The 57,671-nt window shown below is 44.5% G+C and carries 36 protein-coding genes (1 of these 36 running past the window's edge); 4 read left to right on the top strand and 32 right to left on the bottom strand.

Features of this window, described 5'->3' with window-relative positions; genetic code table 11:
• Nucleotides 1–354: 354 nt before the first annotated feature.
• From AC58QO_RS29875 to AC58QO_RS29885, 3 genes are all read right to left on the bottom strand, one after another.
• A complete protein-coding gene (locus AC58QO_RS29875) occupies nucleotides 355–2,502 on the bottom strand; it encodes an ABC transporter transmembrane domain-containing protein (protein WP_497272039.1) in 2,148 nt (715 codons plus the stop codon).
• Between the two features lie 447 nt (nucleotides 2,503–2,949).
• Nucleotides 2,950–4,554, bottom strand: coding sequence for a glycosyl hydrolase family 18 protein (locus tag AC58QO_RS29880; protein ID WP_497272041.1), 1,605 nt, complete (start codon nucleotides 4,552–4,554; stop codon nucleotides 2,950–2,952).
• A gap of 149 nt (nucleotides 4,555–4,703) precedes the next feature.
• Nucleotides 4,704–4,967 (bottom strand): helix-turn-helix transcriptional regulator, encoded by a 264-nt coding sequence (locus AC58QO_RS29885; protein ID WP_497272043.1) that lies wholly within the window; start codon nucleotides 4,965–4,967, stop codon nucleotides 4,704–4,706.
• A gap of 178 nt (nucleotides 4,968–5,145) precedes the next feature.
• Between AC58QO_RS29885 and AC58QO_RS29890 the strand changes: the two genes are divergently transcribed.
• Together AC58QO_RS29890 and AC58QO_RS29895 are read left to right on the top strand one after the other, a co-directional pair.
• The gene (locus AC58QO_RS29890) at nucleotides 5,146–5,532 is read left to right on the top strand and encodes a hypothetical protein (protein ID WP_497272045.1); all 387 of its coding nucleotides are present in this window, start codon (nucleotides 5,146–5,148) and stop codon (nucleotides 5,530–5,532) included.
• A gap of 80 nt (nucleotides 5,533–5,612) precedes the next feature.
• Nucleotides 5,613–6,299, top strand: a complete 687-nt coding sequence (locus tag AC58QO_RS29895; protein ID WP_497272046.1) for a response regulator — start codon at nucleotides 5,613–5,615, stop codon at nucleotides 6,297–6,299.
• A 70-nt stretch (nucleotides 6,300–6,369) separates the two neighbouring features.
• Here the strand turns inward: AC58QO_RS29895 and AC58QO_RS29900 are convergent, their stop codons facing one another.
• From AC58QO_RS29900 to AC58QO_RS29970, 15 genes are all read right to left on the bottom strand, one after another.
• On the bottom strand, nucleotides 6,370–7,026 hold the full coding sequence (locus AC58QO_RS29900; protein WP_497272048.1) for a M48 family metallopeptidase: 657 nt from the start codon (nucleotides 7,024–7,026) through the stop codon (nucleotides 6,370–6,372).
• 137 nt (nucleotides 7,027–7,163) lie between these two features.
• Nucleotides 7,164–8,585 carry a hypothetical protein gene (locus AC58QO_RS29905; protein WP_497272050.1) on the bottom strand — a complete coding sequence of 474 codons (1,422 nt, stop codon included), beginning with the start codon at nucleotides 8,583–8,585 and terminating at the stop codon, nucleotides 7,164–7,166.
• Nucleotides 8,585–9,652: a hypothetical protein gene (locus tag AC58QO_RS29910; protein ID WP_497272051.1), complete on the bottom strand. Its 1,068-nt coding sequence runs from the start codon at nucleotides 9,650–9,652 to the stop codon at nucleotides 8,585–8,587. The genes AC58QO_RS29905 and AC58QO_RS29910 overlap by 1 nt, the downstream gene beginning before the upstream one ends.
• The gene (locus AC58QO_RS29915) at nucleotides 9,645–12,788 is read right to left on the bottom strand and encodes a DEAD/DEAH box helicase (protein WP_497272053.1); all 3,144 of its coding nucleotides are present in this window, start codon (nucleotides 12,786–12,788) and stop codon (nucleotides 9,645–9,647) included. The genes AC58QO_RS29910 and AC58QO_RS29915 overlap by 8 nt, the downstream gene beginning before the upstream one ends.
• Nucleotides 12,781–12,936, bottom strand: coding sequence for a hypothetical protein (locus AC58QO_RS29920; RefSeq protein ID WP_497272055.1), 156 nt, complete (start codon nucleotides 12,934–12,936; stop codon nucleotides 12,781–12,783). The genes AC58QO_RS29915 and AC58QO_RS29920 overlap by 8 nt, the downstream gene beginning before the upstream one ends.
• A complete protein-coding gene (locus AC58QO_RS29925) occupies nucleotides 12,933–13,745 on the bottom strand; it encodes a serine/threonine protein kinase (RefSeq protein ID WP_497272057.1) in 813 nt (270 codons plus the stop codon). The genes AC58QO_RS29920 and AC58QO_RS29925 overlap by 4 nt, the downstream gene beginning before the upstream one ends.
• Entirely contained in the window at nucleotides 13,738–14,961 is a 1,224-nt protein-coding gene (locus AC58QO_RS29930) for a protein kinase domain-containing protein (protein ID WP_497272059.1), read from the bottom strand. The genes AC58QO_RS29925 and AC58QO_RS29930 overlap by 8 nt, the downstream gene beginning before the upstream one ends.
• Nucleotides 14,962–15,064: 103 nt before the next feature.
• Entirely contained in the window at nucleotides 15,065–17,488 is a 2,424-nt protein-coding gene (locus AC58QO_RS29935; protein WP_497272196.1) for an S-layer homology domain-containing protein, read from the bottom strand.
• A 27-nt stretch (nucleotides 17,489–17,515) separates the two neighbouring features.
• Nucleotides 17,516–19,822, bottom strand: coding sequence for a GAP1-N2 domain-containing protein (locus AC58QO_RS29940; RefSeq protein ID WP_497272060.1), 2,307 nt, complete (start codon nucleotides 19,820–19,822; stop codon nucleotides 17,516–17,518).
• A complete protein-coding gene (locus AC58QO_RS29945; protein WP_497272062.1) occupies nucleotides 19,819–21,084 on the bottom strand; it encodes a TRAFAC clade GTPase domain-containing protein in 1,266 nt (421 codons plus the stop codon). The genes AC58QO_RS29940 and AC58QO_RS29945 overlap by 4 nt, the downstream gene beginning before the upstream one ends.
• A 12-nt stretch (nucleotides 21,085–21,096) precedes the next feature.
• Nucleotides 21,097–21,735, bottom strand: coding sequence for a hypothetical protein (locus AC58QO_RS29950; RefSeq protein WP_497272064.1), 639 nt, complete (start codon nucleotides 21,733–21,735; stop codon nucleotides 21,097–21,099).
• Between the two features lie 18 nt (nucleotides 21,736–21,753).
• Nucleotides 21,754–23,040 carry a vWA domain-containing protein gene (locus AC58QO_RS29955; RefSeq protein WP_497272066.1) on the bottom strand — a complete coding sequence of 429 codons (1,287 nt, stop codon included), beginning with the start codon at nucleotides 23,038–23,040 and terminating at the stop codon, nucleotides 21,754–21,756.
• Entirely contained in the window at nucleotides 23,040–25,436 is a 2,397-nt protein-coding gene (locus tag AC58QO_RS29960; RefSeq protein ID WP_497272067.1) for a hypothetical protein, read from the bottom strand. Before AC58QO_RS29960 ends, AC58QO_RS29955 begins: the two co-directional genes overlap by 1 nt.
• 32 nt (nucleotides 25,437–25,468) lie before the next feature.
• Nucleotides 25,469–28,864, bottom strand: a complete 3,396-nt coding sequence (locus tag AC58QO_RS29965) for a tubulin-like doman-containing protein (protein ID WP_497272069.1) — start codon at nucleotides 28,862–28,864, stop codon at nucleotides 25,469–25,471.
• A gap of 21 nt (nucleotides 28,865–28,885) precedes the next feature.
• Entirely contained in the window at nucleotides 28,886–30,679 is a 1,794-nt protein-coding gene (locus AC58QO_RS29970; protein ID WP_497272071.1) for a vWA domain-containing protein, read from the bottom strand.
• 376 nt (nucleotides 30,680–31,055) lie between these two features.
• Here AC58QO_RS29970 and AC58QO_RS29975 point away from each other — a divergent pair, with 376 nt between their 5' ends.
• Entirely contained in the window at nucleotides 31,056–31,994 is a 939-nt protein-coding gene (locus AC58QO_RS29975) for a hypothetical protein (protein ID WP_497272073.1), read from the top strand.
• A gap of 14 nt (nucleotides 31,995–32,008) precedes the next feature.
• Complete coding sequence (locus tag AC58QO_RS29980) at nucleotides 32,009–33,751, top strand: hypothetical protein (RefSeq protein ID WP_497272075.1); 1,743 nt, start codon at nucleotides 32,009–32,011, stop codon at nucleotides 33,749–33,751.
• 194 nt (nucleotides 33,752–33,945) lie between these two features.
• Here AC58QO_RS29980 and AC58QO_RS29985 read toward each other — a convergent pair whose 3' ends face one another.
• The 14 genes from AC58QO_RS29985 to glmS form a co-directional block, all read right to left on the bottom strand.
• Nucleotides 33,946–35,667: a GTP-binding protein gene (locus AC58QO_RS29985; RefSeq protein WP_497272077.1), complete on the bottom strand. Its 1,722-nt coding sequence runs from the start codon at nucleotides 35,665–35,667 to the stop codon at nucleotides 33,946–33,948.
• Between the two features lies 1 nt (nucleotide 35,668).
• A complete protein-coding gene (gene cysD / locus AC58QO_RS29990; RefSeq protein WP_497272079.1) occupies nucleotides 35,669–36,592 on the bottom strand; it encodes a sulfate adenylyltransferase subunit CysD in 924 nt (307 codons plus the stop codon).
• 305 nt (nucleotides 36,593–36,897) lie between these two features.
• The gene (locus tag AC58QO_RS29995) at nucleotides 36,898–37,998 is read right to left on the bottom strand and encodes a peptidylprolyl isomerase (protein WP_497272081.1); all 1,101 of its coding nucleotides are present in this window, start codon (nucleotides 37,996–37,998) and stop codon (nucleotides 36,898–36,900) included.
• Nucleotides 37,999–38,080: 82 nt separating this feature from the next.
• A complete protein-coding gene (locus tag AC58QO_RS30000) occupies nucleotides 38,081–43,582 on the bottom strand; it encodes an S-layer homology domain-containing protein (RefSeq protein WP_497272083.1) in 5,502 nt (1,833 codons plus the stop codon).
• A gap of 229 nt (nucleotides 43,583–43,811) precedes the next feature.
• On the bottom strand, nucleotides 43,812–44,552 hold the full coding sequence (locus AC58QO_RS30005) for a Fic family protein (RefSeq protein WP_497272085.1): 741 nt from the start codon (nucleotides 44,550–44,552) through the stop codon (nucleotides 43,812–43,814).
• Between the two features lie 257 nt (nucleotides 44,553–44,809).
• A complete protein-coding gene (locus AC58QO_RS30010) occupies nucleotides 44,810–49,693 on the bottom strand; it encodes a DUF4132 domain-containing protein (RefSeq protein ID WP_497272087.1) in 4,884 nt (1,627 codons plus the stop codon).
• Nucleotides 49,694–49,708: 15 nt separating this feature from the next.
• Nucleotides 49,709–50,128, bottom strand: a complete 420-nt coding sequence (locus AC58QO_RS30015; protein ID WP_497272089.1) for a hypothetical protein — start codon at nucleotides 50,126–50,128, stop codon at nucleotides 49,709–49,711.
• Nucleotides 50,129–50,630: 502 nt separating this feature from the next.
• Nucleotides 50,631–52,109 (bottom strand): sensor histidine kinase, encoded by a 1,479-nt coding sequence (locus AC58QO_RS30020; protein WP_497272091.1) that lies wholly within the window; start codon nucleotides 52,107–52,109, stop codon nucleotides 50,631–50,633.
• Nucleotides 52,100–52,801, bottom strand: a complete 702-nt coding sequence (locus AC58QO_RS30025) for a response regulator transcription factor (protein ID WP_497272093.1) — start codon at nucleotides 52,799–52,801, stop codon at nucleotides 52,100–52,102. The genes AC58QO_RS30020 and AC58QO_RS30025 overlap by 10 nt, the downstream gene beginning before the upstream one ends.
• 110 nt (nucleotides 52,802–52,911) lie before the next feature.
• The gene (locus AC58QO_RS30030) at nucleotides 52,912–53,784 is read right to left on the bottom strand and encodes a hypothetical protein (protein WP_497272095.1); all 873 of its coding nucleotides are present in this window, start codon (nucleotides 53,782–53,784) and stop codon (nucleotides 52,912–52,914) included.
• A 35-nt stretch (nucleotides 53,785–53,819) separates the two neighbouring features.
• Entirely contained in the window at nucleotides 53,820–55,106 is a 1,287-nt protein-coding gene (locus AC58QO_RS30035) for a copper amine oxidase N-terminal domain-containing protein (protein WP_497272097.1), read from the bottom strand.
• Complete coding sequence (glmM, locus tag AC58QO_RS30040; protein ID WP_497272099.1) at nucleotides 55,087–56,445, bottom strand: phosphoglucosamine mutase; 1,359 nt, start codon at nucleotides 56,443–56,445, stop codon at nucleotides 55,087–55,089. Before glmM ends, AC58QO_RS30035 begins: the two co-directional genes overlap by 20 nt.
• A 24-nt stretch (nucleotides 56,446–56,469) precedes the next feature.
• On the bottom strand, nucleotides 56,470–57,231 hold the full coding sequence (locus AC58QO_RS30045) for an NTP transferase domain-containing protein (protein WP_497272101.1): 762 nt from the start codon (nucleotides 57,229–57,231) through the stop codon (nucleotides 56,470–56,472).
• A gap of 28 nt (nucleotides 57,232–57,259) precedes the next feature.
• Nucleotides 57,260–57,671: the 3' end of a glutamine--fructose-6-phosphate transaminase (isomerizing) gene (gene glmS, locus AC58QO_RS30050; RefSeq protein ID WP_497272102.1), read on the bottom strand. Its footprint extends 1,418 nt past the window's final position; the window shows 412 of its 1,830 coding nt (coding positions 1,419–1,830); its start codon lies beyond the right edge, outside the window — the gene reads right to left on this strand; its stop codon occupies nucleotides 57,260–57,262.

Raw genomic sequence — 57,671 nt, forward strand, 5'->3', positions numbered from 1 at the left:
TTAGGCACGCCGCCAGCGTTCGTCCTGAGCCAGGATCAAACTCTCCATAATAGAAAGATGACTTGCTCATTTGAAGCTAGCGAGATTTTGCAATCTCTTTTATAGTCGATTACTCGACTGTGCTTACTCACTCGTTGTTCAGTTTTCAAAGATCAATTTCTTTCGCTCACTGCCGTGTTACCGAAGCAGCGAGAAGTAATATACCATGTTTACTTTTAATGTGCAACTACTTTTTTTCGAGTTACTTTCAGTTACTCTCGCCTGCCTATCTTGCGGCCGGAGTGATAATATAGCATGGTTTCGACAATTAATGCAATGTTTTATTTTTCCATTTTCAAAAAAGTTTTCGATGCACTAACTCCGCTCCGACAGAGACTGATACAACCTCGCCTTCATATCCGCATAGCGATCCAATAGTGGCAGCAGCTGCTTACGGGTTAGCGACAGTAAAGTGCAATCAGTTAACGCTGTGATATTCGCATTCCGAGGGGCATCCTTCAGCAACGCGATCTCACCGAAATGGTCTCCGTCTTGAAGAACAGCGACCCGCACGTTCTCGCCTTTGGCATTTCTTTTCGACACTTCTACTTTGCCCCGGGCAATGATGTACAATTTATTTCCCGCTTCACCTTGGCGGAAAACATGTTGGCCGCTCGTGATTTTCTCCGTCATCAGCAAATCCTTGATTTCAAGCAAAAGCTTCTCATTCATATAAGCAAAGAAAGGCAGCTGTCTCAAGCGCTCAACCTCAATGACAACTTCTCCATTGTGAGATAGTTGGAAGCCTTGCTGCTTTTGCCAGAGACTATGGTAGGCCCCTTGGCGTTCCAGCAGCTCCTGATGCGTCCCGTATTCGATAACTTTCCCTTCATGTATGTAATAGATCAAATCCGCATGTGAAACAGTCTTCAATCGATGCGAAACCGCAACAACCGTACGACCTTGATTGGCCCGAGAGATGGTCTCATTCAGAGCTATCTCTGACTCGGGATCTAGGGAAGCCGCGACTTCGTCCATGAAGGTCAACTCGTTGGAACGAAGCAGCGCACGCGCGATCGATATCCGGTGCCGCTGGCTAACGGACAGATTGGCTCCATCATTTTCAATCCAGGTATCATAGCCATTCGACATTTGCATAATCGCCTCGTGAACTCCCACCGCAAGTGTGGCTTCAAGAAGCTCCTCCTCTGTGGCATCGGGATGACCAATTAGCAGATTATCGCGTATCGTCGTATTGAAGAGATAAGGTTCCTGAAAAATAACGCCAGCTTGCGCAAGCAGCGATGACAGCTGGATTTTGCGTAGATCGAGGTCATCGACCTGGACGGAGCCTTTTTGCGGATCATAGAATCGCATGAGGAGTTGGAGCAACGTGCTTTTGCCTGAACCACTAGGACCCACCAAAGCCACATAGCTGCCCACGGGAATGGATAAAGATAGATCCTGAATAACCGGATGCGCCTCCGTATAGCCGAAGGTCACATTGTCGAATTTAATCTCATTTGTAATAGAGGGATTCTGAGCAGCCTGTTCGTCATCCTCTAGATCGGGCTGGATCTCGAGCACCTCGTTGATACGACGGATTCCCACTTCGCCTTCAATCAGGTCAGGCACGACCTCCATGAATTGAATTACCGAGATGCCCACTGTATCGAAAACCGAATAAAACGCAATTAAATCACCGATAGTCATCGTTCCTTGGAACGTAATATAGCCCCCTAAACCAAGGATTATCACGTTAATAACGGATAACACCATGATTGGAAGTCGCTCAAGATTGGAGTTAATAAAGCTCCTCTTCACACCTAATCGGAACCAAACTTGCAGTTGTTTGTTGAACCTATTTTTCATAGATTCCTGCAATTGAAAGCCTCGAATGACCTTAAAAGCCTTCATTTCCTCATCCATATTATTAGAAAATGACTCTACAATGCCAACGTAATCTTCATTATATCGCTGAGCTCGTTTATTCAATAATTTCTGTGGAACAAACATGAACACAATGCCGACAAACGCAACAATCGCCAGCTTCCACTCCAAAACAAACAACAACGCCGTCCCAACGACCATGCTCAAGCTAGCTAAAATAAGCGTCGAAAACGTCTGCATCATCGCGTGCTCCACAGCTGGAATGTCCATAGTGAATCGCGCGACAATATCCCCGATCCGATACCGCGAGAAGAAATGAGCAGAAAGCTTCTGCGTCTGTTCGTAGAGATCCTTACGTAAGCCAATTAGAATCGTCTCGTTTAATTTGGACATCGCATAATCGCCGCCGACGCCTATTAACAAGTTTAAGACCCCACCAATGAGAAGTGCTAAGAGCAGGCCAAAGAAAATGGTCATATTCCGAGGCGTGATGGCATCGTCGATTAAATATTTGATACTTAATGACGTGAAGTATTCAAAAGAGAGTTCAAATAATAGTGCTATTAGGAAGACAGTGAATATTTTTTTGCTATTCGCTAGGTATCGTAGAATGGATCGATATAAATAGAGCATGGAGGATTTCAGCGCCTTTTCATTTCGTATATATTACCTATAGTTTACCATATCTAATTTGTGAGAGTTTACGATTTAATTAACCTTATTAATAAAAAAGAGGCCTCATCCATTGGACGAAGTCTCGTAATATTTTGGCTATGATATCTCAATTAATGTTAGGCTTCCTTCTCAACTCAAAACGAACGAGCGGATTAGGATTACTTGGCGGTGGAAATGCCACATTTGAAAGCTGGATACTGAATTGACATTGATATAATCTGGATTTTTTGATTGTTATGGTATCCGTCTCAGGACTAAAACAATGCCGCTGGCATGCTGAGCGCTATTCAAACTAATCACAACAGCTAGACTGGTGATGGTTTTTTGGTATAAAAAAAGAAGAGGTAGGGAGATTGGGATCCTCTCTCTTCTTGCCTCTTCCCTATCTGTTAATAGAGCTATTCCTTAGCCGCCTGCTCCGACCCGCTCCCAATCCGATGCTGTATAGTTGCCCATATACCATAAGGAAACAGCTTTCAGCTTATAGAACTTAGCGAGCCAGATTTTCTTGGCTATGCTCTGTGAATCTTCATAGTAAAGCACATGACTACCTCGTTCATCCGTGAATGCAGCCTTCTTCAAGAAATAAGGCATTGTCCACGAGCTGTCGACGCCTGGCATAGCCAGTCTTTTTTCTACATCTGCAATGGCCGGGTTAAGCGCAGTTCCTGCAACTCCAGATGTGGTGATCCATTGGTTAGCCTGTTTGGATATGCCTAGCACCAGCTTCTCACTCGGTATAGATTGAAGCGCTGTAAGCACGGTATCGTTCACTAGTGGCAATGGAGCCGATGGCAACATGTTATCATCATGCGTGAAGTCATAAGCCATAAGGATTACCGTATCGGCTAGCTTACCGACTTCTTTTAAATCATATCCCTTATAATAATAGGTCGGAGGAACAGCAACGGACAACGTAAGCGAGCCCAACTGACCTTTTAATTCCTGAAGAAATTGGATATAGTCGGCTGCACTCGCCGCATCCTTCAAGCCTTCAAAATCAATGCTTACTCCAGTGAACGAGTAGGCTGGATCTTTCAAAGTACTAAGCAATGATGCGATAAAGGCATTCTTGGAGGATTGATCCTTCAGGAAGTCTTTTAAATTAGCGCCATCATAGAAAACCATCAGTTCTTTCGTGATTTGAGCCGCATTGGCCGTGGCAATGACTTCCTCATAACCACTCGGAACCCGATATTCCGAAGAGCTGATGTTCAAAGAAGCCGTTCCAGCGGCGCTGTATGCCAGGTGAGACCAGCCTAAGATCACATTAGAAAGCTTATTCAGTTGTTTCATCGCGGAGTAGGACTGAATGGCATAATAACCTGTGAAGTCGAGCTTCTGATCAGCAACCACTTTATCAATTAGACGATAAATAACTGCAGCTGCCTGCTTACGAATCAGAGACTCCTTCGGATTAAATCCTGCCTGATCTCCCTCCATAATGCCACGATGCGCGGCGTAATAAAGGTAAGGTCTCATAGCTTCATCTATGGCCGAATCATCCTTAAAGCCTCTCGTGTTCTGTTCCTTCTTCCAATCCATGTCCAGCCATTGTTGACGAGCCTCTTCACTTTCAGACTCTAGCAACGATTTCCCTACGAGCATAGCCACTTCTTCTCTAGTAATCGTCTGCGCAGGATGAAGCAATCCCTCACTATCTAGCAAGCTATCCAGCCATTTCCGATCGTAGACAACAGAAATATAAGGTGCCGACCAACGGTCTTTCGCAACATCTGCAGGAATATGCCCAATGGCGGTTTGATTCTCTATTTTGCCTGCCATGACAAGTAACTTTATAAAAGCCTCTCTGGACAAGTCGTCATTGGGACGATAGGTTTGGTCCTCAAAGCCGTTAATAATGCCTAATGCGGATAATGTGTATATCGGATCCTTGGCATAATCTTGTTCTTCATCCTTGAAGGGCTTGAGTTGTACATCGTACGCAAACGCGTTATTTGCAAACAACAGAACAAACAGCATGCCCATTAAGATTGTCTTTTTCAACATAATCTCATTCTTTCCTTTCCCTCTAAATCAGCGATTGCTAGAATTGAGATTTATAGCAACACTATAATAGACGTAATGAGAAAGAGTTAGTTACGCTGAGAAAATGTGAAAAATAATGAAGATAATGACATTTCCTACTTTTCCTCGTATTATCGGTTGCCTTCCCGAAAGTACAGGACATGATTAAATAACAAAGAAAGTAATTTCCGCATCGATGTGATGCCCGTTTTGTTCATTATATTAGCAAGATGAATCTTGACTGTTTTCTCACTGATCATGCAGCGTTCGGCAATTTCTTGATTTGAAAAACCATGGATAGCGATCATCAAAAAAATTTCCGATTCTCGCTTCGTTATTTTATACCTATTGGCAAAACTATCCATAGAAGTACCTGTTGGGTCATCCTCTTTCAAATCGTAGTCCCTCCTAATCAGGGTTACGTTCCAGTAATGATCGAATGGGTAAATACAAACTCAAGATTAGAAGAATGCCGCCTAATACGTTCCATAATATCATCAACATTTGGACACGCCTCCCTTGAAATTCAATATCCTCTACTTTATTATATATCCTACCAAAGGCCTATTCTAGATGAAGAAGCTCACTGAAAATGCAGTTTTTTGTCGTTTTTCGCCTGTATCGTATGACTTTAGTCATAATTATGGTAAAATGAAGGGAAAATATAGCATTTGTCATTCTTATGCGGGATTACGTCTTGAAGATTGCAAAAAACATGCCATTATCTTCACAATAGTTAGAGGACTGGTTGACGTACGAAGTTCTGTTCATGTTTTGCGCGAAAACTTCCCAGATCACTCCTACAATCCCGAACTTCTCAGGTTGATCGATGATACGAAAAAGCAAACGAATGTGGAAATCGCTTACATAACAGACACGATAATGCCTGGTCTGACACCCATTATCGAGCTGACCATTTATCAGAGCGTGTGGAAGATGTTGGAGGGATTTTTTCAATAAATAACAAAGATTCTGCTGGCGGAGTAACCCTGGAAATTACCATACCCTTCAGTCGAAAAGGATAGGAAGGAGTGACCGCATTGTCCCAAATAACCATTCTAATCGCAGATGACCAACCCTTAATCCGCGACGGTTTAGCAGCTATTCTTAGCATGGAAGAAGGATATACCGTCGTAGCCAAAACGGGTGATGGGTTGGCCACCCTTGCACAGGTGCAGCTGCATCGTCCTCAGCTTGTTTTAATGGATATCCGTATGCCGAAGCTAGACGGCTTAGAGGCAACGAAACGTATAAAGGCAGAGTTTCCTGATACAAAGGTGCTGATTTTGACCACATTTGAGGATGAAGCCTACATCTGGGAAGCGATCCGTCATGGTGCTAGCGGCTATTTGGTTAAAGGCGTCGAGACGAAGAAAATATTAGCTACCATTCAGGTCTGTTTAGATGGTGGCATAACTTACCCCATTAGTATCCAGCCGCGCCTTGTCCAAGCTCTACGTACATCAGAGGAACATGAGGAACAAGAATTCGGGGGAAGTAACAAACTCATTTCAGAGCATCAGCAGGACGCCAAGCGGCCAGATTTGTCCAAACAGGAACGGAACATTCTAAGGAATTTGAAGCAAGGGAAATCGAATCAGGCTATCGCTTCTGAATTATTTTTGACAACGGGGACTGTGAAGAATTATTTGAGTGCCATTTATAAGAAGCTGAATGTTTCTGGAAGGTCGGAGACGATTGCTTATTTGCATGAGAATGATCTGTAGGGGTGGCGGACGAGTACAGGATGAAAAGGAGTAAGGTTCCAAGAACCTTACTCCTTTTTGTTGTCTTGCGTTAAAGTGTCATCGCCTGCCCATATCGGGCTAGGTACGCTTCCTTCTCTTTATAATCCGGCATAATGCTGCCTACTCGCCGCCAAAAAGATCGATCATGATTCATATGCAAAAGATGGCATAACTCATGGACAATGACATAGTCAATCACTTCCACTGGCGCCATGGCTAGACGGTAATTAAACGTTAGCTTTTTGTCCGAGCTGCAGCTCCCCCACTTCGTCCGCGACTCATCGATCTCAATCGTCTTGGGTTTTACTTTGAGTTGTGTTTGATAGGACTTAATCCGCTCCCCAATAACCTTCTTGCAGCTAGCAAAATAGAACTTCTTCAAGTTGATTTTCAACTCTTCCTCGGTGAGTCCACTCGTTTCGATTAACTCATGGAGGAAATGATATTTCCCGAGATGAAGGAACTTGCCTTCGTCTTCATACTCCCTTACCTTAGGGATGGGTTGCCGCGCTCTGGTGATGGCATTTAGCTTGTCTAGGATAGACTTGCTGTGTTGTTTAACAGCGTTAATGATTAGCTCCTGACTGGTGTCGTTAGGCGCTTTGACGGTGATGAAACCCGTGTCACTAATGTGGATGTAGAGCTTTTTGCGGATGCCGTATTGGACGTTAACGTCTATGGTTGTGGTATCGAGTTCGATTTTCATGGGTATCATCGTTTCTGTAAGGGGATTTGTGTAACGGATAAAGAAAAGGGAATCCCCTCTTCTCGTTCCCCTATTGTACCAAAGTAGGGTTAGGATATGGTAGTGGCATCGGGAGTAAATAGTGAAAGAAACATTGCCTATATAGACCTTTTTCCCCACAATTTCCTTAACCAACTCACAAAAATAATAATTGCAATTACAATTCCTGATGACAAAATAATCGTTTCTACTACAAAAAAAAGATAAAAAGGAGTAGATCCCGGTATCGGATATTTCTTATCAAGCCAATTGGAGAACAAGTTCCAAGCATCGGCAGACGTGGAGATGACGACAAAAAGGGTAGTTAGTACAAGAATCAGTTTTTGAAAACGAGCGTCTCTTTCTACTTTAAGTTCTTTGACAATCTGATCTTTTTCCGTTTGACGAATCATCGATTTTTGCTGCTGAAGTTCCGCCATTGAGGAAAGTGCTTCAAGTTCAAAGTGGAGCTCATTCATCAGCTCAAATACATTCATATTTTGACGTAAAAACGTGTACATGTTCGATTGATGTGTAATTGGCGATACCTGTGTATGCGAGCTGCGGAGCGTAAATAGAACCATTTGTTCTTTTAAACGGGATATCGCAACTAAATGCTCAGCCAACATCATCTCCTTGGATTCCAGCTCCACAAGAGATAAGGGTAATCTTGCCGCTTTAATAGATAAGAATAGCAATGTGAATCGTTGATGCAATGCAAGAATATATAAGTAAAAATATGTATTTCTTATATGTTTGAAATAGGTCGAGCTAAAAAAGTCATTTGTTTGTTGATCTCGTGTGGTCGAGACAATATTACATAAGCCTTCCAGTGAAACGCCCCAAAAACTGTTTTCGAAAGGCTGCATGACTTCCTTATTACGATCTAGGAGGTACTCATCACGACTCGTTTGAAACGAACTATTAAAAGAACGCCGAGCCTGAAATAAATACTGCTGAATTTGATTTATACTTTTCTCTCTTTCTGTTTCTGCCATATCAACCAACATTGCGCTGAAGACAAGAGCATGAGTCGGCTTGTCCTTGCTGCCTTCGAAAAAAACCTCCGCTTGCAAATCTGATAGGATGGCCATCAAGGCACTCTGAAACTGCACTGGCAGCGTGTTAATTCTCTTTAACTCATAATTGCCGCGAATTAACTTAGCTATATCGGCTTCATCCGTATAGCTTATTTCTATTGAAAGAAAACAAACATCCGTCTCAAACGCAAACAGCACTACTTCTTTGATGAGCCACAGACTCGAGTTCGTTCGTGTAGAAAGGCGCTCATTCATAGGTAATAAATAATGAGTTGCTCCTTGCTTCTGCAGACGATATCTTCTACCGATAGTTCCCGCCTTATTGGTATCGTTCACTAATAAACTAATATGTTCATATAGACGCTCTTTTTTCAAATTCTCTAGCTTCCACCATTCTTGATTCAAAGCAGTCTGCATCTCTTGGGTATTTCGACAGCCAAAAGGAATAATTAAACAGGTATGTTGGTTGAGTACCGCATCTGATCTGCTCATCTCCACCATTATAAAACTTTCCTCATTATGTTATTCCAATTATCATCGTATGATCCTTTATTACAATCATAGACAATCCCAGGCAATTGATCATTTCTAGCGAATCCTACGTAATAGGGGAACTCTTGGTCGATTGTTAAATAATCTTGCAACTTTGTAATCATCTCAGGAAGTTCTGTCTCTTGAAACTCCTGTTTCTGCATGATATCAGCAGCCCTGCGTTCTATCTCATCGGACTGCTGGGATAATGTCTCAAAATAAGCGTCCGAAGCTGTTTCTAAATCATGTTGTATGCCCCGTTGTTTCAATAGTGAATAGAGCGATGAAGCAATGGCGATAGGCTTCCAATAGTTGATAGGTGCTCCCTTGGTTGGCTCAAACTCCCTGCATTTCACAATAACGAAAGGAAGACAATAATCGAATTTCACAAGAAACGCATACGTAAACTTCGTTTCCCTTGATACGATATCAACAATTTCTTCGACATTGACGTGAAAAATGCCCTTTTGACTAGATTTCATCTCTTGTATACTAGACTTCAGCTTATCAAACAGATTAGACTGTAAGAATGCTCCCGGCATCAAATGGCTAATCCAAGGATTGGTGTCCTCCGGAGAAAACAAAGATAAGTTAGACTGATACATCGCCTTTGAAAATGCGAGTCCTGCAAGCGGATCGGCCTGGACTTTCTGTCTGGTCAGATATCGGGTAACCATTTTTTCCTCCGACAACGATTGATGCCCAAGCTCGGTTAGAGCCCCATTTGAAATATGGCCGTATCCCTCTAAAATCCTAAGTATTTTCCCTACATAACCAATAGGAATGCCAAGTACATCAGCGATATATTCCTTACTATTCAAACCCGCTGCATACAACTCTAACACGACGTGTTCGATCGTATCGAATTCTTCACTAGTCATCTCTCTAATGTTTAATTCTAAGTGGGCAACGGGGTAATACAAACATGCGAATTGAGTTAAACTGCCCAGTTGGAACATGAAGTCATAGCGACGAGCAAAATCTTTGAGTACACTCTGATTAAGAGTGAATGGCGAGCGTTTTAACGCTTTAGACATGTTGCACCTCATTAAACTGGTCTACGGCATTAAGCAGTTGACCGTTACCTTTGATAGCCTTATCCAGCAAAAGATTAATAAACATTGAAAATTGCTTTTCACTTGTGCCCTGCATCGTTTTGCCCCACTCGTCCGTCATGGGTAAACCAAACGTATCGAGCTGTTCGTATTCACATGCACGGAGGAAATCCAAATCGCCGATAAATACAAGCTGCATCTGAGAACGAGACAGAGCCACGTTTAAACGTCTCAACTCTTTCAAAAACCCTAATCTCTTCAAATGTGGTGGTTTGCTATTACTTCGTGTACAGCTATAAATAATAATTGGCCGCTCTTGACCTTGGAAACTATCCAGAGTAGCAACGAGTTGAACCATTTCGTCCTCTGAAGTTTCGGACAGAAACCCTGACAATGTTGAACGCAAATGTTTAACTTGAGCGTTATATGGGGCTATGACTCCGATTTCTGATAGATGATAATACCTTGAGGTTCCAGGCTTTATAGTCCGCAGTGCCTCTCTAACGATGGCAGCAACGATCCGTGCTTCATATTCGTTATAATACCCCCCTCCCTCTCTCCCAACTCGTATCTCCCTGCGCCTCGGTGCTGCTGACGTGGATACGATCGCGAATGGATCCAGAAACAAGCTAGGCAAAGCGGAGGGCATGTTACGTTTAACTTTGTCCGACATATATTTCCCTTCGTAGAACCACTCAGACAACAGATCAGCAATTTGCGCTGGCATACGGTATTGGGTGTCTAATAACATTTTATTGTTATCTGGGAATCGCTCATATAAATATTCAAAAAAGCTTTTGCTTAGAAGAGACTCGTCCATCCCGGCTTGTTCACAGCGCTCAATGACCTGTCCACTTGCTATCGGTGGAATCTGCATATGGTCTCCGAGCATAATGACTTTAGATGACCTGCTCATCGGAACTATAGCGTTATGGATTTGAATTTGCCCTGCCTCATCAATAATCGTGACATCGAAATCCAAATCCTTAAAGCGCTGTTGACTATTAATTCCAATACAGGTCGCCCCGACTAAGTCAACAGACTCGAGCAATACCTGAGCTAATGCATAGTTTCGTTTTTGATCCACATATTCGCTCCAACGATCCATCGCACTCCGAATAAGGTGAATACTTTTAGTTTTGGCCTCGGATTGCCATACAAGCTCCTTTACTTCTTGAAGCGCTTGCTCTGAATCATGGCTAAAATTCGGTGCATGTATGTTCAGCGCTCTCAACTCCGATAGTGGCGGATGTAAGAGAGGCTCGATAGCTCCATTCCATTGCTCCCTGATATCCCAGTAAGCCTGTCGGGTATGTATTTTAATTTCGGCAAGAGCTGCTGTACAAAGAGACTGATAGGCTTCGTTATAAAGGAGAACCAACTCTTTCTCCCTAGTCACAAACATCCTATGCGCCTCCAACTTTTTCTTAAGCTTGTTTTTCTCCAATAGTCGGATAGGCCATTGCAAGATCTTAACAGCCCAAGCTGATCGCTCCATAGTACGAAGCTTTATCGCGATCGTATGAATTCCATTCTCTATGTCTTCCAGTCTCGCACGAGTAGCCAATACATCCTTGTACAGACTCCGCAGTAGCGGAAGTCTAACCTCTCTTACTTGTTGGAACTGCTTATCCAACTCGATTGCCGCTCTGTTCAACATATGGGTCACTTCAGCCGCCGCTTCAGCATGTGCCGCATAACGTTGAATAAGACCTTCACTTTCATCAAGCTGCTTACTGCACTTCCCCATTGACTTCGCAATCTGATGCTGAAGGTCAATGGCGCGATTCTCAAACATTAAATGTTTGACATTGCTCTGTACTTTCTCTTCACTGCCTATCCTGATAGTATCAATATCGGCTTCCTTAGCGAAACGCTCTAATACGTTATCAACTGCTTTATTATTTTGTGAAGAAATAAGGACTCGTTTACCTTCCTGTTTAACAAAATATTTAACCCACTCCAAGATAACAGTGGTTTTTCCTGTTCCAGGTGGACCAAGTACAAGAAGTGCATCCTCGACCTCAATTCCTCTACGGATGACCTCGAGTTGGCTTTCATTTGGAGTACGCTCAGCATTCCTTAACTCTTGTATGAAAGCCTCAGCCTTCCCTGTATGCGCCGGACGTAGTGGATGACCGCTCACAATATCACCGAAATTTGCTGCTTTAGCACTTCCATTTCGCAACTCTTGGATGACCGACTCCCGCACAATTCGCTGCACAGAATTATACTCGGGGGTTAAAGTTCCAATTGGCTGCAAAAGGTTCACATCAAATAACCTGTCAAATAAGACGACAAGCTCCCAGACTGTACCGATCTTGAATAACTTAGTGATGACACCGGTTGCTTTCTCTCCATTCGATAAGTCTAAGACGATTCTTGTTCCTTTTTTGTATTCCCGCTCATCTAATTCCGAAATGCTAAATCGGTACGCAATTTTTTCCACTCGCCTATAGTCAGAATCCGCGCTAACCCGGAAATAACTCAAATACTGCCCAGACTGTGCCTCAGCTTTATCGATCTCATCCTCAGCAATTACGTAAAACTCCGCTGTTTCCAAAAGTTGTTCGGCTTCACCTCTAAGTCCCTGCCTCTTATCTTCCGACATTTCATCGAGGTTTGTTGAGGATATCGTCATTCCCTCGTTCAATTTCTCCAACAATCTTTCCTTCATAGCGGTGAACGCATCCATGGCATGAGTTGGGGAATGAGAGACAGACCCCCAAACACGTCTTCCCGCTCCCTTGTCATCGTACCAAATAACCGCTCCTTCTGAAGCAAGCAGCTTAACAGCATTACGAATAAACTCGTATTGCCTCCGCACCGTCTTCTTCTGAGCATCAATGGCAAGCAAATACCCCTGCTCCGACATGATACAACTTAATACTGCTCTATCCGATAACATATTGTATACCGGATTTCCCTCGCGATCCTTCGTCTTCGTCATATGCAATAGATACACTTGTTGAGAAGCAAATCGTTTTAAGAGCTCATCTGAATCAAAACCCATTTCCTTCAAACGGCGAATCATACTTTTTGTGCAAGCAATGGGTACAGGGCCATTTAAGCGGACCGTTTCCTCTTCAGCAAATAAATATAACGGCTCATTATTCACCTAGTAACAACTCCTTGATATCTGGCATTTCCTTGTACTTTGGCTCAAGCCGTTCAGGTAACTGCTCCCCATTAAGATCTAGTAATTTTTGTTTCAATATCAATTCCATTTCCTGCTTCAATAGGCTCTGTTCCGTATTGTCCATCATAATCTCCTCATTTTCTTAGCTTGCAGAAGAGCACTCTTTAGCTGATATGCGTCCTGATATCTCTCATTTGGGTTCAGCTTCATACATTTCGTGACAACCTCACTAAGTTCTAATGGGATTGTCGGATCCTTCTCAGATGGAGTTACAAATCGATCCCACCCAGCGGAACCTCCTCGACTCACATAATCAATACCGAAACGGGGTGATTCGCCGACAAGCAGTTCATACAAGATTACCCCCAAAGAGAAGATATCCCCTCTGTCGCTACCAATACCGCTATGATAACGATTTTGTTCGGGTGCTTGATACCCCACCGTCCCCTCCCCTTTAAACGGTACTCGCGCTGTTAAATTAAAATCGATAATATATATGTCTTCACCCTTCAGCATAATGTTCTGGGGCTTTAAATCGCGATGTTGGTATTTATTTCGATGAAGTGGTATAAGCACATGACAAAGCTTTATTATTATATCTGCTGACTCCAAAAAAGTTAGCTTGACGGACATATGACGCTCGAGTGTCTGTCCTCCTTGAATCAATTGCATAATAAGATAAAAAGTTTCCAATTCAGAATCGTAATGTGATGAAAAAAGTACAGGTACATGTGTACTTATTGAGGATAACCTATTAATAACAGTGGCTTCAGTGCGTGCGGTTTGCAGCTCCGCTCTTGCCACTTTGAGGATTTTAATTCCAACTTTTCTCTTCTCCGTCTCATCAAAAGCTTCGACGAAGGTAGATCCGGCACCGCTATAAAGCTCTCGTTCGAAACGATATTTATGCTCTTTTCGAAACTCTAAATCATACATGGGCCGTCGCCTCCTTTTCTAGCATGCTCAGAATGGCTTCAATGGCAGGGCGATCTTCTGCTATTGGGCTGATCGCCAAGGAAATGGTATCAACGAACTCTCTCGAAAGGCGCAGCTTAGAAAGTTGTGCTACATTCTTGACGGCGGCAACGTTGATACCAAACATATAAAGAACAAGTAAGCCAAACGAATAAATATCAACAGAAGGCCATGATGTATCTTTTCGTAAATCAAGCTCTGGCGGCATATATATGTCCGCACGGTTCATGTATTGACTGACGACGGTTTCTACCTCTGGATGATATAACTTCGCATATTCGAAATTCCCGATTTTTGGCACACGCTTGCCGTTTCTCCCTCTAGTAATCATGATGCTGGAGGGATTCAAATAACGGTGAACGATCGGATCTTCACCTCCATGCATTTCTGCAATACCCTTCGCTATACCAATAAGAAGATCTAATCTTTCCCCTAACGTAATACCCTGAAGTGACAGCTTGTCGAGCATTACCGCATCTCCTGGTAATTCATAACAAGTAAAGAACAGATCATTGTCTGGCTCCGTTTCAATTAGAAAGGTCTTCACAATATGCTGCGGTACCGGTTCGCTGTTCCAACGGGATTCAAGCGCATACATGTCACGTAAAATAAATGTTGAGTTTGAATCATTCGACGACTTACGGAATTGTCTGATTAAACAGGTCGTTTTTGTGTTTGTAGTTGGGTTCACTCTTTCTCCCAGATACTTGACATCACAAGCCTCGCCTGTATCTTTCTCAAGTTTACGTAGAGGAATAACATTCAAAATAGGCATAACATCCTCATTACAAGGTGGTGTCACAATTTTATGAAACCTGTAATAATAATTGCGCACAACTTCATGCAACTTCTTTATTAAATCTAGCGCTTCTTTGGTCCCAAATGGGTTGAACTCTTTCGAGTGAACACCAGAATTTGCCTTTTTACGAGTTATATGAAGAGCGGATTGTTGCTCGCTTGTAAACAAATTTAGTCGCGTACAAGCATCAATTCGATTTTGAATGGTCGGCTGATTCCCTATAGGAAACTGAATCCGATGCTGCTCGCATAACCACTTCAACCAATTTTCCAATGATTTTCTTAGCAGATCTACTGAGGTATTTGGTTGCGTTTTAGCTTTAGACTCGGCTAACTTGAAGTAATCTACAACGTCCTCCGGCACTTTTGCTTCGTTCAAGAACTCGAAATTCCCTGCCATTTGCATTTCTCCCCATTATCCGGTTGTTTGTATAAAAAAGGGAGCCTTGCGGCTCCTCAGTGTTACTGGTTACCTATACCTACTATGGCGCAATTGCCTGAGTAGGTGGTGTGTAAATGACTGTTTTCGTGTAGGTTGAGCTGACCCTGCCTGCACTATTCTTAGCGTAGATCGATATTTGATTTGCTCCCGGTGATAAAGTGATCGTCTTGGTAACCTGAGACGTTCCCTCTATCTTACCGTTAATATAAATTTGGAGTGTGCCACCGCTAGGATCGGTTGCACTTACCGTGTATGAAAGGTTGGCTGTTGTAGTTGTATCAGGGATATTACTTACATTCAAGGTCGGTCCAGGAATAACATAAGTAATTGTTTTAACGACAGTAGCCGTTGATTTACCTAGATTATTCGTTGCTTTAAACTCGAATACGTTTGCTCCCTCTCTTAATGTGACGGTTTGCTCCATACTTCTCGAGCCAACGTCTTTGCCATTTAAGAACAAACGTGGATTGCTATCGTTTACGTCTTGTGCACTAGCTCGCAGAACGATTGTAGCCACACCTGTAGATAGCGGAAGTTCGTCAACCGTGAGTGTCGGCGGTGGCGATGTGTACGTAACCGTTTTTGTTACTGTGGTGGTTTTGCTCTTATCGTTCGTCGCTTTAAACGTAATCGTATTTATACCTTCAATTAAATTTAGCGTGTATGAAATACTGCTTTCACCGACATATCCGCCATTTACGTAAATATCAGGTTTGCGATCGTAAACATCGCTTGCGCTAACCTTTACGGTAATCGTCTTCGTTGACGTCGTTTCAGGAATTGAATCCACCGTCAAACTTGGCGGCAAAATCGTGTATACCACATTCGTTGTTGAACGTACTTCTTTACCGCTAGAACTAACGGCTCTGATTGTAACCGCGTTCTCACCTTCCTTAAAAGAGAGACTAGTGGTAACTGAGCCTTTCCCTTTATAGGTTTCGTTCACATAAATAGAGGGTTCCCTGTCATATAAATCCTCGATTGATATCGTGATAGGTGCCGTATCGAACACGGTATATTCCGATAAGCCAGACACATTAATCTTAGGTGGTTTAATTAAGTATGTGATCTTTTTCGACCATTCCGTAACTTTACCGAATTTATTTGTAGCTCGAAATGCGATTTGGTTCTCACCTTCTACCAGATTCAATGTTGATTGGAACGATCCGTTCTCAAGTTTTGTTCCGTTCAACGTAACTGCAGGTGCCGAATCGTTCTTATCCGATACTTTTCCGCTCACGGTTAATGCTTTAAAGAAGACTGTATCCTCAATGGAATTAATACTTAGTTCTGGAGGAGCAACGTTGAAGCGAATCTTTCTATCAACTAACGTGCGCTTCTGGAATTGGTTGAATGCTTCAATTGAGATGTTATTTACCCCTTCATCCAATGCTAGGGTATATGACCATTCACCACTACCATTCACAGAAACCTCTCTATTATTTATCCTCAAAATAGGTTTGGTATCGTTGATATCGCTCAATTTACCGTTCAGTTTCACGTTTTGCCGATCCGTTTCTTGCGGTGCTTCTACCGTCAATTTAGGGGCAGGAATTGTAAACCCAACTTTATATATATAGGATTTATACCTACCATTTGGCTTTACAGCCTTAACCTCGTATTGATAGGTACCCTCACCTTCTTGGAGGTCGTTATCCGCTTGATAAGTCCCATTATAGTTAGGTGTTTGTTCATCATTCACATAAATTTTAACTAACTTATCCACTTTGCCAGAAATACTCACTTTAGGAGTTTCTACACTGTCTGCTACATTTACAGAAAGTTGAATATCCTTCATCACAGGCATATGTGGAGACTGCATTAAACGTGATAGCAACGTCGCAGCGGCAGCCCGAGTCAGCCCGGACTTTGGCTGAAACGTCCCGTCCTCATAGCCATCAAGCAATTTATTTTCAATCGCGGCTGCTATGTAAGGTTCTAATCCCGATGAAATGCGATCAGCATCCGCAAACTTCTGACGAATCTTGCTTACTGGATTAGAAATAGCATCCGTATTAATCTTCAAGGCTTTAACAAGAGCGACTGCTACATCTTCCCTTGTTATCACTTCCTCTGGTTGGAAAAATGCCAAGATACCTGCATCGATACCACTTACATAATCTTTCACAGCTTCAATATAAGGCATAGACCACTTATTATTCGCTACATCTGAGAATGTAGATTCAGTAACGTTAGGTAAATCAGCATCCATTGCGAGTGTCAGCAACTTGCTAAATTGTTCGCGTGTTAACGAGTTTTCAGGATGAAATGTTCCATCTTGATAGCCATCTACAACACCCTGCTTCACAATATGTTGAATTGCATCATTCGCCCAGTGATCCGAGCCCACATCCGAAAAAGATTTTGTTAGAGGTGTTTGTGCAGCTTCAATTTTGTGCCCGCCGCTCCAGCCCAGTACAAGGCCTAATCCAATCGAAACTGTAAGGAGCAATTTGCTAGTCATGTGTCTCAAGGGATCTCCTCCTTAGTTTCAGAATTTGTTGATGCCCCTTTTTGCCTTTTCTTTTTTCCATTTCTTGAGTTTAAACATTTTGAGAAATTGCTGTATTATGCTTTCATTACTCACTCGCCGAAGCAGTGTGGTCTTTGAATCAATTTTGAGGCCCTTCAGCTTCTTCTTGAGAAGTTTGTTCTTCTTAAGCAGCGTAGGCTCTGTTCTTGTGAAAAATGCTTTAAGACTTGAATAAAACAATTCAACGTTTCTGTCAAATGGCTTTCTGTAGTCAACCCATGAGACCAGACGTCCTAGAGCCTCACTGCCACCCTTTTCATAAACAAATCGAATCAGTTGGGGATATTCATAATGACTATCATCTTGTTGACCACTAATAAACGCAAATAAAAGCATATGAAATGTATTTTCGTCTAAATTCAGTTTAAATAAGTCCTTCAGTATATAACGGGCTTCTAAGCTCTGCCCATCTAACATTTCCCAATTCCCTTCAAGCTTAAGGCTGTTAAGTCGGTCCTCAGGGTCCAACACAACTACACCATATATAAACTTGATGAGCATGAGCTTGTCCTCGTCCTGTTTGGAAATATCCCATTCCTTCCAGGAACGAGAATCCACATGAATAAGGAATTCTAGTTGCTTCCACTCTTCTTCGCTGAGTTGCTCTGGAGTTAACAGCGTTAGCAATTCCCCGCATATAGCTTTTTCCAACATCGGTGCCAATATATCGGCGTCTATTTGACCTTCTCTACAAAGAGTGTCAATAAGAACATCTAACTGTATCGATACGGCAATCGGATTACGCTGATTTTTTCGAATCAAGCGTTGGGCTGTCCGCTCAACTTCTTGTATAAGTACGCTATTCCTCCATAACGAATTGCCCACAGTTCTGAACAAAGTAAGCTCACTATGAAGCTTTTGGGTGGAATCAACCTGTTCCAATATTTGCGAAAAGTATTTTTCAATAAGCTTAGGATTTATGCCAAGCAATAAGCGAATAACGCTCAGATAAGCAATGTTGTCTTTTTTCACAACGTGCAGCATCTCGAAAGCCGGGCTCGCACCTTGACCATACTCTGCAATATTATGAATAAAAAGGGAAAGCATCTTTTGAACGTATTCTTGATCAGATGTTGACAATTTCCCGTAATTGCCCATAAAACTCTGAATATAAATGAGATCTGGCGTATATTTACTAAGAGCATCTGCCTTAAGTAATTTCAAGTAAAGGCTTAGTAGTTGAGGCTTTTCTTTGTCTTTACTAAGAAATGATGATATTGCATTCAAATGACCCGCACGGTTACTTTCATAAAGTGAAGGGTTTTGTGAATCTTCCTGAATCTGATAAAGCCCGCAAAGGTTATAATAACTCTGAGTCGAATGCTTGATCTCAATTGGCAAGTCAGCGACAGCCTCGTCACAGAAGTTGAAAAACTTATCTAAAATGGCATCGTTGTACCGCTGTTCCCATACGTAATCCAAATAAATATGTTCTTTACCAGGCAGTTCCGTATTTCGAAATTTTTGGGCATCGATGTCAAAAAGCACATCCCGCTCCAAGCCTTTCTCAGCAGCTGCTATACTGCCCTTCTCCACAAACATGAGATGGATATTTTGCCGGCTTTCCGGTTCGTTATTATACGTAACTACGCCTAGCTGGCGTCTCATTTCCCAAGGCAGCAATTTATAGAGCAAAATACATAGCCTTTTCGCATCGTCGGAGCATGCCGAAATATCACTATTTAACGAGACATAAATTTTACGCCTCGGGCCTGTTTTTACTGGTGAAAGGGCTGCCATTACAGCATATACAAGTTGTTTAAATAAAAGTTCGTTAAAGCCGATCTGTTCAAGCAGATTAAAATCTACCTGCTCACTAGTACATGTTACATTTGACAGTTCCGCCAATTGCTTGCCCTCTCGAATGTCATATCTACTGACAAAACTATTAATGTGAAACAACTTCTCCGGTTTCTGCAAAAATTCATCTTTTCTTAATTCGGGAATGAGCAGTTGATGTGTAAACGTACTGCTTCTTTGCCCTGTGAAATCAGCACTTACATATAAACTTCTGCCTGCTACCAGCATTCCGTTACTTGCCGGAAAGACAGTAGTGGAATCAGGAAATTGACTGCCGTCCGCATCGGGACGTGTAAGAAGTTCCTTCGGCGCCTTGTAAAGACAATATGGCTGAAGTACACTTTGTACGAATCGCCTGTCCAGAGAAGGCGACATCGCTACGGTATCGAAACCTTCGGTTGTGCGAAACACTCCCTCACGATCACGCGTGTATATATGCTGTAGGATAGGGTCTCTTACGGTCACGATACATCTCTCCTATCAACGAATCCAAGTTGATGCAGCAGCCATACGAACGGCTCGTCTACACGAATCGGTGTAACAACACCTGACAATTGTTGATTAACAGGATTAGAACCTAAGGAAGATATGGCAAAGTACGCTTTCTTAGTAAAATAAACGTCAACAGCACCCTTGAATGGGCGGTCAACCTTTTCCAAAAACCGTTCAATTTCACCGTTAATGTTTTCAAACTCATTATTATCTAGAAATTGTTTGTGGGAAATATTACGGAAAACGTTGCTATTTGAACGAATGTACTCACTATCGTCTTCCTTTAAATATTGCAGCATATCACTTTTCGTCAAAACAACAGCGGTTGGAATGGATGTTTTCCCATTTGGCTCATGAGCTATGAAATTTTCATACAAAGCGGAAACAACATCCAATGGTTCATCGTAACGCTCGGAAAACTCACCCTGTTCTTCTCCTTGGTTAAGATGAATTTTCTCCCGTATCGTCTTAATTTGAAGAGGGTCAACCAAAAACATAATCCCTGCCGAGTTTTTAATATGCGCTGCCTGCAGCTCCATATAATCCCTTCTTGTCAATCCATCACCAGCAACATCAAAAAAAACTAACATTAAAGGTTCTTTTTTCTCGTCCTTGAATTTAAACTGAAAGATAAAGGGTTCCATTTGTTCATTTGGGTCAGTAGCCGAGACCATTTGACCGCGATTAAATATGGGGTCCGAAAAACGATCCTTGAAACGTCTGCTGACCTCAGGAGTGAGCGGTACGCAAGCAGCATCAAAGTTTGCAGCTGTCGAATTCAATAATGTATGAACAAGAGAGGCGATAAACACAGATTTACCAACTTGAGATGCACCTACAATAGAAATGATGTTGCTTGGAATTTTGCCCGCGACGACCGGAAGTTCATTATGGCAATGAGGACACAATCTTCTTCGACTCGTTTCCCCATGGCGATCAACAATGCCAACCAATACATTTTCGGAATATATCCGACTTTCATCGGGAATCGTATTTGGATCTATAACTGCGTGTTCATAACTTTCCCCCATATTAAAACGCTTTCGCCATTTACTAAGCTTATCATCGATACGCTCCATAAACGCATCATCATCGTCACGAATATGTGTTGCCCGGAAAACAACTTCTTCAGGTTCGAACTTTTCAAAGCAATAAGGGCAAACAATGCTGTAAAACGGTGGTTTAACTAGCGTACTTTCTTTACTTCCAAAAATTCTCTTTAAAAAACTGACCATCTCATACACCTCTTACTCCCTAATTAATTCGAAAAACTCGCCATACATTTTACCATCGGTTAGGAAAAGTCTTACAAACTCATCCTTACCAATCTCAAAATCAGGCAGTACTTGACGTCCTGATGAAAACTCTCGTAGCAGCGGATATACAACGCCATCTTCACGTCCAAATGGCTCTTCCCCTTGCTTCTTCACATAGCACAATACATTACGTGGTACTGGTATTTCACAAAACAGCTCCAAGGTAACAGGTTTTCGTTTCTGGAACCAGCCGCGGCCGTAGCTCACCTTGTAGCGGATTTGCGCACGGGAACCGGCGATCCGAATCACGTTATGATCGTCAAACTGCTTTAACGGCTTTATTTCACCATTTTCACGAACACATGGTATGATTCGATACATGATAACGCCAATATGCTCGCTTCGCTCGCGAAATCCAATCGTTGTCTTGTACTCTTCTCGTGTAAGCAGCTTGAAATTGCGAGGAGAGAGCTGCTCATATGGTAGTTCCTCTCCAAGTTTAAAGGCATATATATATACGTATTGAATATCTTTTGGCCATTCCCAGGTCAACTGACATTCTCCCTGATAACGCTGTCCGGTTGCTTTGGTAATTCGTTGTTGCTCCCCTAACTCCCCCCATTGCATCATACCGGTCTCCTTTCATGATTACCGAAACTGTCGATGTCCTTTACTCCGGTTTTTATCTTGATTTGCGAACTGTTCCTTTCCTTCACGTCGAAACTCATCCTCCCGATAAGAAGATTCTACAGGGGTTGGTCTTGTCAATGTCTTTCCAACCATAGAGAAAGTGACGATCAGTGCCAGAACAAGATCTGCAACTGCACGATAGCCCGCTGGCCAGAGCGCATCCCTTAATCCGAACTCTAATACCAAACCTGCGACAATACCTGCGATAGTTCCTCCAACAATAAAACGGCGTGCCAAGTGCTTGTTGTTAAAAATAATTCCTAACGTGAGACCTAAAAGAAGACCAATAATGGTTAGTGCCAAAATTCGAATAAAAGCGTACCATACGCTTTGGCCCGCCATACCCACTCGTTCTCCTACAAGTATCCGATCATCTTGTCCGGAATAAATCTGACTCATGGTGTTCTCTAGCTTCTCAGCTCGTTTTACCGAATAGTAACGTCCTCCCGTTTGGGACGAAATGTTTTTGAGGAGCTGGGTTCCCTCGTCCCCGCCCCCCAACATTCCGATAGTGTGAATGGCTGTATGGCTATCCGCAAAAGGAGCAAGCATTGTCGCAGTATCCACGTCACTATATCCATCCGATAGTAAGATGATGGCACTCTGACCTTGTGTGGCCCCACTTCCTGCCATTTGAGTACGAGCCATCTCAAGTGCCTTTCCAATGTCTGTACCGTTACTAGGATTAGCTGCATGTGCAAGCTTATTTTTGACATCCGTTCTAGCCGCTTCGTCGGCTAATGCGGTTACTGGCAGCAACAGCTCGGCTTGGTTATTAAATAGAATGATAGATACCCGCACATCCGAGGCCATTCGATCAATGAGATACTCCGCAGACTTCATGCTTAATCGATCCGGATCTGTTTGCAACATACTTTCTGATCGGTCAATTACTAAGAAATAATCTTTAGGCGGCTTGATACCGGAAAATGATAATCCATAGATGAACTGAAGCAATGCACCAGCTACAAAAAGCATGCCAAGTGATACTGGTATCCATAGTTTCCAAGACTCTCTTGAATAACGAACGCGCCAACTGGAACCGTTCAAGTCTGGGGATATTGTTTCGGCAATTAAACACGCAAAATTTACTGTCAGTGCAAAAACACCAAAATATAACCCCATTAACCAAACGGAATGCAAATGTCCGCCTAAACCATCAAGCAAAAGTTCGCCAATTACAAAACCGACAGTTCCTCCAACGAGGCTTGCAACGATGAGCAAGATATTGAGTTCTCTAAACATTAGGCTTCCTCATATTCCCGATATTCATTGTTCCGTTCTGTTGCCATATGAAAAGATGGCGGGTGAAACTCATAACCACTGGTCACATATGTAACGTAATATCGTTTGGCGTTTCGATAAAACATCGTATCTTGCAGCCTAAACCCACCCATTAAATTCAGCTTTTCAACGCCACTACGCATCCGTTCGTCCACACAGCCCACTTTGCAGGAAAGGTTCTTGTGGTCAGTTTGAAAGGCATACTGTATGAATTCACTTTTATAGTCGCCAATCAAGTATTTTTCTTCATATCGATGTTTATGGCCTGACTGATAGACGTCCAAACGAATAGAAGCTTCTTTCTCTAACGTCTCATACAACTCACGGAAAAGTCCTGATTTCGTAAGCGCGTCATCACTTTCGTAACGCACTGCTACATTAGCACGATCCAGTAATTCGTCTTCGAATGACTGAAGAAATAACCTATGCGTGAATAGGTCCTGATTGACTACTTCGATCAGCTTCCATGCAAAGGCATCTTCATCTTTTTCAAGTAAAAGCATGACACTGCCAAAAAAACGATCATCAAACAGATATTTTTTCCCATACCGTTGTTCCCATTCACCCATAACCGTATCAACGACTTGAAGGTAATACTCGTCAATATTGCAACCCAAATACCCGCTGGTTTCACTGGCTGCAGTACTGCTAAGTTCCGATAATAGCGATCGGATACCGTTTAATTGCTCAACATATCTCAGTCCTTGTGCGTGAAACTCTTCTAGTACGTATATGTGCATTTTGATATGTTTAAGCAATAACTCATTAATAGCCATTTCATAATGAAGACCGTACACCTTCTCTAGCAATGACTGCGTAAATCCTGATAGATTAAACTTCTTGGACATCCATCCCAGTAATCGAATGCGGGAGAAGGTCTGCACCTCGACACGTTCTTGCCCCAGCAAATCAAGCTTCGCTTTTAGCTCTTCCTTACGGCTCTCAGCGGCTAATACTAAAGACTGAAGCACCGCAAAAACGCTGTCTTTACCTTTCGCGTCCATCCATTTAGATAAACAATAAAACCCTAGGTTGGGATCATCTAACACACGCTCTCTAATCCCTTTTCGAAATTGTTCCTCATCTTGACGTTCCCGGTATGCTTCCTCTGCCTTATCTACATAGGAGCTTAAAAATGCCTTTGCAGAATCGCCATACAAATGATGCTCCGCCTGCTCCATTGACATGTGTTTTAACGTGTCGTATGAAATATCTTCATGGATGAGACCGTACATATGATTCAAAATCTCTTCCGGAGGAGGCAATAGCTCTCTCACCGTTTGTTCCATCTGCATCGGGCGTAATCCTAGGACATCTAGAACAAGTGATGTATCCAGCCAACTATTTTCTTCTAAACGGTTAATTAATTTATTCAATGAATGACGTACGACCGTTAAAGCAATCGTTTTATTGGGTCTACGCACATGTGAAAATCCTGCGGACACATAACAATTACCGCTACCTTGCTGATCAATATACAAGTTCTGTTTAAATTGCTGATTATTGTATGGATTTAGCTCCGGAACAACACCTTTGGATATATCCCTATTTTTCAGCAAATTTAAATGGCAGATAAGTTCATAGTTATAGCGAATGCCATGTTCGGATACAATACCGCGCTCATCCTGATTACTAAGCAGGAACACGAGATCGAATAAGGGAGAAGGTCCATGAATACAGGGAAGCTTTATATGATCCTGCGTTACTTGGAGTAATTTCTCATATTTGTAATCACGTCGTTGAAACATCTCAACCTCACTTAGAAATCCGAGCCCCATAGAGGAAGCATAACCGAAGCCTTCCCCTGAATTCGTATTTAACAGAGCAAACAGATCTACTTGCACAGATCGAAACGATTCTTGAAAGAGCGATTCAATCAATACCGTCAAATCCGGCAACAGAACGTTGCATGGATCATCGACACGCGTAACAACGGCAATATTGACTCGTTGAAGCGATGCATACATACGCCCATACTCAGCAATTTTGCTGTACATCTTACGAAGCAGGACGTTCAATTCGAAAAGTTGCTCTTCATCTTGATGAAACCGCTCATGCAACGCAGGACGCAGTGTCTTTTTATCTTCCTGCGGTAACGGCAACTTCCAGTTATACACGTTCTCTCTCTCGATAGTCGCATGATCAGATGTATGAACCTGCAAATAGACGACACCAGAGCTATTTAGCCATTTACGACTATTAATCCCATGAATGACTTCAAGTGCCTCGCTTACTTCGTCCCCAAGGAAAAGGAAGACGATCGGATTATTAATCCGTCGTCTCTCATCTCCTTCATCGTGAACGTCATCCATCCGCAAAGCGTAGTCATTGGCGAATGTAGTCCAAATATTGCGCATGTCATTCACTCATTTCTTCCAATGTTCTATTTCTAGTTCAGTACCTTCACAATATCTTTGATTTTGTTCGTTACATTGCGATAGAAACGGTACATATCTTCGCCATTTGCCCATTCAGCCCGATCGTATTCGAGCTTGGAAATGGATTCTGCTCCTGACGCTGCCATTTCCTTTAGAGCAGTGATTACCGGCCCCAGATTCTCCGAAGCGCTAAGCTGCTCTGCCCGCTTCGACGATTTACGCTGCAGATGCGTTGTTTTTTTCAAATCCAAGTTACGAATTTTGGAGAAAATTTCATACTCTACGAATTTATTAACTTGCATGACATTTACAAATGATTCCCAAGACTCTTCGCCCTCATCATGATCGAAGATGTACACAGCGCCTTTCTTACGGATCGTCTCTGTATACATGGCTTCGATGAACAACTGAACTTGCTTCTCCTCGTCTGCGAATCCTTCGAGAAGCTTCTCGAACTCTACGATCTGCGCTTCGATCTCAGCATATTTCACCATTTCTCCGCGAACTATACGGATCATGTCTGGTGTACGAATCAAGTTCTCTTTGGCCCAATTTTCGTCAACACTGCCGAAAATATCGCGTCTCCCTTCGACTGGCAGACCTTGTGTCACATAGTTCTTAAGATCCGTTACGCAACGTTTTACTTCGCCGAGATTAGGTCGCTCTGATTGAAGCTGCAATTGGTAATCTGCCAAGTGGAGCTTTAGATCGAACGACTGCGTAATTACACACTCATAACGGCTGATCGCACCATTATCTGTCGTCTTCTCACGAATAACGCCCTGTGCCAATGCAGATGCAAACAATTGTCGAATTTCATGATTATATTTCTTAATTCGATCGTTGGAATACGTATCCCCCCATGATTTCTCAGGGATCGGGGAAGGCAAATTCGTCCAATTAACTTTTTCGTTCATAACCAAGTGACGGCCGATACCTTCTGGCTCCAAGATCGTTTTCTCATAGCTCTGTTCATACAGCTTAAGCGGTGTATAAAGGAACAGCGGAATTCCGTTCTGTGTGTTAAGCCAAAATATCCGATTCTTGACCTGGCTTTCCTTAATGGTAAATCTCGTATTAGCGATTGCGTTATCTTGAAAGCTTTTGATTCCTTTATAAATATGTGTAGCATTAACCGGTACGGAAATGAGCCCCCATGAAGGGAAATTGTAGTTGCCCATACTGTTGTTCAGATGGAACACTGGCTTTGCCTCTTCATACAGGCGTCCAGCAATTCGTTGCTCTACGATTTTATCCAGAGAATCGTCGCCTCCGAACTTAATTCGCAAGTAATCCTCCATCGAGCGTGTAATTAACTCACCAAAATGTTCCCCTAAAAATTCTGAGATTGAACCAACGATATCGACTTCCGTCTCTCTTACCCAACGATTAGATTGCTCCATAAGGGCCTCGGAAAATTCGCGAATCAAATTATCTGCATCGCGTTCCTCCAGTACTTTGCCAATAAGCTTCGCAACATCAGGAACACTGACAACGTTCCAGTAATAGGTACGATTACCTCGATGATCAAGCTCTTCTTGCGATTTAACGAGAATATCGGCATTACTATGGAAAATTTTATTCAGCTCATTGAGCAGTTCAGTGAACACATCATAAATTCGTGAATGCTCTTCATTTATCAAATGATACAATTCTTCATACAACTCAATCATTTGCTGCAGGCGCTCACGGTCTGCGTGAAGCGTATATTCCTGTATTTTCGCTTCGATATAGGCATCTTTGCGGCGATCCTTCGAAATGAATGCGCTCCGTGCCTCGCCAAACTTAGCCATCGCGTTATCCTTAGCTGCATTAATGTCTCGCGGAATGCGATGTTGGCTCTCTTTTAGCGAGAAAATATAAGCTTCGATCAACTTTAGAATACTAAAGCCTTTGTCGGTGTATATCATCCGTGATGCGTAGTACGGGCCTTGTGTCGGATTTTTAAAAATTTTGGCTATGACATTGGAGAAGCGATCTTTGATTTGACCTGGAAGCTGTTTCCGACATTTGATGTACTCTTCCCGCGCACGAGACAAGTAGTTCTGCTCTAGCTCAGTATCCAAGTTAATGACTTGATTTTTTACGACATTGTTATAACTGAGTCGATCACTGTGTTGGTAACCTTCCAATGCTTGCTCAGGAACGCGTTTATTCAACTCCCTGTGCAGAGACTCTGGATCAAAGCCTAGTCTATTGGCAAATACTTCAATATCTTCCTTTGACGGTACGGCATCAAACATCTTGGACATATGCTCAAATACTTTAAAGGCTAAGTACGTCGTCATTTCCTCAATAGGAATAACCGCTGAGGACGCCCCGAGAATATTATATTGATAGTTCGCCGCATACTGACGAGGCATTTGCTTGATGTTTGTGCTGATGTTACTAATGTAATCATGAATGGCGAATTCTTCCCCGGATTGCTTTTCCTCGCTCGCCATAAAGTTAGTGATATTCTCTGCAGTTACATTCATGCAATAGTCGTAGGAGTTTTCCAACAGTTTGCCATCCAAATTGGTTGCCGAAATCAAATGAGCCAAATTAAATGGTGCCATTCTGGAATTGACTTTCAAAATGCTGCCGTATTGCTGCTTGAAGCGGTCACCACGCTCATCAGCATTCATCCAATAATCCAGTTCCTTCAGTGCGGCATAGCCGTTTTTGCGAATGTATTCGCGTGTATGTTCGGATAAGCTTTTATTCGACAAGTTGACATCCGGGGTAAACAAGTACCCGAGCAGATTGACCTTATCGACTCCGGCCGTGCCGTGTTTGTTCTCCATGAGACCGCGAACAATATAAGAAATGTCCAAGAAGCAGCCGCTGCCGGTACCGCCGGACAAGCCAGTTAATAAAAAGACAAGGAGTTTCTTCTCTGTCCCGACAGTCAGGGTGTTGATTTTGCGTTCGATCGTCTGAACGACCTGATTGATCTTGGTGAAGAGAAGCAGACGTCCTGCCTGTCGCACCCCAGAAGCACCATTAATACCATCAGTGATGGTCAATTCCTTAGAAAGCCATTCATTTATATAGGGCTCAAGCAATGATCGGTCTTGCAATACACCTCCGATTTCTGCGTTGGAGAGCAATACAAACTCCGTTTGGGGGTCTAAACCCATCCCGTTATATTTCTTGTTGCGGTCGTGTTCATTGGTCTCGAATGCAATAAATTCGATATTGTCTGGCTTATCTTTTTTCTTCTTCGATACAGGATCTTCAGGAAGCTTGAATCTTCTGTTTATGTTGTATTTAACGCGTAGCAGCGCGTCTATTCCTGTACCACCCAACCCGATCACTAGCATTGGATTTGCGATCGTATCGACACGAATTTTATCACTGACAATCCCGCCGCCGCCTTTGGAGACGTCAAGTTGTTGGATATGATCTCTAACCGTCGGTTTCATTTGTTATGCCTCCTAATATGTTTAGCGCAGATACTCTAACATAATTGATTTGTTGGTTTGCTTCAGCAATACGCGAATTCGGTCGTTTGCATTCAGTTCAAAGCCCTTACTTGCGTCGATTACACGACCGCTCTTTTCGACAACACAGTCGGTTTTGTTCCATAAAACAAGTCGGTCACCTTTACCTGGTTTAAACCAGATGTCTTTGGTCTCCGAGAATTCTGGTGCAAGTTGTACCAGTTGATGCAATTGAAACTTCCCTCTAAACATGGATAATCTTTTGTACTGCGGAGTGCTTTTTTCACCAAATTCCTCGTCTTTAAGCTCCAATACAAGTTGTCCAACAAATCCGCGTGTCGCTTTCTTTCTGACAGTTAGCAATACACTTAGTAGTGCTGCCAAAAGAAGTAATCCTGCAGCGATGGCGCCATATATAAGCCAGGGTGTCGGCTTTTCAGGCTGGACCGGAGCAGTCGTCTGTTGTACGGGTACTGTTGGGGCAGGCGTTGAGGCCGTCACCGTTTTGGCCGAAACTTTCATAACTTGTGATTCGCGAATAAAGTTAGCATCCTCTACCTTTACGATAAGTTCATAATCATGGCTTTCAGGCAGTTGGAATGAGCCTTGAACACTTTGCTGTCCTACCGTGAGTGGCATCTCTACAGATTTCTGTGAATCGACATCCTTGATCATCAATTTTGCTTTTAAATTTTTATATAGATTAGCATCAGTTACTGGCTGCCCGTTGGCCACCAATTCTGCTTTAATGGGCACTAGATCTCCCACCTTCAACACAGCATTCGGTAACGGATTAACCATCAAGCTGATGTCATAGTTATAAATCAAATTAATATCAATGTGTTCCTTATCAACACCTTTTACCTGCAGCTTCCAATTGCCTTCCATCGGTTTAATCATTTTGATTAATGAGTATGATGTAGACGCGGAATATTGAGCATTGTTTGAAGGTAGTTGCTGTTCTTTACCTGTAGGATCAAAGAGTTTAACTTCCACGCCACTACCAGCAATTAACGAGATATTACCTTCAATAACACTCGAATTCGGTATGTTGACTATTACCTCCTGAAATTCCCCATTTGCCGTTAAACCAGTAAGCGGGACAACTTTCAATTTCAAGTGGTCGGCATAGATATCGCTTAATATTTTGGGAAGATCGCTTGCGCTGCTTGTCACGAAAGATTTCCCGTTCGTCTCATCGGAAATTTTTTGAAGCGGATCACGGTTTAATTTCCCATCCGCATTCAATCCAATTGTATAAATAGGAATCCCTTTAGCCTTTGCTCGTTTAAGTGCGTCTTGCAATAATAAATCCGATTTTTCCTGCGTGCTGTTCGGACTCAAGGAGTTATTGCCATCGGTGAACAGTACAATCATTGGAATATGTCCAGGTTCTGTTCCTGCCGTTTCTAAAATTCTAACTGATTCGTCTACTCCTACTGCAACATCCGTATAGGGACCGCGTGAAAGCTGGTCGATAAAACTTTTTAAATCTCCTTTAGCTTTTGCTCCATCTAGCTTCAAAGGCGCCCGTTCACGCACAATTTGATCTGTATATGCAACAACGCCAATCTTATCTCCTTCGACAGAAGACATATCGATAAACATTTTCATTGCTTCGTTTCCAACTTTATTGACGTCGCTTTCGTTCATCGAATTACTGACGTCCATAGCCAGAACAGCGTCAATTTTTGTCGTATCCTTTTCAGCAGCTTGAATACTCTGCATACAATATGGAGACGACGACAACATGGTAATAACAATGGTGGATAGTAGCAGCTTTCTGATTACTTTCACTCGGTGTCTTCCTCCGTAAATAAAATTAGGTGCTCTCGTTTTATTCATACGACAATAATGAGACAATAGTACCAATTAAATGATAGAATAATAGCAGTCTGCGTAGTAAAATGATAGAATACTTGGGATTAATCCCCTTTCATTTTACAATTTACATGCCTAAAATACTAGTACTTTATACTTATTTATAACCACTAAATATTATAACTAGGGAGAGAGCCAGAACCATGACGTTTACATATCTTATTCTTTTACTATTATTTATTTATCTCCTTGGCAAAGCGTTATTTTTTGTATTTGCAAGTCGTAACTTGTCCTCAAAGTCTCAAATTGATGATTTATTATTAAAACTACTGAATAACAAGGGTGGACAACAATGAGCCAAAAGATTGCTGTACACATTCGACATATCAAGAGAGCAAGATACCGCTTCGAACGTCTCCGTCACTGTAGGCACTGCGGCTCATACTCTACGCTTTGGGATGAACGCTGCGTAGCATGTAACCGTGAAAAGACATTCATTAGCGTGAGCGAGCAGGCCAAAAGAATTAATCAGCGTGTCCTGCGTAGTGATATCCTGATTATTGCGCTAGGTGGCTGTGCAGGCATTAGCGTAGCTCGAACAGTGCCTGATTTGATTCTTGCTTTTGCGCTTAGCCTCACATTCTTCTTCGTCTATCGCTGGTTTTCTAAGCGTTACCAAGATAAAGTCGAACAATATCGTCTCTACCAAATATTGGCTAGTCGTAGTCCATGGATACAAAAGAGCCTAGAAAAAGAAATCGAAATCTCGGTTAACGATATGCTAGAAGAACGTTTTAAAGACGGTTATGAAAAGCTCCGCGAAATTTCAATGCTAATCGACAATAACGATATCCGTAAGCTTAAGCTTGAATGTCTCAAACATTTTATTCTTCGCCGTGATATGGAGTTGGAGCTTGCGACACTAATCCCTAATGAATTTGATCCTGATTACGCTAATTACCTCCTGGATGTCGGTAAGATAAACCCTCAGCTCATTAATGTAGAAGTTATCAACTTCGCACTTCGTGAAAAAGAGCGCATCAAAAGCATGGAGCAAGGTCAAGAGTTACTTGTTCAAATTGCTTCGGCTATCTTGCTTGTTAAAGGATATCTAAAAAGGTATCACGCGTTTATTGAAGAGTATGTAAGCTTACTTCATCGTGACGCTCTACTTCGCCTTTGCAAGTTACTTAGTGAGGATCTCAAGGCATATCCTTCACTTGTCAAGAAGGCTAAACAAGTAGTCAAATTGAAACATCAATTTGATCCTGAATTCCAAGATGTCATTTAGAAGGGATGAGTTTAATGTTCTTAACTTATAAACATACAACTTGGCTTTACCGAATCATCGCGCTCATCCTTATTCCACTTCTGTTTTTGGCCGCATACAAAACGTACCGAGGCATTTTAAAAATCGAGCTATATCAACAAGCTGAGAAGAATCGCCAGTCTGACCGATTAATCTCCGCGGAAGAACAGTTTCGAGCTGCTTCGGAGATTACAGCCCTACACTATAAAGACAACGAAACACAAGCCGCTTTAGACGCATTAAAACCAATAACAGGCATTAAAACCATGTTGAACTCGATCAAAACAGAGGCAGACGAGGCAAGTGACGAAGATGATGTCACTAAGCTACTAAGCATTTATCAGGATTACGTTAAAAAAACGGCGGAATATGCGGGAAAAGACAACTTCACAAAGAAAATTTATTCTGAAGCTACTACATATTATTCGTTAGATACCGTATTTAAAGATGCACTAGAGGATTTTCGAAAAAAGGACATGAAAAGTTTACAAAATGCTTTAAATAAAAAAGCGTTTTCAGAGGAACATAATCTGAGCAACCTACTACAGCTCCATAATGTATATGATCATCATGATGCCAAACGAATTGGCGAAGGCTCTGCGTTGGTAGAGGAATTTGGAAAGGGAAAACTAGACAACATTTTCAAGGACAAGGGTATGGATGAATCATTGAAGGAAGCTACAAAATTACTTACCTTATTTAAGAGTAATGGTGCGAAAAGCGAATGGCTTACGGCAAAAGTCGACGAATTCGTCAAGGCCGGACTGAAACAAGCGTCAGATCAAGCTGACTTAACTGATTTTGCTGCCAAGGTCAAAGTGTTTCAATCAAGTAAAGAGTGGGCTTCTTCCCCATCCACAGTGCCTGACTACATCAAGTCTATTGTCCAAAATCTTTTAACCAAAGCCGCACAGCTTAATGATTCCGGCAAACACGACGACAGCATTGCGCTCTATCGACAGCTCGCTGCAGTGACGGACACATCTGGACAAATTCAAAACATAGAATTCAAAATACTCGAAAGCGATCCAGGAAAACTTCTCAAGAAAGCTGCACCTGATCGTAACTTCACTGTCATCGGCACCTTTAAGGGAGGCGGTGATGCACTTGCCTCAGTTATTGGTACGGATGGTGATACAATCGGCTTAGCACGTTTAATGACTAACGGCAATGTAAGTTACTCAGCAGGTACGTTGGGTGGCGGTATACAGGTTAAATCAGCCCGGCTTGCTCCTGAGCTATCTGCCCAAGGACAGCAGGCACTTCTAATTGAAGCGGCTCCCCGAACACGGCAGCATCACTACATGGCCTATGCAATTGCGGAAGACGGACTGCGTAAAACACTTGATGTAGATGCAGACCGAATTAATAGTGAGGGATCCGGCGTATTGCTTATCGACAACATACCAGGTGACGGAGAGAATCAACAGTCGTACTACGAATATAAGGGCGGAAAATACACGTTCACAAGAATTAAACCAGATTATATTGAAATTGCTTTGGAGAATTTAAGTAATTATCGGAACGTGAAAGTCCGCTTTACTTGTAAAATTCTCACTGCAGATGGTAATAACGCTGTTGTTGCTTTGAACGACCAGTACGTTCTGCTCACTAGCTCATCAGGGTCATTGAAGCCCGGTAACGCAGTCGTAACCGGAAAATGGACAAGCACCAGTGAAATAAAAAAGGGTGCCCAGTCCATAACTGCCTATAATTTTCAGGTGACTGCTATTAATTAGAAACATATTTATCCAGTCGATGATTCCTGTATTGAGCAGGGATCATCTTTTTTTATCCCCTTAACAGGGCCCCATACCGCGGACACAAAAAAAGTCCCGACATCACTATTCTCGGTGATGTCGGGATACTATTTTTTAAAAACTATTTCGTTGCGTCGATTTGCTTAAGCCTGTGTACGGGAGACTTTCACTTCTTAAAAATTAAGAAATTGCCCGACACTACTCTCATTAATTAAATATTTGATAATTCGTTTCACTACATAACTCGCAGCTTCTTCGGTTGAAAACTTACTTGAATCGATCACAACTTCCGGGTTCCCAGGTATATGATTCGTGCTGGAGCTTACATAAACTTCAAAATACTCTTTGCCAATGATGTCTCGCACAGTTTCATGGTCGTTTCCGATCGGGGAATCACTCGATACCAATGCAATAAGTCCAGCATCGTTCATCAATTTCGCAACTTCTGCTAATCGCTGCAACGATTCTCCGTGGCCATTCCCCAGTAACATCGTATGGTGGCCTGTCGATACCAAACGTTTCTCGACTTCCTTCGCAAGGGCCGATTGATCTGAAACCGAACCCGTGAACCAAAGGGTCAACGGATTCTGACCTTTTTGCTGAGCACGAACATCTCTGGTGATTTCCGTATCTAACCGCGCAGAATTGTCGGAGCTTTGAAGGATTTGCTCAATCACTCCACAAGCTGACGTCATATTGGTGACACGATCGATCAGAATAAATCCGCCGATGCTTTTATTTTGTTCGAAAGAATCAATAACGATAGCGTCAGATAAGGAAAACTCACATTTGGCTAATTCATTTTTGACAATATGATCGGTTGGAACCGTTTTTCCAGTATTGATTTCGATTTTATGCGTAATGGCCGTTACGGTACCTGGCAGGACCTTCGTTCCTACTTTGACCAGATAGTTCTTGCCTGGCGTCAGAACGGAATCATCCATCCAAAGAATCGTAGCACTAAATCTATCCGCCTCTTGGATTTGACTATCCTTCGTGAATACACAGCCCCGCGAAACGTCGACTTCCCGATCCAATTGAATGGTTACGGGCTGTCCAGCATAGGCATAATCACGATCTTGGTCTCCCACGAGGATCCGTTTGACTTTCGCCTTCTCATGACTAGGCAACGTTGTCAGCTCATCGCCAACCGCGATACGCCCAGCCTCAATTTGACCTTGGAAACCGCGGAATGTATGATCCGGACGGCATACACGCTGAATCGGCATCATAAATTGCTTCGCATTGTCATTCTGATGAACGTCCACATTTTCCAAATACGGCAGCAAGGCAAGGCCTTCGTACCAAGGGGTATTTGGCGATTTTTTCGTAATGTTATCCCCTTCTGTGGCAGAAACAGGAATCACCTGAATGCTGTCAAAGTGAAACTCAGCGGTCAATTGCAAGAACTCTTGTTTGATCGCGTCAAATATCTTAGGATCAAAGCCCACTAAATCCATTTTATTCACTGCTAAAACAAGATGTTTAATGCCCATAAGTGCGCAAATCCGAGTGTGGCGCTTGGTTTGGGTAATAACCCCTTTCTTTGCGTCCACAAGAATGATAGCCAAATCTGCAAAAGATGCGCCAACGGCCATGTTACGGGTATATTCTTCGTGTCCAGGTGTATCCGCTACGATGAACGAACGGTGATCTGTCGTAAAATACCGATAAGCCACATCAATCGTAATGCCCTGCTCACGCTCTGCTAGGAGCCCATCAAGCAGCAAGGAATAGTCAATTTTGCCGCCGCGGCTGCCAAGTCTGCTGTCTAGTTCTAATGCTCTTTCTTGGTCAGCGAACAGGAGCTTTGCCTCATAAAGCATATGTCCAATCAAGGTGGATTTTCCGTCGTCCACGCTTCCGCAAGTAATAAATTTAAGAAGACTCTTCATTTTAGAAATAACCCTCCCGTTTACGTCTTTCCATACTTCCAGCCGCTTCTTGGTCAATCACCCGCGTTGTCCGTTCGGATGACACCGCACCCAGGGTTTCTTCAATAATGGCATCAATCGTATTCGCCTCCGACTCAGCACCGCCAGTAAGAGGATAGCAACCTAATGTGCGAAAACGCATCTTCTTCATTTCAATTTTCTCATGAGGCTCAAGCTTCATGCGATCATCGTCAACCATGATGAGATGTCCGTCGCGTTCGAGTACAGGTCTTTCTTTGGCAAAATAGAGCGGCACAATATCAATGTTTTCTCTGCGAATGTATTGCCAGATGTCTTTTTCCGTCCAGTTGGAAATTGGGAAGACGCGGATGCTCTCACCTTTATTAATTCTTGTGTTAAAAAGTTTCCACATTTCCGGCCGTTGATTCTTCGGATCCCAGGCATGGTTCTTATTCCGGAACGAGAAAATCCGCTCCTTCGCACGCGACTTCTCCTCGTCACGTCTTCCGCCGCCGAATGCAGCTGTAAATCCATATTTGTCCAATCCCTCTTTCAGGGCTTGGGTTTTCATAATGTCCGTATACGCGGAACCGTGATCGAACGGGTTAATCCCCTGCTCAATTCCCTCCTGATTGGAGTGAACGATCATGTTGATTCCGAATTCTTTGGCTTTGCGGTCGCGGAATTCAATCATTTCTTTGAACTTCCACGTTGTATCGATATGCATGAAAGAAAATGGCGGCTTTTCCGGATAAAAAGCTTTCAGCGCCAAATGCAGCATCACGGAACTATCTTTCCCGATTGAATACAGCATCACAGGTTTTTCACATTCCGCCGCTACTTCTCGGATAATATAAATCGCTTCAGCCTCGAGTTGATCCAGATGCGTCATTTCATCTATAGAATCAAGTATCAGTTTTTCCATGGAAAGGTGCCTCCTTTTAATTCTTACTAAATCTATCGCCTTTCTTTATATCCTAACAGAAAGTGGCTTTCATGCAAAGTGGAAGAAAGTAAAAAACTTAAGTTTTCTTATATTTTGGCGAAGCCCTTAAGACATGATGCGAAAAGCGGGCTTCCCCTTTTGCACAATATCACTGTATGATAAGATAAACCACTTCGTCACGCCTAGATAGCCAATTCTTTTTTCCGGAAAAATAAAAAGCCAGAGAAATTGAAATTCTTCTCTGGCTTTTATCCTGTCACGCTTATTCAAGGCTCAGCTCCAACCTAATACATTTCAAGCTTTCTATATACTTCCTTATCTATTACTACGGTTGTATTCTTTACCAAATCATCAACATAAGAGGTATACTCTTTTTCTTTTAATAATTGTGTGATAGATGCATGAACTTCCTCCAGCTTGTTGAATCCTTCATCTGTCTTTTCGATACATTTAACCACATAATAAGCATTGTTGTGCTCGAAAACCTCACTCACCTGTCCTACGGATAAGCCAACAGCATTTTCGGTAAATTCATGAGTTGCGTACATATAATCTTCACGATTCGTCGTGGAATCAAATATCTGTTCACCGAATTCAATAGGAATGACTGAATTATTTCCATACTTATCGGACAAATCCTTAAAATTGTCCCCATTAGCGACTTTTTTCTGTACTTCTTCTGCCATTTCCTTTGCAGCTTTCTTACTCTTCTCATCTTTAGATGTAAAAGCGAAGGACATTTTCTCTACCTTTACTTTTCCTATTTTTTTGTACTTATTTTCCTTTATGGCTTTATCATAATATTGCTTGATCTCTTCCTCCGAAACGATAAGCTGTTCATCTACTTTTCCCTTTAGCTTAAACACCAGATCTGAGAACAATTTTGAAAAATAAACAGCTTCGGTATACTGCCTAGGACCGTAAATGACTTTCTTATTTTCGATAGCCGTTTTGCGTCTTTCATTTTCTATTTTAAGTTCTTCAAGAAATTGCGAATAGCTGATATCTTCAACCAGTTTCATCTCTTTTCCCTGGATTTGTTGAACTTTTATATGTATACTCTCATCCAAAGCAGACTTTTTTAACATTTCTGCAGGTATGTCGCCATCAAAACTGCTAGTCCAGAAACCTTCTCCAGGTACAGCATTATGTTGCTTCTTAAAATACGCTAATACTTCTGATCGATGTGCTACGATTCGGGGCATTAACTCTTTCACAGTTATAGGTTCATCGTCTACAGTTGCTACAACACTAGACTCCCAATTTTCATCATTTGCATGGCCTTCTATTATAAAATACGTACAGGAAACCACAATTGCGGCGATAATGATCAACACATGTTTGAGTTTAAAAGCAAAACGCTTGTATGTAACCTTATTCCCCATACATAATTCTTCCTTTCTTGAGATGACCCTTTGAATAAAAGGGCCATCTCTTGAATGAATGACTTCATGTTCTACCGTGACGTTACTTAGCTTTCGTAAACATTCTCCAGATAATAACAGCTGCTTGTGCTCTTGTTGCCACACCTTGAGGTGCGAAATTCCCATTCCCTACACCGTTGATGATACCAGCTTGTTGAATAGCTGCTACCGCCTTTACAGCGTATGCCGCGATTTCAGACTTATCATTGAATGAAGCTGCTTCTCCGTTTCCTTTTAAGTTTGCCTTTACTAATAACCCTGTATTGTAAATCATGACGGCCATATCCTGCCTCGAAATCGGATCATTGATGCCAAAAATGCTGTCCGATTTACCATTAACGATACCGAGTTGTTGTGCCGATGCGATTGCACTGTAATACCATGTGTCCTTCATCACATCACTTAGTGACGTTGTGGCTTGACTGTCAATTAAATCAAAGGCATTCATCAGCATCTTAATAAACTGTGCTCTAGTCAGCTGATTATCGGGTTCAAAACGGTCTTCCCCGACTCCATTGATAATGCCTCTTGCTGCCAATGCTTCTATGCTGTCTTGTGCCCACGATACATTCGCAATATCGTTAAAGCTTACTCCGTTAAAAGCAACTGCATATTTACTGAAATGTACCGTGCTGAATATGACTTGACCCGTTGCTTCATCGAATTTGCCATTCTTCACGATTTCCAGCTTGCCATTCTCATTGATGTAATAAATGATGATTTGATCTGGGTCTTCTCCCGGTTTCAACGTGTAGTTCAACTTAACTGTCACGGCTTGATCCCCGAACTGGCTGATCTTCTTCCCGCCAACGCTGAGATTGAAGTCGTATATCGGATTGCTTCCGATAGCCTCCTTCACTTCATCCGAAAGGGTTGTGGAATCGACATTCGAAACGGAAAGTTGAACATTCCCGGTAGTACCGTCTTCATTTTTCAATAATTCTGTTGAAATCGCGATCACGGCAAGACCTGTACGAATATTTAATTGCTTGATGTTATTGTCGAGCGCCGTTTTCATAAAATCACCAGTAAGATTAACGGTTACTTCTTTGGCTGATTCTGCTCCTTGAATGTTAATTTCTACAATAGAGTCTTTCGCACCAAGTATAGCTGCCTGAAGTTCATTTGCCTTCACATTGACAACAGCTTTTCCGTTACCGTCAGGGATTGCTTCAATCTTCACAGGCCCTGATTGCGGGATCGGCGCTGTTGGTGCTGTTGGATCATCTGGTGGCGCTGTTGGTGTCGTTGTTGTTCCATTGATTACAGTGATTTGGGCAACTGAAGAAACCGTGCTGGTTCCATCGTTTACTTTAAACGTAACATTGTAGATGCCTTCTTGTGAATATGAAGGCGTCCAGCTGAATATACGGGATAAAGCGTTAAATTCAGCACCTGCAGGCAGATTTTCCGCACTGTAAGTCAATGGATTTCCATCCTTATCGGTTGCATGAATCGTAAATAGTAAAGGGTTACCTTCACGTATCGTTTTATTTCTCATTTTGAAAAATTCTGGATTATGGCTTGCATTAGGATCGATGACTTCAATGAGGGTAAAAGGAGCATTCACGCCCCACCAAGGAGCCGACCCGCCTTCAAAGTCAGGGTTCGAGAGCCTATTTACCCCGCCGGATGTTCCTAAGAAAACGTCATCGATAAACATTGTACTGAAAGCATCCGTCGTTTTGATCATAACGTGCATGACAGCATTAGATCCGGTATTGAACGTGCCGCTGCTGACTTCCGTCCAAACACCAGTTGCCGTTACGCTTTTCTCACCTAATGTAGTCCAATCCGCATTGGCATAGACAATGGCTACGACTCCACTTCCTTTGATCCATGCCTTAACTGCCACATCGGTATTTGGTGTTACTGCTATATCGTTGTATCCCATAGACTTCCAGGCGCTGGCGGCCGAGTTATGATCAACAGTTATCGCTCGGGTCCCGCTGTGCACATTCGGTGTTACTGCAGGCGTTTCTTGGACTAGGGTAAAAGGAGCATTCACGCCCCACCAAGGAGCCGACCCGCCTTCAAAGTCAGGGTTGGAGAGTCTATTTACCCCGCCGGATGTTCCTAAGAAAACGTCATCGATAAACAATGTACTGAAAGCATCCGTCGTTTTGATCATAACGTGCATGACTTCATTAGATCCAGTACTGAACGTGTCGCTGTATACTTCCGTCCAAACACTGGTTGCTGTTACGCTTTTCTCGCCTAATGTAGTCCAATCCGCATTGGCATAGACAATGGCTACGACTCCAGTTCCTTTTATCCATGCCTTAACTGCCACATCGGTATTCGGTGTAACCGCAATATCGCTGTATCCCATAGACTTCCAAGCACTAGCAGCCGAATTATGATCCACTTTGATCGCTTGGGTCCCGCTGTGCACATTCGGTGTTGTTTTTGCTACTAAGGAGAATGGCGCGTTCACATTCCACCAAGGACCCGACCCATTTTCAAAATCGGAGTTCGAAATGCCGTTCGCCCCGCCGGATGTTCCTAAGAAAACATCATCTATAAACAAAGTGCTAAACGCATCTGTCGTTTTGATCATGACATGCATGACTGTATTAGTTCCTGTATTAAACACGCCGCTGCTTACTTCCGTCCATTCACCAGTTGCAGTTACGCTTTTCTCACCTAATGTAGACCAGTTCGCATTGTCTAAGACAAATACTACGTTTCCACTTCCTTTTATCCATGCCTTAAATTCCACCTGAGTATTTGGCGTCACCGCTATGTCGCTATATCCCATAGACTTCCAAGCACTATCAGCTGAATTATTATCCAGTTTTATGGCATAATCGCCGCTGTGCACTTCGTTAACAACCGTCGGTGCTGGTGTCGGTTCTTCAGGTTCTTCAGGTTCAACTGCATGGTTATCCAAGCTTGTCATATGGAAATAATCAAAATTAGCAATGACATTGGTTCCATTGCAGTTATACAGACCTATCCGTTTATCGCCAGGGAAGTAAATCGTGTAGCTTCCTATTTCGGTATAAGTAGTACCATCTTGTGAGTAGTACCCTGTATAAGTAGCGCCTGTCTTCTTCAGCTTTAGGTAATAGTCGGGATTGGTAATATTCGCATCATCTATATTGGTATAAGTACCGCTGTTCCATGCGCCATCTTTCTTATATCCAAACTGGAATTTCAGTTTGTCGTCATGTACTCGGTTAAGTTTAATGTGGTTCGCACCATCGATATAAACCAACAATCCTGTCTGCTCCCAATTCGCCGTTGGGGTTGCGGACACTTTGGTCTCGATCGTAAAGTCGCCTTTAGGCGCCCATTGGAGCAATAGGTTTTTAGTAGAATCGACGTCCCCGCCGGTGCTAGCTATTTTCATTTTCCCAGGATTTGAAGATAGACTCCATTTGGTTGCATCTTCTCCTCCGATCCATTTCCACCTTGCATTCAAATCAGCGCTGTCGAAATCATCGTTGACTTGACCTATCGTTGTCGGAAGCACTACAGGCTCCGGTGTTGGAGGCGTAGGTTCTTCAGGTGCAGGCGTATGATAAAGAGAAAATACGCTGCCTAATGTCCAAGGCATTGCTCCATATTCAAAACTGCTGTTTTCCAACAAATTTGCGCCATTTGCCATTCCGAGATAAGCATCATCGAAGTATGCTGTCCCAGCTGCTCCGCCTGTTTCCTTTAAAGCATAAACCAGCGTAGTGGCATTGCCGCTATTCACAAGCAAACTGATTTCAGTCCATTCGCTTGCAGCTTCAAAGGCTACTTCACTTATAGCGGTACTTCCAGATCCAGCCGATAATGTATATCCGCCCGTACCTTTTACCCAAACCTTTACCTCGTAATTCGTATTCTGTTGTATACCCGAAATGGTCTGCTTAATTTCATTATTTGAAGCTGCAGCTGTAGAAGTTGCTTTCAAGGACCATCTTCCGGCGTGAATCACCGAATCTTTCGAATCGGGAATCACTAATGGTTTCGGAGTTGGCGTCACCGTTGCCGCTTTGGGACTTCCAAACTCATGTACCCCAATATCAGGAGCACCATTATATAGGGTGTGCCCCCAGAAATCTCTGCCTCCGTTATTTGCAATTACGGTTCCCGCGTTAATATAGGGAGAATCCGGGCTCAGCTTGAACACATCAGCACCCTCCATACCGTCTGTAGGTACCGTTGGTATAGGTCCAGCAAATTTGGGATCTGAGGTTATCGCATGGAGGTCTGCTGCTGGAGCAATATTTCCAGTTCCAAAGTAGCCATTATAGTCGAAAATGTTTTTGGAATCTGAAGGATATGTCGAAGCTGCATTCGCATAAAAAATATTGTTCTGATAATAAACATGACCTGTTTCATTACCAATAGACTTCAAATGGATTCCTTCATTAGCAATGTTGTTGTAAAACACATTATTATAAATGTAAGAACCCATGGAACCCGCGTGATTGATTGCCATGGTGGAATTATCGTTGAGGTTATTGTTATGGTCATTAAAACTAACATTGTATCTTACAATTGAACCTTTATAACGTTCTTGTTCATTGCCCATAACCAATAGAAAACCGCCTGCATTGTCATGGCTGTAATTGTACTGAAAGGTAGCATAGTCAACAGTCGAAATGTCGGCATCAAAAGCTTGTGAATCCCCATCATTATTATTTTGCAACGGGTCATGATTCGTGTAAGCAACTTCGTTATTCTGGAAGACGGCATTCTTGCTTAACCACTCCCACATGGAAACCGTATAGCCAGACCCTTCAAAACCGCCAGCCTGATCATAGGCAGTATTGTATTCAATTAAAGGAGAGTCGCAAAGACCAACAACAATATCTCCATTTCCATTTCTTTCAAAATAATTATTTCTTATAACGACATTCGTGAAAAAAGTATCCTGTTTAACGTCTTCATCTCCATCACTTTGAATACCATGGCTCTCATTATCATAGATACGGCTATCCGCTATAAGAAAGTCATCATACGATGAATTGCTTTTATAAGCATTGAATCCGATTGCCGCTGACCAAAAACGTAAGCTGCCTGCATAATTACCTTTCACATTATGAATATCTAGACTCTCGAAGTGTAAACTCCTTAACGTCCTACCTGTGTCATTAGACACAAAAATACCATAACGGTGATCATTTTCAGGCGCGTCATTCGTGATTTCAAGGTTTTTGATCGTGATATATTCCGCATTATGTACAGAAATGGCTTTCGGAATGCCTCCACCAGCAATAATCGGTTTTGGACCTTCACCATATTTGTCAAATGTAATGCGGTTTGCACCATAACCGGAGTCGTCAATCGTTAGATGGCCATTCCAACTGCCTCCTGCTTTGAACAAAATATGATCTCCCGGCACAAAATCCGTGCTATTTACCTTATCTAAAGTTTTCCAAGCTTCACCTGGACTCCTTCCACTATTACTGTCATTTCCATTTACTGAATCCACATAGTAAGAGGTTAGAGACGATGCACTGGCTGCCATTGGATTCATGCTTATTAAGGATGCAAACAAAGCAAAAATACAGAATAAAGCAATTTCCTTTTTAAACCTTAACATTTCATGTTTCACTCCTTTTAATTAAATTTTCCATGCAGTCGGCTAGCCTCATCATTATATAGTTGATCAAATTGCCTCAACTACGAACTAACATGACCCTATTAACGTTAATGTGACGAAAACAAGAGAACTCTTTTTCAACAAACAAAAAAACAGCGGCAATCTTGGACGTGAAAACACACCCTAGATCGCCACTGTTCATTTTGTTTATATTGATTAAATAACATAGTCACTTTACTGCACCTATATACTTTTGCAAACTCTCTTCAACGCAGTCGTTAATTAATTGCAGGAAAGGCTTTAGATCATTCTCCATACTTGCTAATTCTAATGATTCATAATATTTCAATCGAGCTTCATTTGCAGCTTTAACAACGGCCGGCGGAAATCCATATTTCATTAAAATTAAATTCATTAAAAGCCGTGCTGTACGCCCATTACCATCAGAAAAAGGATGTATGTAAACGAAACGGAAATGAAATTCCGTGGCTAGTTCAACTGGGTGCAATTTATCTTTGTTTTCATTATACCATTGAATTAACTGTTCCATTTTTTCCGAGAGCACTGAGAAGTTTGGAGGGGTATGCCTAGAGCCTGATATCAAAACGTTGATCATTCGATATCGCCCTGCATTCTCATCGTCAATGTTTTTAAGCACAAGATGATGAATTGATTTTATGACATACTCACTCAATTCCATGTTTCTATTAACTACATCTTGTACGTAATAAATCGCTTCTGAATGGTTAACAACTTCAAAATGCTCACGCAACTTTTTACCACCTATTGTTAAACCTTCTTCTAAAACCAATTTAGTTTCTAAAAGCGTTAATGTATTACCTTCAATTGCATTGGAATTGTACGTCCACTCGACTCGATAAACCTGCTCTAAATTTCTTACTGCAGCCGCTGGCAAAGGACGTAATTCATCTAATTCACTTTTTAAAAGATCAATTTTATCAAAGTTCATATTGCCCCTCCCTTCCTACTTTTATTACCATTATATCACAGTTAGAAAGCATCCAATCCATCTGTTACAATCAATCTACCAAAAAAAGGAATCTACAGAGTATCAAAAGTAAGAAATCATTCATCACTCATTAAAAGCCAGAAAGAAGTTAAAACTTCTTCTCTGGCTTTTATCGTGTTAATGATTCATCTCGTCTTCAATGGGACCTAATTCTCCTCATCAACCCTCGATTTATGGCTTTCCACTGCTCCCACTCTTTACACATATTGCCCCGCCCGCAACTGTTCCAAAATCTGCGGGTCCTTAATCTTCGTATCCTGCGCCAGCAGTACGATTTTGGACAGGATCTCCGCTGTCTTCGGATCCTCATCCATAAATGGCAGGAACAGCCTGCCGCGATGCTGCGAATGGACCGGCAGAATATACAGCGTCCCGGCCGCCTGCTTTTGCACCGTACCGCTGCCGAGGTGCACGCCGTACTCGCCAAGCGCTCCCGCCACACGCGCAAAGTTCCCCTCCAACCGCACGTTGGCGATTTTCAGCAGACGCAGCGACTCCGTGACGATTGCTTTGCGCAGCTCAATCGTCGTCAAGCTCGCCTCTGGATCAACGCCGCCGGCATGTGCCGTACTCACGACGAGATCCACATCCCGCATAATTTCGGAGAAAATGATGCCGGGAATCCGGCTCAGCTCGATCGGCTGATACGTTTTGCGATCGATGAACGAGACGGTCTCCAAGGTCGGCGCCTCCATCTCCGAAGGTGAGAACCAATCCGCGAGCGCGTACACCTGGGCGATGATGTTCTCTTTGTGATACACCTTCTGCAGGCCTTCCTCGTAGCTGACGGTCCACAGCCGCGTCTTCAGCAGAGCAGCCGCCCGCTTCGGCTGGATCTGATGCCCAGCATAACGCCGCGACACCGCGCCGCTCGCCAGTTCATCGCTGTTCGGGAGATACAGCTCCCGAAACACCTGCTTGAACGGCTGCTTCAGCTGCCGGTCGAACAAGAGCTTTTGATAGCGGCTCCACGCCCCGCTCTCATACAAATGCAGCGGATGTGCGATATAGATCGCATCCGCTCCCTCCAGCGATACGGCTTCGCCCGTCGCATCCACCAACCAGCCGTCTTCGTAGAAGCCGAACGACGATCCCATTTTAAACACGAAAGTCCGCAAAAGAGGCGCAATCGTCGGATTCTTCATCAGATTGGCCAGTTCCGTGTAGGTAAAGCTGCTCTCCGCCTCCATGCATTTCTCAAACTCCACCTTCGCCCGCTTGAACTGATCTCTCAGACTCGAGACGGTTTCCTTCAAGGTAGCCACGTGCGGATGCTTGCTGTACTTGGGCGGAAGCGACTTCAGCGCCTTGCCGTTCTTGGCGACTGCGATCTCAGCCCGGCCATTCTCATCAATGGCGAGCTTCACCTCGATCTCCTCAATCGCCATCGGCTCCAGCAGGTGCAGCACCTCTTCCATTTTGCGCGCTTCCATCTCCCATTTCAGCCGAATCACGTCGGGATAGCCGGCATTGCGGGACAGATTATCGAGGGCAATCGCCGAAGCCTTGGCTTCGCTAGCGCTGCGCTGAGCACCAAAACTTTTGCTCTCTTTGAGGAAAAGTTGAATCACCTCATACCGTTCCAGCACATCCCGATCCCGCTCCTCCCCGCTTATCGGAATGAGGCTGTAGCTCAGCAGATGATCCTTGTTCCGCTTGCTCTCCACCGAGGCCCGCATCTCCGCCAAATCCAGCTTCCCAAGCACGCTAACAGCAAAAAGCTGCGACCTCCGATGATTCGACCCCGCCGAAATGTACTTCGCGCACTGATACAGCACGTCGAAACGCTCAGCGCCCAGCTCTGCATAAGCATCCCTAAACCAGCGAATATCGAATGCGCCATCGTTAAAATCGGCCGGCGAGATCGGCGAGTAGTGCGCGACAATCGTTTCTTTTTCCGCTGAGAAGCTCTCATTGACATGAGCGTGAAAATACCAAGCGGCGCTGCGCAGCCCGTTCCAATTCAGGTGCTCGGCAACCAGCTCGAGCCATTGCGGAGCGTACATAGCGGCTTCGAGAAGCCGTTTGTCGGCAATCTTTTTCCCCTTCAGCATCCCGGCCAACTTCTTCACATCATCGCCTTCCGCCGGATGACAGACGCGCAGCAGATGGCTAAGCGCTTCCTTTTTCGTCCTGCTGCCATAGATGTAACCCCGAACGAACGATTCCCGGTCCAGCCCCGACAAAATCGCGATAAAATCGGCCATGCCCTCATAACGGTCAATGCCCATCGCCAGATCCGATACCTCCGTCGGCAAATCACCACGGTTCAGTTCGAGCTCCAGAATAACGGCAAGCACCTGCTCCTTAAAACGACCCATCGTCGGATGCTTCTTCACGAAATCCACCCGGGTTCCAGTGATCGTCGAGATGTGCCGCCGGCTTCTTTTGCGCGTCAGCAGCTCCTTATAGACCTCATCGTCATCGATCAGCCCCAGATCTAGCGCCCGCACAAACTCGCCCAGCTCCGGATGGAAATCCTCATAATGTGTGAGGCGATCCAAATTCAGCTTCATGGCAAAATAATTTAAGAACGAGCGTTCGTCATACACGCTGCTGCCAGTCCAAGAAAGCCATGGCGAGGAAAGCACCGCCCAGGCTTTGCTGTTCTCCTCCAGCTCCCGTTGCTGCAAAGCGCGGATGATTTTGTTCAAGATTTGGCTCGATATTGCGAAGCGCTCTTCTTGTTCACTATCGTGAAAATAAACAGAGACAAGCTGCCGAACCTGCTGCACATAAGGAAGCGTCGGGAGCCATTCAGCGAATGCACGGAACGTTTCCATCGGATACAGCTCCGTCACAAACGCCTTGCCCCAATCCCCCAAGCTCTTGTACCGGTGGCTCTCCCAGCTTGACAGTTGATCGCTGTTGTACTTATAAAGCCAGTCGGTGGAAAAATAAAACATCATCTGCACCAGATCACACACCGAACACCCATTCGCTTCCCAGTACTCTTTCCACACCTCCGCCAGCGGATAGCCCTCTAGATGCGTCTGTTCCTGCTCCTGCTTGTAGTAGCCATTTAATCGCTCGAGCCTAGCCCCCAGCAAAAAGCTTTCCTTATGACCTGCATATCGCTCCGCCGTATATTCATAATCCCGATGCGCATGGATTTCATCCGACAAGCCTTGAAGGAAACGCTGAATCGCGGTGAACGACAGATTGAGCACACTCTTCACACATTCACCGTCATCGTCCGGCAAGGGATGTAGCGCCTGTTCCTTCGCTGGGTCAAATAACCCGAAGCCGTTATGAAGCCCTTTGGTCTCCTTCTGTCCGAGGCGCTCCATCAAAGGCTGCTCCTTGCTCGTAGGCTCCTGAATCGAAGCAATGTGCCGCTTCACCTGCGCGAATTGCGCCCCCCGCTTCTCGTCCTCCTTCAAAATGCACAGCATTTCCAAAGCGCCAAGCCGCTGCAGCTCTACCGAACTTTCCACGAGCGTTTCAATCGCATGATCCAGCTGCTCGAGGTCCTGCTTCAGCAAAATTTTAATAGCGCTCTGACGAAGCGCACCCGTTTTCAGCTTTAACAGCCCTTGCACCAGCTCCACGTCCTGTGGGGTGAGCGCCATTTCACCAATGCGGGCGAGAGCCGCCTCGCGGTTGGATACACTTTTGTCCGATAAGGAGTCAAAAAGGTACTGCCTCTGAATAGGATTGGCTACATCCTGTATAAAAGACTGAATGATCCCGATGCGCAGATTCGGACTCACGCGTTCTTTGAGGGCAATCACCTGCGCGATCAGCTCAGGGTCCAGGTCGTAGGCGGCGAGGTACAGCATCTTATTCGCTATCGTATCTGTGCTGTGGGTGTACGTCCGCCACTCGAAAACCTGCGACTGCTCCGCCACCTCCGCCTTCGGCATCTGGAGCAGCATCGTGCGAAGCAGCTCGAACTGGCGCACCCGCTCCTCCTTCGACTCCAGCAATGGAACCCGATCGATGATCGGCTTGTTCAGCAGCTCCTCGTACTCGGGATGCGACCGCCATGCTCGCGACCAACGGTACACATAGTTCGTCAGCACCAGCGACTGCAGCTCGAGATTCGACTGAGCTATGTAGGGGGCGGAGAGAGAGAAGCGAAGCTCGTCATTTTGACTCTGCACGAGAAAATATTGTGCCGCAATCTGCTGATACGTCGCCCCGTGATCCATGATGTGCTTCAGAAGATCAGGAAGACGTTCCTCTTCCCTGACTGCCGTCGCCCATAGGGCAAAATAAAGCTTTTGGACATCGTTGCTGTTCGCCCATTCCTGGCAAAGACCTTTGTCGCTGATACACTTGTACGCGTAGTCAATACCTTGCTTCACGATCCGCGTGTTCGCCGCCTCAAGGCCAAGCCCGGTCCAGACGTCCAGCGCCCGAACGACCGAGCTGTAGCGGATAAAGTCATGCTCAATAATAACCTTGAGCAGCGAAGCAAAAGCCTCCATCGTGCCCTCATCCATCGCCTCCACGATACTTTGGCGCAGCCCTTCTTGCAGGCGTGCCGCGATCAGCATTTGGCCGAGCATGTGATGCACATCCGCCTGATGGCAGAAAACCATGCCGCGAATCATCGCTCGGTTCAGAAGTGCTGTATTGTTATCCCCGTAAAGAATATCTTTAAGGGCATTAAGAATACTCGGGTTATTGCCGTCTAACTCATAAGCAAGTATGTAAGAGATCATCGAGCTGTCTGTCGGTTTTTGTTCTGGCGATGTGAGATAAGTAAGAAGAGAAAAGTTCAGTTTGGATAAATCGTACAGGGCGTACAGCTTCCGCAACACACTTTCGATGTGGACGCGAGGATTCCGAGTTCGGAAGGGCCGGCGATAATACCCGACACTATAGGGATACTCCGTAATATGGTTTGTTAGGTATCTTAGGATCTCACCCGGATAAGCGCCGGCTTTCTTCTGAATGATCGGGATCAATGGGGCAAAATACGATTCCTGCTTCCCTTCCACAGCTAATTGGTCTAGAAGCGTTCCGATCTCCCTGGTATGCAGGTTCCTCTCGTGCGTCACCTTGTCCAAATTCTCCAATAGGAGACTTTCCAACTGTTTCGTGGCCTCGTCTTTCCGCTGAAAAAATAACACCTCAAGTCCCCTCCTTTACCATAGTCGGCCGGCTAACATCGTAAACTTGATGAACGCGATGTCATCCCCGTCACTCATGTCTATGCTGGCGTCCAGCTCCGTAGCTTCCTCATCGCGAATAAACACGCGGTACAGCCCATCTTCAAAAGCCAAAATCGCCGCAGCGATCGCATCCGCTTCATTCGCCTGACGGTCGTCGTACCGGGTACCGAAGCCGACCTTGCCCTCGGCCCCCCTAGCCTCAACCTCTTCCTGCGTAAGAAAGGCGATCAGGGGCTGGTCCTCCGCCCGCTCGTTGTACAGCCGAACGTGATGCGTAACGATTTCTTGAATCAGCCCACGAAGGGTGGTTGGTGCGGAGGTGAGCGTGTACGCCTTCTTCGTGAGAAAAGGCTTCCGCTTGCCAATACTTTTTACCGTAAAATAAATGTTCATGGCTTCTCCTTTTGTAATTGGAGTAATAGGGAGTAATTGGAAAAATAGAATCTAGACCTATGATAGCACGCCGGTTGCGGGGATGGGTAGGTGCTTTGGATAGAGGAGCTTAACTGGATTGCGCAATGGCGGTGGGTAGATCGGCTTGCAACTGCAACCCGTGGAGCTTGTTCACGAGGATCCCCTTCACGAATTTGACGTGGAGCAGTGAGCGTGGAGCAGTGAGCGTGGCTTCTTCTTGGATAAGAAATGCCAAAGTGCAACCTTTCTCCATCAAATAAACGATTTCAGATAAAATTGATGCAAAAAGGCATCAATTTCTGCATTTCCAGCTCTGTTTAAGCATTGTCGCCACCAAAAGATGCCTTTTTGCATTTATTTAAAACGCTGAAGTGAACTCCCCTGAAAAGGATGCTCTTTTGCATTTTTGCCACCTGTGAAATGAAAAAAAACCGCAGAAAAGGAACCCTCCCTTCTCTGCGGTCTTTCTATAATACACAATCTACCCAACACCAGCCAACTTCACCAACGGCTGCACATACGGACGGCTGTCATAAAGCGGAATTCTGACCTCAAAGGCGCTTCCGACCCCGAGTTCGCTTCGCACACGAATGCTTCCGTTGTGCAACTCGACAAGCTCTCGCACAATGGCAAGCCCCAGACCGGATGAGCCTTTATGCTTCACGGGTCTGCCTCTCTCCACTTTGAAGAAACGCTCCCAGATGAGCCCTTGATCCTCCGGTGTTATACCGATTCCCGTATCGGTTACCGTGATGAGGACACACCCTTCCGATGGAACTGCCATCGCCTTTAATTCGATTGTTCCGTTCTCGGTAAACTTAACAGCATTTTTGATCAAATTGTTTAAAATTTGTTCCAGTCGATCCGGATCGGCGTGAGCCTGTGGTGAATTTTCATCCACAAGGCAGTGAATGACCGTCCCGCGAAGTTCTGCCTCCGGTTGGAATTTAAAGGCCAGCTTGGACATCATCGCCTGAACATCGACCGCCAACCACACAAGATCGATTTCCTTATTTTCCAACTTCATTAAGTCGGTAATATCATCGACCAGCCGGTTCATATGTAGGGTTTCGTTATACATGATCTCGTAATATTTATCCCGCGATCCTTCTTCGATCAAACCATCCTGAAGTGCCTCCAAGAAACCCCGCATCGCCGTAAGCGGCGTTCGCAGCTCATGGGAAACATTGGCCAAAAAGTCATGCCGCAGCTGATTTAGCTGTCTCTTTTCTAGATCAACGCGTGCAAGCTGCTCCACCATGTGATTAATGGTCGTCGCCAGCTCACCAATCTCATCCTTGGAATCGATTTGAATTCTCTCACTGTAATCACCGATGGCAATCTTGGCTGCCGCCTTGTCGATCTGTTGGATGGGTCGGGTAATGGACCAGGATAAATAGGAGGATACACCAAATGAAAAGAAGATACCGAGCAGGGTAACCCAAAGGATGGTTTCTCTAAGCTGAGCAATGGTCTCATTCATCCCTTTAAGAGGCGAATGCAGGACAATACCACCATATACGTCGTTGTCTTTGCCCCATGGGACGGCAACCGAAAGCATGCCTTCCTTAAAACCTTCGGATTGATTCCATACGGCGGGTTCACCATTCAGGACTTGGTTGATCACCTCAGTGCTGACGACCTTACCTACGTTCACCTCATCCTTTGAAGAGGTAGTAACGGTGTCTCCGTTCATATCAAATATCCAAATACGCGAATCAAATGCTTCATCGAAAAAGCGCAACTGCTCCTTAAATCTATCACTCGGTCCCGTCTGATTTTGAATGGCGAGATTAACCTGCTTGGCTTGCCGGATCATCTCATTACTTTTGGAGCTGACGATATAATCTTTGGCAAATATCGAAATAACGAGCCCCACCGCACATAGCCCCAGAAGCACCGTAACGATGGAGCTGGTCAACATTTTGCGGAGAATGCTTTTATTTGGATTTAGGTACATGCGGCTACCTCAAATTTATAGCCCACTCCCCAAACCGTGTGAATGCAAACATGCTGACACGGGCTTAACCTATCACGAAGTTTTTTAATATGAACGTCTACCGTTCTCATATCGCCCAAAAAATCATATCCCCACACCTGCTCCAGCAGCTGTTCTCTCGTAAACACGTCGCCCGGAGATTTCGCAAAAAAGGCGAGCAGTTCAAATTCCTTGGGGCGCATGTCAATTTTCATACTCCCCGCGAGCACCTCTCGGCGGTTCACATGAATAACCAAATCATCAAACTCATATTGAATGGGTGCATCCACCTCAATAATCGGCTGTCCCTTCTGCATTCGGCGAAAAATCGCTTTAATGCGCGCCACCAGCTCCCTCGGGCTGAAGGGCTTGGTCATATAATCATCGGCACCTAGCTCAAGGCCCAGCACCCGATCAAACTCATCGTTCTTCGCGGTCAGCATAATGACCGGCACATCATAACGCTTGGTAATCTCACGGCACGTTTCATAACCGTCGAGCCCCGGCATCATCACATCTAGTATCACGATATCAGGCTTAACTTCCGCTAACATGGTCAGGGCCGCGACGCCGTCAGGGGCTTCAATTAATTCGATAAGCTGCTGACGGAAATAGAGCCGGATGATTTCTCTCACATTCGGATCATCATCCACAATCAACACTTTCCAAGTCACAAACGGTTCACACCTTTCTATGATCCTCTCATAGATTTCTGCAACTTTTTCCATTTTAAGGGGGTACCCAAAAAAGCCCTCTATGAAATAGAGGACTTAAAGGAGTTATTTTACCACGAAGATAGTGCCGCCCTTTTCCATGTATTGGGTGCCACACACACATAGACATACCCATCATCCCACGCCATCTCCCCCACTTCTCCGGGGGCTGTAGCCGATGCTGGCGTCATCGATTTTCGGATGCGGATGCTGTCATCGCTAACGTCAAGCTTGGTCTTGGCATCCGAGTTTCCAATGCCGATATTGCCGCTGCTGCGATTGATGGTTAACGGATTGTCCAGTGCTTTACCGTCATCCGAATAACGGATAATTTGCAGATTAGAGCCGGCATTTCCTCCTGTTTCCTCAGAGGTATCTGCACGCATCGCCCAGCGAGGTGTCGTCACGTTCCCATCATCCGCTTTGGCCCAAGTCAGATCACGATTGACGCCACCGGTTCCGGCAATTCTCAAAATCCCATCCATCACATTGAAATTAGAGGAATGCGTCCGAATTTCAGCCACATCCTGGTCGAACGGAATTTCCAGACGCGTAAACAGCTCATTCGCGTTTTTGCCGTCAGGTGCCATTGTTGTTTCAAACGACATATGATTATGATCGTGCTGCTCCGGGTTATTCGCTTTGGCATGTGCGATGATAGCCGCCTTGTCCTTTCCCTTCTCATCCAGCCAAGCGATGGCCGGCTTCGCTCGGTCTTTCGTCCACTGCAGCCGAATGAGATCCGACAAGTGGCCTTCCGAGGAGATCCACTGCTTATCGGTAGAGAGATGAATCCGATCATTATGAGGGACCTCAAGGCCTCCCCCCGATAAAGACGATTCCTGAAAGGCTACGGTCTTCTCATTGCCGCCTGCGAAGGCCATCCCTGAGACACCGAGAGCCGCACCAGCCAACAGAGAGATCATTAAACCCGTTTTTTTCATTTTGCATCCTCCTCCTTCTAGTTCATCGAACCCGCTCAGCGATTAGCGTTCAATAGTTCGACCCATCTCACATAATCATGGATAGCGATGCCGATATAGCTCGGATAAGGGGAGAGGCTTTCCTTGACCTGTTGCAATTCCGACTCCATTAGCGAAGAACTCGACTTATAAAAGGTCGTGTAATCGGCTTCCTTACTGGGCAACGTATCCACTGCAATAACCGCCTGTTTCTTCAGCGTAGCTGCTTCTAAAATGATGGATTTGGCTGTGGCAATGATGCCGTTGCTGCCGAGTGCCGTATTACGATAAGCCATAATGACAACACTATCCGCCTTCTCTAACAGCCAAGCGCTAAAGGAATAGCTGGATCCCGGTACGGTAAGGCTGTTTATCCAAAATGGAATATCGAAGGCCATCGTCATGCTGCGATCCGTGCTTTTCACTTCCGATTCAATGAATCGGATCGTAGCCATCCACTGCTCAAGCACCCAAGTCTGATTGGTCTTCCACATGCCCAAGGTGTAAGGTTCAATATCGAAATGGAAGCCTTGGAAGCGTTCCAGCGCACCTACCGAAGCGTTATATTGCGTAACCGCTGCAATCCATTGCCGGATATAGATATGATTATTGTCATAGATCCAATCCGATTGGCCGGCCAGCGCCTCAACCTTGATGCCCAGATCATTCGCTCTGCGGATGAAATTCCGATAAACGTCCTGACCCGGGTACGTTTTTTCATAGCGTAGATAGATGACAGTTAGTTTTTGATTCGCCGCAAACTGGAGGATGCGGTCACCGTCTGTCTCAATCAGCTTGCTGTCCCAGATCCAAGTGGACCTTTGCGCTTTGTCCGCCGAAGTGATCAATACCAAATTGCGTTCTCCCACCCAATCGACATCGGCCCCGAGGCTCTCACTAACCGCTCTCAGCGGAACCATGGTTCGGTCATTTTTCAGGACAGCCGGAGAGTCTAATTCGATTTGCTTATCGTCAACCGAAATTACATTTTGACCAATGGTCAATAACGCTGTTGCATGCTGACTGCGAAAGGTTACCTGTTCCAAGGAACGATTCCATGTCACTTCAGCACCCAGTTTTTCGGCAATTTCTCTTACCGGCACCATCGTACTACCCGTCTGTTCATCGATGTATGGCTGGACATCCGTAAAGGCTATCTTTTCCCCGTTGACCGCCACCCCAAGCTCAGTGTTAAGAGAGTACACGGGGAAAAATAAAGGGATATTTGTTAAAATCTGCATAAAAATTAAGCATACAATCGTCTTTCTCATTGGGATCAGCAGATTAAACCAGGCTATATTCAAGCTCTTCCTTTACCACCTCTACAATGCCATCAACATAACCGGACAACTCCCTTTCATCCGGCCCTTCCGCCATCACACGCACGAGTGATTCCGTGCCCGAAGGCCGCACCAATACACGACCGCGCCCTGCCATCTCACTTTCTACCTGACGGATTACCGCATCGATTCGGTGATTGCCTTCTAGCTTGTATTTATGGATTACTCGTACATTAACCATCAGCTGAGGGTATTTGACGACAGGGGATACGAGCTCGGACAAAGGCTTTCCTTCCTGAAGCATGACCTGCAGCAGTTGAATGGCCGATAGCAGGCCATCCCCTGTAGTTGAATGATCCAGTAAAATGATATGTCCAGAAGACTCACCACCCAAGTTGTAGCCGCCATTCTGCATGGCTTCCATGACATGCCGGTCTCCGACTTTGCTTTTTAACGAGTCGAGACCGATGGATTGCAGTGCTTGATGAAAGCCGAGGTTGCTCATGACAGTAGAAACGACGGTGTTGTGACTCAGCCGTCCCTGCTTGGCGAGATGAGCGGCAAGGATATAGAGGATGTGATCCCCGTCCAAAATCTCGCCCCGTTCATCAACCGCAATCAGCCGGTCTGCATCACCGTCGAACGCAAGTCCCCCATGGGCCCCATGTTCCAGCACAGCCTTACGCAAATGCTCCGGATGCGTTGAGCCGCAATCCTGATTAATATTTAAACCGTCCGGCTGATGATACAGTAGAATGGTCTCCGCACCCAATTCGGCGAATAACTGCGGAGCTAGCAAGGAAGCCGCCCCGTTCGCACAATCGAGCACGATCTTGCAGCCTAACAGCGTTGCCGCAGCCGTCGACTTCAAGTAGCTCAAATAGTCTAGCGAGCCCTGCGGATCATCACGCAGAGTACCAATCCCCGCCCCCGTAGGGCGGGAAGTTCGATGCTCGTCACCTTGCAGGCGGCTCTCTACTTCCGCTTCCCACGCATCCGGCATTTTGAAGCCGTCCCTGCCAAAAAATTTAATCCCGTTATCCTCCACCGGATTATGCGATGCGGAGATCATCCCCCCTGCATCCATGCCTGAGTGCCGTGTGACATAAGCCACCCCCGGCGTCGGTAGTACGCCCAGCCTTACGGCATCCGCCCCGGCCGATAGTAACCCGGCAGCCAATGCTGCTTCTAGCATGTGTCCGGAGATACGGGTATCCCGTCCGATGACAACGGTGGGCCGTTTACTTTCACAGCTGCGCGACAGCATGTAGCCAACAATAAGCCCTAATTCAAAAGCCAACTCTGGCGTTAACTCGCGATTGGCGACCCCTCTGACGCCATCTGTACCGAAAATAGCTTCCATATCAACTCTCCTCCCAATAACTTGTTAGGCAAAAATCCCCATGTGCTCATAAAAGGCTCGATTCGCCTCCTCCAATTGCTCAGGGGTGTTAATCCCCATCACCTCTGTCGGATCGTCGAGGATTATCGCCTCGAATTTCTTCTGACCACCGGAAATACCGGTCTGTCGCATGACCCTCACGATATCGGTCAAGTAGTACTCCTGCTGTGCATTGTCATTGGTAATGCCAGGTAGTGCTTGAAACAAGCTTTCATTATCGAAACAGAAAATCCCCGTGTTAATTTCGTTAATCTCTTTCTGCTCGGGCGTTGCGTCCTTCTCTTCAATGATATCGACAACCTCGCCGCTTGCAGGATTTCGGATAATTCTTCCATAGCCGGTTGGATTGGAAACGATCGCGGTCAACACCACACCAGCACTGGTGTTTGCCCGCTGGGCCGCCAGCAGCCGTTCGATGGTGGATTGCCTGATGAGCGGCGTATCTGCCGTAAGCACCAAGGTTGATCCGCTGCGGTTACTGAGCAGACGCTCCGTCTGATGAACGGCGTGTGCCGTTCCAAGCTGATTCTCCTGCTGGACGTAGGTAACCCGCGTTCCCAAGCACTTCTTCACCAGCTCTCCCCGATGCCCGATCACGGCCACAATCCGAGTGATCGGCATCGCTTCCAGCTTGCCCACCAAACGGGCGATCATCGGTACGCCTCCAACGGGATGCAGCACTTTGGGCAGCTCCGACTTCATCCGTGTGCCTTTCCCTGCCGCTAACAGAATAGCGAATGCTTCCATGTGGTACAGCTCCTCTCCGTATGGTTGGTTATTCAACCGTCACACTTTTGGCCAAATTACGCGGTTTATCTATATCGTTCTCCAGAGCCAGGGAGGCGTAATAGGAGATTAACTGAAGCGGCACGACGGCCAATATCGGTGCCAGGAGCTGGTGAGATGGCGGGATGAAACAGATTTCATCAACCGCGTTGAGCAGACCGACATTGCCTTCCACCGTTATCCCCATGACATATGCTCCACGAGCTTTGACTTCTTTAATGTTGCTAACTGTTTTTTCATACAGATCCATCTGTGTAGCCAGCGCAATTACCGGCGTATCCTTCTCAATCAAAGCCAATGTGCCGTGCTTTAGCTCTCCGGCTGCATATGCTTCCGAGTGAATATACGAGATTTCCTTCAATTTGAGAGAGCCTTCCAGCACAACAGCGTAGTCCAAGCCC

This window comes from Paenibacillus sp. J31R30 (assembly GCF_059692115.1).

Coding starts and splice junctions, on each gene's coding strand:
- AC58QO_RS29875 (WP_497272039.1), bottom strand. CDS start 2,502: ATGCTCTATTTATATCGATCCATTCTACGATACCTAGCGAATAGCAAA.
- AC58QO_RS29880 (WP_497272041.1), bottom strand. CDS start 4,554: ATGTTGAAAAAGACAATCTTAATGGGCATGCTGTTTGTTCTGTTGTTT.
- AC58QO_RS29890 (WP_497272045.1), top strand. CDS start 5,146: ATGAAGAAGCTCACTGAAAATGCAGTTTTTTGTCGTTTTTCGCCTGTA.
- AC58QO_RS29900 (WP_497272048.1), bottom strand. CDS start 7,026: ATGAAAATCGAACTCGATACCACAACCATAGACGTTAACGTCCAATAC.
- AC58QO_RS29905 (WP_497272050.1), bottom strand. CDS start 8,585: ATGGTGGAGATGAGCAGATCAGATGCGGTACTCAACCAACATACCTGT.
- AC58QO_RS29910 (WP_497272051.1), bottom strand. CDS start 9,652: ATGTCTAAAGCGTTAAAACGCTCGCCATTCACTCTTAATCAGAGTGTA.
- AC58QO_RS29920 (WP_497272055.1), bottom strand. CDS start 12,936: ATGATGGACAATACGGAACAGAGCCTATTGAAGCAGGAAATGGAATTG.
- AC58QO_RS29925 (WP_497272057.1), bottom strand. CDS start 13,745: ATGTATGATTTAGAGTTTCGAAAAGAGCATAAATATCGTTTCGAACGA.
- AC58QO_RS29935 (WP_497272196.1), bottom strand. CDS start 17,488: ATGACTAGCAAATTGCTCCTTACAGTTTCGATTGGATTAGGCCTTGTA.
- AC58QO_RS29945 (WP_497272062.1), bottom strand. CDS start 21,084: ATGGTCAGTTTTTTAAAGAGAATTTTTGGAAGTAAAGAAAGTACGCTA.
- AC58QO_RS29950 (WP_497272064.1), bottom strand. CDS start 21,735: ATGATGCAATGGGGGGAGTTAGGGGAGCAACAACGAATTACCAAAGCA.
- AC58QO_RS29955 (WP_497272066.1), bottom strand. CDS start 23,040: ATGTTTAGAGAACTCAATATCTTGCTCATCGTTGCAAGCCTCGTTGGA.
- AC58QO_RS29960 (WP_497272067.1), bottom strand. CDS start 25,436: ATGCGCAATATTTGGACTACATTCGCCAATGACTACGCTTTGCGGATG.
- AC58QO_RS29965 (WP_497272069.1), bottom strand. CDS start 28,864: ATGAAACCGACGGTTAGAGATCATATCCAACAACTTGACGTCTCCAAA.
- AC58QO_RS29975 (WP_497272073.1), top strand. CDS start 31,056: ATGAGCCAAAAGATTGCTGTACACATTCGACATATCAAGAGAGCAAGA.
- AC58QO_RS29980 (WP_497272075.1), top strand. CDS start 32,009: ATGTTCTTAACTTATAAACATACAACTTGGCTTTACCGAATCATCGCG.
- AC58QO_RS29985 (WP_497272077.1), bottom strand. CDS start 35,667: ATGAAGAGTCTTCTTAAATTTATTACTTGCGGAAGCGTGGACGACGGA.
- cysD (WP_497272079.1), bottom strand. CDS start 36,592: ATGGAAAAACTGATACTTGATTCTATAGATGAAATGACGCATCTGGAT.
- AC58QO_RS29995 (WP_497272081.1), bottom strand. CDS start 37,998: ATGGGGAATAAGGTTACATACAAGCGTTTTGCTTTTAAACTCAAACAT.
- AC58QO_RS30000 (WP_497272083.1), bottom strand. CDS start 43,582: ATGTTAAGGTTTAAAAAGGAAATTGCTTTATTCTGTATTTTTGCTTTG.
- AC58QO_RS30005 (WP_497272085.1), bottom strand. CDS start 44,552: ATGAACTTTGATAAAATTGATCTTTTAAAAAGTGAATTAGATGAATTA.
- AC58QO_RS30015 (WP_497272089.1), bottom strand. CDS start 50,128: ATGAACATTTATTTTACGGTAAAAAGTATTGGCAAGCGGAAGCCTTTT.
- AC58QO_RS30020 (WP_497272091.1), bottom strand. CDS start 52,109: ATGTACCTAAATCCAAATAAAAGCATTCTCCGCAAAATGTTGACCAGC.
- AC58QO_RS30030 (WP_497272095.1), bottom strand. CDS start 53,784: ATGAAAAAAACGGGTTTAATGATCTCTCTGTTGGCTGGTGCGGCTCTC.
- glmM (WP_497272099.1), bottom strand. CDS start 56,445: ATGGAAGCTATTTTCGGTACAGATGGCGTCAGAGGGGTCGCCAATCGC.
- AC58QO_RS30045 (WP_497272101.1), bottom strand. CDS start 57,231: ATGGAAGCATTCGCTATTCTGTTAGCGGCAGGGAAAGGCACACGGATG.